This is a genomic window from Paenibacillus sp. EB106-05-06-XG162 (assembly GCF_058791655.1).
Map to the genome: position 1 here is coordinate 115,344 of NZ_JBYTDT010000007.1, position 57,671 is coordinate 173,014.

At 45.2% G+C, this 57,671-nt stretch carries 51 protein-coding genes and 1 pseudogene (2 of these 52 cut by a window edge); 38 read left to right on the forward strand and 14 right to left on the reverse strand.

Annotated elements, in window-relative coordinates; all coding sequences use genetic code 11:
- The 6 genes from AC3WU2_RS16685 to AC3WU2_RS16710 all read left to right on the forward strand — a co-directional run.
- A protein-coding gene (locus AC3WU2_RS16685; protein ID WP_492456046.1) for an ABC-2 transporter permease crosses the window boundary here: on the forward strand, positions 1–47 show its end. 610 nt of this gene lie to the left of the window's left edge; only the last 47 of its 657 coding nucleotides appear in the window; the start codon falls outside the window, past its left edge; its stop codon occupies positions 45–47.
- The gene (locus AC3WU2_RS16690) at positions 44–409 is read left to right on the forward strand and encodes a GntR family transcriptional regulator (RefSeq protein WP_492456049.1); all 366 of its coding nucleotides are present in this window, start codon (positions 44–46) and stop codon (positions 407–409) included. Before AC3WU2_RS16685 ends, AC3WU2_RS16690 begins: the two co-directional genes overlap by 4 nt.
- A 71-nt stretch (positions 410–480) precedes the next feature.
- The gene (locus AC3WU2_RS16695; protein ID WP_492456051.1) at positions 481–864 is read left to right on the forward strand and encodes a hypothetical protein; all 384 of its coding nucleotides are present in this window, start codon (positions 481–483) and stop codon (positions 862–864) included.
- Between the two features lie 263 nt (positions 865–1,127).
- On the forward strand, positions 1,128–1,592 hold the full coding sequence (locus tag AC3WU2_RS16700; protein WP_018754265.1) for a DUF8821 family protein: 465 nt from the start codon (positions 1,128–1,130) through the stop codon (positions 1,590–1,592).
- Positions 1,593–1,693: 101 nt separating this feature from the next.
- Positions 1,694–2,401: a DNA alkylation repair protein gene (locus AC3WU2_RS16705; RefSeq protein ID WP_492456053.1), complete on the forward strand. Its 708-nt coding sequence runs from the start codon at positions 1,694–1,696 to the stop codon at positions 2,399–2,401.
- A gap of 29 nt (positions 2,402–2,430) precedes the next feature.
- The gene (locus AC3WU2_RS16710) at positions 2,431–3,990 is read left to right on the forward strand and encodes an SAM-dependent methyltransferase (RefSeq protein ID WP_492456055.1); all 1,560 of its coding nucleotides are present in this window, start codon (positions 2,431–2,433) and stop codon (positions 3,988–3,990) included.
- A gap of 117 nt (positions 3,991–4,107) precedes the next feature.
- Here AC3WU2_RS16710 and AC3WU2_RS16715 read toward each other — a convergent pair whose 3' ends face one another.
- Positions 4,108–5,298 (reverse strand): MFS transporter, encoded by a 1,191-nt coding sequence (locus AC3WU2_RS16715; protein WP_492456057.1) that lies wholly within the window; start codon positions 5,296–5,298, stop codon positions 4,108–4,110.
- A 432-nt stretch (positions 5,299–5,730) separates the two neighbouring features.
- Here AC3WU2_RS16715 and AC3WU2_RS16720 point away from each other — a divergent pair, with 432 nt between their 5' ends.
- On the forward strand, positions 5,731–6,699 hold the full coding sequence (locus AC3WU2_RS16720; RefSeq protein WP_492456059.1) for an alpha/beta fold hydrolase: 969 nt from the start codon (positions 5,731–5,733) through the stop codon (positions 6,697–6,699).
- A gap of 43 nt (positions 6,700–6,742) precedes the next feature.
- On the opposite strand, the gene AC3WU2_RS16725 is transcribed toward AC3WU2_RS16720, so the two are convergent.
- Positions 6,743–7,714, reverse strand: coding sequence for a phosphotransferase enzyme family protein (locus tag AC3WU2_RS16725; RefSeq protein WP_492456061.1), 972 nt, complete (start codon positions 7,712–7,714; stop codon positions 6,743–6,745).
- Positions 7,692–8,255 (reverse strand): serine/threonine protein kinase, encoded by a 564-nt coding sequence (locus AC3WU2_RS16730; protein ID WP_492456063.1) that lies wholly within the window; start codon positions 8,253–8,255, stop codon positions 7,692–7,694. The genes AC3WU2_RS16725 and AC3WU2_RS16730 overlap by 23 nt, the downstream gene beginning before the upstream one ends.
- A gap of 184 nt (positions 8,256–8,439) precedes the next feature.
- Here AC3WU2_RS16730 and AC3WU2_RS16735 point away from each other — a divergent pair, with 184 nt between their 5' ends.
- From AC3WU2_RS16735 to AC3WU2_RS16745, 3 genes are read left to right on the forward strand one after another with little or no spacing between them, the layout of a single operon-like run.
- Entirely contained in the window at positions 8,440–9,732 is a 1,293-nt protein-coding gene (locus AC3WU2_RS16735; protein WP_492456065.1) for a glycosyltransferase, read from the forward strand.
- Between the two features lie 51 nt (positions 9,733–9,783).
- A complete protein-coding gene (locus tag AC3WU2_RS16740; RefSeq protein WP_492456067.1) occupies positions 9,784–11,385 on the forward strand; it encodes a CotS family spore coat protein in 1,602 nt (533 codons plus the stop codon).
- A 19-nt stretch (positions 11,386–11,404) separates the two neighbouring features.
- Positions 11,405–12,547: a glycosyltransferase family 4 protein gene (locus tag AC3WU2_RS16745; protein ID WP_492456069.1), complete on the forward strand. Its 1,143-nt coding sequence runs from the start codon at positions 11,405–11,407 to the stop codon at positions 12,545–12,547.
- A 107-nt stretch (positions 12,548–12,654) separates the two neighbouring features.
- Here the strand turns inward: AC3WU2_RS16745 and AC3WU2_RS16750 are convergent, their stop codons facing one another.
- Entirely contained in the window at positions 12,655–12,957 is a 303-nt protein-coding gene (locus tag AC3WU2_RS16750) for a hypothetical protein (protein WP_492456071.1), read from the reverse strand.
- A gap of 226 nt (positions 12,958–13,183) precedes the next feature.
- Between AC3WU2_RS16750 and AC3WU2_RS16755 the strand changes: the two genes are divergently transcribed.
- From AC3WU2_RS16755 to AC3WU2_RS16785, 7 genes are all read left to right on the forward strand, one after another.
- Complete coding sequence (locus tag AC3WU2_RS16755) at positions 13,184–13,309, forward strand: hypothetical protein (protein WP_018754275.1); 126 nt, start codon at positions 13,184–13,186, stop codon at positions 13,307–13,309.
- Entirely contained in the window at positions 13,306–14,598 is a 1,293-nt protein-coding gene (locus AC3WU2_RS16760; RefSeq protein WP_492456073.1) for a UDP-glucose dehydrogenase family protein, read from the forward strand. Before AC3WU2_RS16755 ends, AC3WU2_RS16760 begins: the two co-directional genes overlap by 4 nt.
- Positions 14,599–14,649: 51 nt before the next feature.
- Entirely contained in the window at positions 14,650–15,600 is a 951-nt protein-coding gene (locus tag AC3WU2_RS16765; RefSeq protein WP_492456075.1) for an NAD-dependent epimerase/dehydratase family protein, read from the forward strand.
- A 378-nt stretch (positions 15,601–15,978) separates the two neighbouring features.
- Positions 15,979–16,698, forward strand: coding sequence for a hypothetical protein (locus tag AC3WU2_RS16770; protein ID WP_492456077.1), 720 nt, complete (start codon positions 15,979–15,981; stop codon positions 16,696–16,698).
- Positions 16,699–16,735: 37 nt separating this feature from the next.
- Positions 16,736–18,004 (forward strand): polysaccharide deacetylase family protein, encoded by a 1,269-nt coding sequence (locus tag AC3WU2_RS16775; protein WP_492456079.1) that lies wholly within the window; start codon positions 16,736–16,738, stop codon positions 18,002–18,004.
- 251 nt (positions 18,005–18,255) lie between these two features.
- The gene (locus AC3WU2_RS16780) at positions 18,256–19,677 is read left to right on the forward strand and encodes a PQQ-dependent sugar dehydrogenase (protein ID WP_492456082.1); all 1,422 of its coding nucleotides are present in this window, start codon (positions 18,256–18,258) and stop codon (positions 19,675–19,677) included.
- Positions 19,678–19,808: 131 nt separating this feature from the next.
- Positions 19,809–21,194 carry an FAD-binding oxidoreductase gene (locus AC3WU2_RS16785; protein ID WP_492456084.1) on the forward strand — a complete coding sequence of 462 codons (1,386 nt, stop codon included), beginning with the start codon at positions 19,809–19,811 and terminating at the stop codon, positions 21,192–21,194.
- A 103-nt stretch (positions 21,195–21,297) separates the two neighbouring features.
- Here the strand turns inward: AC3WU2_RS16785 and AC3WU2_RS16790 are convergent, their stop codons facing one another.
- Both AC3WU2_RS16790 and AC3WU2_RS16795 read right to left on the reverse strand, forming a co-directional pair.
- Positions 21,298–27,720 (reverse strand): phosphodiester glycosidase family protein, encoded by a 6,423-nt coding sequence (locus AC3WU2_RS16790; protein WP_492456086.1) that lies wholly within the window; start codon positions 27,718–27,720, stop codon positions 21,298–21,300.
- A gap of 139 nt (positions 27,721–27,859) precedes the next feature.
- Entirely contained in the window at positions 27,860–28,864 is a 1,005-nt protein-coding gene (locus AC3WU2_RS16795; protein WP_492456088.1) for a helix-turn-helix domain-containing protein, read from the reverse strand.
- A 285-nt stretch (positions 28,865–29,149) separates the two neighbouring features.
- Between AC3WU2_RS16795 and AC3WU2_RS16800 the strand changes: the two genes are divergently transcribed.
- Positions 29,150–29,998, forward strand: coding sequence for a GNAT family N-acetyltransferase (locus tag AC3WU2_RS16800; protein WP_492456090.1), 849 nt, complete (start codon positions 29,150–29,152; stop codon positions 29,996–29,998).
- A 284-nt stretch (positions 29,999–30,282) separates the two neighbouring features.
- The gene (locus AC3WU2_RS16805) at positions 30,283–31,674 is read left to right on the forward strand and encodes an amino acid permease (protein ID WP_492456092.1); all 1,392 of its coding nucleotides are present in this window, start codon (positions 30,283–30,285) and stop codon (positions 31,672–31,674) included.
- A gap of 106 nt (positions 31,675–31,780) precedes the next feature.
- Here the strand turns inward: AC3WU2_RS16805 and AC3WU2_RS16810 are convergent, their stop codons facing one another.
- On the reverse strand, positions 31,781–32,314 hold the full coding sequence (locus AC3WU2_RS16810) for a hypothetical protein (protein WP_492456096.1): 534 nt from the start codon (positions 32,312–32,314) through the stop codon (positions 31,781–31,783).
- Positions 32,315–32,780: 466 nt separating this feature from the next.
- Here AC3WU2_RS16810 and AC3WU2_RS16815 point away from each other — a divergent pair, with 466 nt between their 5' ends.
- From AC3WU2_RS16815 to AC3WU2_RS16835, 5 genes are all read left to right on the forward strand, one after another.
- Complete coding sequence (locus AC3WU2_RS16815) at positions 32,781–33,740, forward strand: AAA family ATPase (protein WP_018754285.1); 960 nt, start codon at positions 32,781–32,783, stop codon at positions 33,738–33,740.
- Between the two features lie 10 nt (positions 33,741–33,750).
- On the forward strand, positions 33,751–34,380 hold the full coding sequence (locus AC3WU2_RS16820; RefSeq protein ID WP_492456098.1) for an RNA ligase family protein: 630 nt from the start codon (positions 33,751–33,753) through the stop codon (positions 34,378–34,380).
- A gap of 119 nt (positions 34,381–34,499) precedes the next feature.
- A complete protein-coding gene (locus tag AC3WU2_RS16825; protein ID WP_492456100.1) occupies positions 34,500–35,171 on the forward strand; it encodes a hypothetical protein in 672 nt (223 codons plus the stop codon).
- 132 nt (positions 35,172–35,303) lie between these two features.
- On the forward strand, positions 35,304–36,509 hold the full coding sequence (locus tag AC3WU2_RS16830) for a DUF1963 domain-containing protein (protein ID WP_492456102.1): 1,206 nt from the start codon (positions 35,304–35,306) through the stop codon (positions 36,507–36,509).
- A gap of 52 nt (positions 36,510–36,561) precedes the next feature.
- Entirely contained in the window at positions 36,562–38,208 is a 1,647-nt protein-coding gene (locus tag AC3WU2_RS16835; RefSeq protein ID WP_492456104.1) for a DUF6138 family protein, read from the forward strand.
- Between the two features lie 88 nt (positions 38,209–38,296).
- Here AC3WU2_RS16835 and AC3WU2_RS16840 read toward each other — a convergent pair whose 3' ends face one another.
- Together AC3WU2_RS16840 and AC3WU2_RS16845 are read right to left on the reverse strand one after the other, a co-directional pair.
- Entirely contained in the window at positions 38,297–39,682 is a 1,386-nt protein-coding gene (locus AC3WU2_RS16840) for an SMI1/KNR4 family protein (RefSeq protein WP_492456106.1), read from the reverse strand.
- A gap of 407 nt (positions 39,683–40,089) precedes the next feature.
- Positions 40,090–40,722, reverse strand: a complete 633-nt coding sequence (locus AC3WU2_RS16845; RefSeq protein ID WP_492456108.1) for a sterol desaturase family protein — start codon at positions 40,720–40,722, stop codon at positions 40,090–40,092.
- 193 nt (positions 40,723–40,915) lie between these two features.
- Between AC3WU2_RS16845 and AC3WU2_RS16850 the strand changes: the two genes are divergently transcribed.
- From AC3WU2_RS16850 to AC3WU2_RS16865, 4 genes are all read left to right on the forward strand, one after another.
- Positions 40,916–41,809 (forward strand): NUDIX hydrolase, encoded by an 894-nt coding sequence (locus tag AC3WU2_RS16850; RefSeq protein WP_492456110.1) that lies wholly within the window; start codon positions 40,916–40,918, stop codon positions 41,807–41,809.
- Entirely contained in the window at positions 41,806–42,363 is a 558-nt protein-coding gene (gene ybiA, locus AC3WU2_RS16855; protein ID WP_018754291.1) for a riboflavin biosynthesis intermediates N-glycosidase, read from the forward strand. Before AC3WU2_RS16850 ends, ybiA begins: the two co-directional genes overlap by 4 nt.
- A 1-nt stretch (position 42,364) precedes the next feature.
- The gene (locus tag AC3WU2_RS16860; RefSeq protein ID WP_492456113.1) at positions 42,365–43,186 is read left to right on the forward strand and encodes a TIGR02452 family protein; all 822 of its coding nucleotides are present in this window, start codon (positions 42,365–42,367) and stop codon (positions 43,184–43,186) included.
- Between the two features lie 292 nt (positions 43,187–43,478).
- Positions 43,479–44,282: a hypothetical protein gene (locus AC3WU2_RS16865; protein ID WP_492456115.1), complete on the forward strand. Its 804-nt coding sequence runs from the start codon at positions 43,479–43,481 to the stop codon at positions 44,280–44,282.
- A 73-nt stretch (positions 44,283–44,355) separates the two neighbouring features.
- Here the strand turns inward: AC3WU2_RS16865 and AC3WU2_RS16870 are convergent, their stop codons facing one another.
- The gene (locus AC3WU2_RS16870) at positions 44,356–45,744 is read right to left on the reverse strand and encodes an MFS transporter (protein ID WP_492456117.1); all 1,389 of its coding nucleotides are present in this window, start codon (positions 45,742–45,744) and stop codon (positions 44,356–44,358) included.
- A gap of 283 nt (positions 45,745–46,027) precedes the next feature.
- Positions 46,028–46,768, reverse strand: coding sequence for a GntR family transcriptional regulator (locus AC3WU2_RS16875; RefSeq protein ID WP_492456119.1), 741 nt, complete (start codon positions 46,766–46,768; stop codon positions 46,028–46,030).
- A 162-nt stretch (positions 46,769–46,930) separates the two neighbouring features.
- On the opposite strand from AC3WU2_RS16875, the pseudogene AC3WU2_RS16880 reads away from it, so the two are divergent.
- Positions 46,931–47,047 (forward strand): annotated as a pseudogene (locus tag AC3WU2_RS16880) (alpha/beta hydrolase); the annotation flags it as partial.
- 41 nt (positions 47,048–47,088) lie between these two features.
- Here AC3WU2_RS16880 and AC3WU2_RS16885 read toward each other — a convergent pair.
- Positions 47,089–48,912, reverse strand: a complete 1,824-nt coding sequence (locus tag AC3WU2_RS16885; RefSeq protein ID WP_492456121.1) for a PAS domain S-box protein — start codon at positions 48,910–48,912, stop codon at positions 47,089–47,091.
- Positions 48,913–49,118: 206 nt separating this feature from the next.
- Here AC3WU2_RS16885 and AC3WU2_RS16890 point away from each other — a divergent pair, with 206 nt between their 5' ends.
- Positions 49,119–50,021: a DMT family transporter gene (locus AC3WU2_RS16890; RefSeq protein WP_492456345.1), complete on the forward strand. Its 903-nt coding sequence runs from the start codon at positions 49,119–49,121 to the stop codon at positions 50,019–50,021.
- 135 nt (positions 50,022–50,156) lie between these two features.
- Here AC3WU2_RS16890 and AC3WU2_RS16895 read toward each other — a convergent pair whose 3' ends face one another.
- On the reverse strand, positions 50,157–50,702 hold the full coding sequence (locus AC3WU2_RS16895) for a hypothetical protein (protein ID WP_492456123.1): 546 nt from the start codon (positions 50,700–50,702) through the stop codon (positions 50,157–50,159).
- Between the two features lie 198 nt (positions 50,703–50,900).
- Here AC3WU2_RS16895 and AC3WU2_RS16900 point away from each other — a divergent pair, with 198 nt between their 5' ends.
- The 5 genes from AC3WU2_RS16900 (at position 50,901) to AC3WU2_RS16920 (ending at position 53,769) form a co-directional block, all read left to right on the forward strand.
- On the forward strand, positions 50,901–51,407 hold the full coding sequence (locus tag AC3WU2_RS16900; RefSeq protein ID WP_492456125.1) for a MerR family transcriptional regulator: 507 nt from the start codon (positions 50,901–50,903) through the stop codon (positions 51,405–51,407).
- A complete protein-coding gene (locus AC3WU2_RS16905) occupies positions 51,404–51,847 on the forward strand; it encodes an SRPBCC family protein (RefSeq protein WP_492456127.1) in 444 nt (147 codons plus the stop codon). The genes AC3WU2_RS16900 and AC3WU2_RS16905 overlap by 4 nt, the downstream gene beginning before the upstream one ends.
- Before the next feature lie 2 nt (positions 51,848–51,849).
- The gene (locus tag AC3WU2_RS16910; RefSeq protein WP_492456129.1) at positions 51,850–52,290 is read left to right on the forward strand and encodes an SRPBCC family protein; all 441 of its coding nucleotides are present in this window, start codon (positions 51,850–51,852) and stop codon (positions 52,288–52,290) included.
- A 197-nt stretch (positions 52,291–52,487) separates the two neighbouring features.
- Positions 52,488–52,964 (forward strand): MarR family winged helix-turn-helix transcriptional regulator, encoded by a 477-nt coding sequence (locus tag AC3WU2_RS16915; protein WP_492456131.1) that lies wholly within the window; start codon positions 52,488–52,490, stop codon positions 52,962–52,964.
- Positions 52,954–53,769, forward strand: a complete 816-nt coding sequence (locus AC3WU2_RS16920; protein WP_492456133.1) for a class I SAM-dependent methyltransferase — start codon at positions 52,954–52,956, stop codon at positions 53,767–53,769. The genes AC3WU2_RS16915 and AC3WU2_RS16920 overlap by 11 nt, the downstream gene beginning before the upstream one ends.
- 153 nt (positions 53,770–53,922) lie before the next feature.
- Here AC3WU2_RS16920 and AC3WU2_RS16925 read toward each other — a convergent pair whose 3' ends face one another.
- Entirely contained in the window at positions 53,923–54,501 is a 579-nt protein-coding gene (locus AC3WU2_RS16925) for a TetR/AcrR family transcriptional regulator (protein ID WP_492456135.1), read from the reverse strand.
- Positions 54,502–54,779: 278 nt separating this feature from the next.
- Between AC3WU2_RS16925 and AC3WU2_RS16930 the strand changes: the two genes are divergently transcribed.
- The 3 genes from AC3WU2_RS16930 to AC3WU2_RS16940 all read left to right on the forward strand — a co-directional run.
- Positions 54,780–55,973, forward strand: coding sequence for an MFS transporter (locus tag AC3WU2_RS16930; RefSeq protein ID WP_492456137.1), 1,194 nt, complete (start codon positions 54,780–54,782; stop codon positions 55,971–55,973).
- Between the two features lie 154 nt (positions 55,974–56,127).
- Complete coding sequence (locus AC3WU2_RS16935) at positions 56,128–56,841, forward strand: ABC transporter ATP-binding protein (protein ID WP_492456139.1); 714 nt, start codon at positions 56,128–56,130, stop codon at positions 56,839–56,841.
- Positions 56,834–57,671, forward strand: partial view of a permease-like membrane multi-spanning protein gene (locus AC3WU2_RS16940; protein ID WP_492456141.1) — the 5' portion only. The gene runs 761 nt beyond the window's last position; 838 of the gene's 1,599 nt are visible here — the first part of the coding sequence; the start codon lies at positions 56,834–56,836; its stop codon lies beyond the right edge, outside the window. Before AC3WU2_RS16935 ends, AC3WU2_RS16940 begins: the two co-directional genes overlap by 8 nt.

Here is a 57,671-nt window from a genome sequence, read left to right on the forward strand (position 1 = left end):
CTTATCGCATTGCGGTCAAACGGTTCCTAAAAGTTGAAATCTTATGAACGTATCGATCTCGAATACATCTGAAAAACCGATTTATCAGCAGCTTTTCGAACAGATCAGCGCTCAAATTCTGAAAGGTGAGTTAGAGAGCGGTTATTGTCTGCCACCCATTCGACAAGCTGCCCTGGAGCTTCGTGTTAGTGTCATCACTGTAAAGAAGGCTTGGGAAGAACTTGAACGAAGCGGTTTGATCAATACCGTAACAGGTAAAGGGTGTTTTGTAGCCGAATTCTCGTCAGATGAGAAGCTGCGAATACGCAACGAAATGATCCTGAAGCAAATGGAAAGCGACACGGCATACTACAAATCCTTTGGCCTCACCCTAGATGAAGTAATTGAGCTGCTGAAAAAGATTTATTAACAGCCTCTCTATACTGTCCGGTCGGTGGCAAGTGTACTTATTCAAAAATTACACAATGGAGTTGAATCGTCATGAAAGGGTTAGATAGAATTTTTCTGATCGGAATGTTGCTGCTTGTTGCCGGAGTTTTGTGGGCGTTTACGATGAATGGCATTGGAACAAAAGAGTGGATTTTGTTATTGTCTGGAACTGTGTTGGGCATCGTAGCCGGGATGGTTCAAGGATGGGTACTAAATCTCAATAAACGAGGGAAAATCGGATCGGGCATGAAGATATTCGGAATAGTTGGAGCAATCATCTTGCTTGCTGCTCTGAAAGTCACAATAAATATTTCGATTCCTTCGTATTTAGCTACGAGTGAGAATGGAATCTGGGTGTCAATTGTTTTTGCCATTGGAGGCCTTCTCCTCGGACGCTCATACTACTCCCGCCTCTCGGGAGCCTCGGTAACATGATCTCGCTCGGCATGATCAGGTTGGTTGGCGATGAGAGTCTTCGGATTATTAGATGATTTTTGACAAGGCGCCCAAATGGGCGCCTTTCATTTGGCTTTGACGCAATTTTATTGGCGGGAAATCATGAAGACGCAACAACGTCGAATATTTAAAGAGGTTTTTGTTAATACCAGTCTATGTAAGCAATTTTCTCTTATATCATTTTTGGTATACTATTTGGTAGATAAGAGGACTAATTTGAAATTTGAGAAGGAGAGATGGAAATGTCGTATATCGTTGATTTTAAGAATGTGTCTACGGTTGGTTTAGAGTCTTCCCCAGTAGCAGAAGCGCTTGCTGGTTTACGTGCGAATGAAGCCCGTTACTTTATGAACAAATACAAGCATGAATTTACGGTTGTACCCGCTAGCGAAAGTCAGGAGACCCTCGATTATGCGAACCGCATTTTGAAAGAAGAACGTAATATTGAGTTTGCGGCCAAACCTTTAGAAACATCACGTTTTCAAGTGGAAAATATCCAATTTGCCTACGTTTTCTACGAGGATGGTCTTGCGATCAATGTCATGTATACGGTGGATGACCCTAAGAAGCGGGCTGTTGGTTTTAAGCTGTCTGAGGGAATGGAAGTGCCAAAGGAGTTAGAAGAGAAGTTTAAGTTTGCTAGGCAGAAGTCTAAACTAGCCGGAACCATTCGGGGCTCGTTTTTTGTGATTAAAGGACAATATTAAAGTAAGCAAAGCTCCCTCCACCATTATGGCGGAAGGGGCTTTTATGTGCCATTTATTTCTTTGCATCGTGATAGTATTTCATTAAAAAGGAAGTGCGAACAATGAATCTAGAAATGGTCATGCAAGAGCTTGAAGCTCTCGGCAAGGAACGCACCAAGAAAATATATCAATCCAATGGCGCGCACGAACCGCTTTTTGGCGTGGCTACGGGCGCGATGAAGCCCATCTTTAGGAAAATAAAACGCAATCAACCTTTGGCCGAGCAGCTCTATGCCACAGGGAATTACGATGCTATGTACTTTGCCGGGGTGATCGCGGATCCCAAAGCCATGTCTGAGGCGGACTTTGAACGGTGGATTGATAGAGCTTATTTTTATATGCTGTCGGATTATGTGGTAGCAGTAACTTTGGCAGAAACGGATATTGCACAAGAAGTTGCCGATAAATGGATTGCAAGCGATATAGAGCTGAAAATGTCGGCGGGCTGGAGCTGCTACTGCTGGCTGCTCGGGAATCGTCCAGACAGTGAATTTTCCGAAGAGAAAATTGCTGATATGTTGGAACTTGTAAAAAATACGATTCATGATGCTCCTGAACGCACGAAATACGCGATGAATAATTTCATGTACACTGTGGGCGTATCCTATCTGCCGCTTCATGATAAGGCGGTGGAGATCGCGAAGGAAGTTGGCCCGGTGGAAGTCAATCGCGGTAGCGCAAAGAGCAAGTTCTTGAACGCTTCCGTTAATATTCAAAAGGCGGCAGATAAAGGGCAGCTCGGCTTCAAACGAAAATATGTAAGGTGTTAGTCCAATAATGGCGAAAAGGATAAGAGTGAATGACAAATAATAAAGAACAACGTTACCGTTTTAGTGAAGCACCGATTTGGGATTTGCAGCGCACTTATTATGAAGAAAAAGGAATGAAGGCCTGGAATAACGACCAAGTTCCTCAATATATAACGAGTAATCCGATGATCGCGACTTCCTATGCAGAAATGATATTTGGGTTTCTTCAGGATCGGGCCAGTCAGGAACATGGATCAGATCCTGTGTGGATTGTGGAGCTTGGAGCAGGAGCGGGACGATTGGCTTACCACGTATTACTTGAGTTATGTCGATTGAGAGATTATGCGGGGATGTCGTTACCTCCGTTCCGTTACATTATGACCGATCTGGCCATGAACAATGTGTTAGCTTGGAAAGAGCATCCCGCCTTACAATCCTTTATTGCGGAGGGAGTACTCGATTTTGCGCGATTTGATGCTCTTCATGATACAGCTCTGAACCTGATTGTAGCTGACACAACCATTCGTGAGGGGGATTTAACACAACCTTTAATCATCGTTGCAAATTACTTCTTTGATAGTATTCCACAAGAGTTGATTTATGTCGGTAATGGTCACATTTACGAAGCGGATGTGATTGTCGAGAGTCCTGAAAATATCGATTCACTTCAACCGTCAGAAGCGTTAAATCAACTATCTTTGCATTATGAGCATCGGCGGGCACCGGAATATGAACAAGAAACCTACCCTTACCGTGACATCATTGCCGTGTATCAGGAGCAGTTAGAAGATTCGCATATTTTATTTCCCGTTGCGGCCTTGGCTTGTTTGGAACAGTTGAATCGGTTGTCTCGGAAGGGCTTTCTATTAATAACAGCAGATAAAGGAGATCATCTGCTTGATAACTGGAAATTCTCCGAACCGCCAGAGTTGGTACTACACGGAAGTTTTTCTTTAACGGCAAACTACCATGCTATTCAGGTTTATTATGAACAAAGAGGAGCTACGGCTTTATTTCCCCCTCATCACTATAAGAACATCAATGTGGGTTGTGTTCTCAATTTGGATATGCCGAAGGATTATGCGAATACAAGATTAGCTTATCGTCGATTTATTGAACGCTTTGGGCCGGACGATTTTTTTAGTATGAAGGAATGGGTAGATCGCAATATAGATAGCATGCAACTACAGCAAATATTAAGCTTTTGGCGTTTAGGTGGATATGATGCGGAATTTCTGATTCAGAGTAAGAAGCAGATCTCTAGTCTGCTGCCAGATGCGAACGATGAAGAAATGTTGGATCTATTAAGAGGCATTCAGATCATGTGGTCATCGTATTACGTCATGGCGCAGCGTTATAACTTAGCACTTGATGCTGGATTGATCCTGTTTGAAATGGAAATGTACGAAGATTCTAAGCGGTTTTTGGAAATATCGATGCATTCGGACCAGGATCAAATGGCATCAACCGTAATTTATTGTCTGGCGATTTGTTGTATCGAGTTAGAATTAGACGAAGAGGCATTGCAGTACACGCGAAAGTTATTAGAACTTGAGCCTGACCATGAAGAGGCACTGGCATTGCTAAGCCATTTGAATAGAGGATACTGAAACCCAATTTAGTATGCACATAGTCTGTATTTAAAAGAAGTATCAAAGAACAACTGAACGTTCTTGATACTTCTTTATTTTAATTTTAAATGAAAGATTAACTTTGTAGCTTCCCTCTTATGCTAATTTCTTTTGTTTTTGGTCTAAAAGATGACTAAAGAAAGTTAGCATACTTGCACAGACTGCAACAACCCCACCGACCCATGTCACATTCATTAAAGTCCCTTGATGGTATACAATTCCGCCTAATGCAGAACCAAAAGCGATACCTACGTTGCTTGCCACGGGCATAAGTGAAGCAGCAAGCCCTGTTGCTTTTGGCTGATAAATTTCGGCAAGGTCTATTAAATAAAGTTGAGTAGATGTTGTTAAGAGAATGCCCATTAACGACATCAAGCCAATGTTAGCAAGTCCTAAAATAAAATGATTTGTCGTCCAAAATAAACTTGTCAGAACAACTGCCTGCAAGAGGAAAACAAACCGAAGTCGTCCGATTGCATTGTGGTTGGCAATTTTACCAGCGAGGATGTTGCTGAAAATCGAGATAAATCCGTAGCCAAATAAGATTATACTAATTGAATGATTTGGTGCTCCCATTCCCTTCAATATTGGAACAAGGTACGTAAAAACGACATAAGTTGCGCCAAATCCGAGAGCAGGAATGAAAAAAGCCATCAAAATTCGTGGCTTGGCCAATAAAGAAAACTGATCCCGTATCGAACTGCGTATTTGGCTGAGCTTATTAGGCAAAACGAAAAAAGATGTCAAAAACGCCAATCCACCTAGGAAAGTAGTTAACATGAAAGTAGCATTCCAGCCATACCGTTCGGCGAGGACAGTACCAATTGGGACTCCAACGACATTTGCAAGTGAGAAACCACCGAAAACAAATGATATAGCAAGTCCACGTTTTGCGATGGGCATGGTTTCACTTGCAACAATCATGGCTAAAGAGATTAAAACTCCTGTTACAATCGCCGTCAAAATCCGAAGTGCAAGGAGCATGATGTAGCTTGTCGAAATTACGCACAGAGCATTAAGGATTATAAACAATCCAATCAAAAACAACATCCATTTACGCTTTGGAAAATGACTTGTTGCTGACATCACCAGTGGTGTGGCAATGGCAAACGTAATCGCAAACGCAGAAACGAGTGTACCAGCTTTTGCATTTGTCATATGCAGGCTCGATGAAATATCGGTTAAGATTCCGACAATAACAAATTCGCTTGTCCCGAGAACAAATGTTAATAAAGAGAGTGTTAAGATGAGCAACCAATGTCTTCTGGATAATTCTGTAGCGTGCATATATACCTCTTTTCTTAGATGAATGTAAATGTGTCACAGGGTAGATACACAATCAAAACATCATACCATAAAATATTTTAGTTAGGAAAGCCTTACTGGTATAAAGGAATTGCATGGACTCGGAGACCTTGAGTTTAATGGGTTTTAAGATCATTTCAACTAAAAATTTCCTGTTATTTTCCATTCCATGGTATAATGAGAGATAGGCAATCGCTTTCGGATACAGGGTAATAACGGAGATATTTATGAAGGTCGTGATTGCGAGAGACGTTGGACGAATCATATATGTATCATTTGCATAACAAGATGTCCAAAGCCATGGTTTGACTTTCGGGCACCTTGTTGTTTTCAATTTAGGGAATATAGGTTTTGGAATGAGGCTGTTTTTCTCAATGGATAACAATATCTTGCTCATGATAGGGGGATATATGAATGGGAAGATTGTGGAAATTTATACGAAAGTCGATGCTTTACGGACTTGCTCTTCTCCTCCTTTTGTTGGCTATTGGCTACGTGTACCAATGGGCGGGTGCTAGACAGGATTGGAATGAATATAAGCCGGTCGGGAGCAGATACGATGTTTTCGGACATAAAATGCACATTTATACCGGAGGCCAAGGCGGTACGACGATCGTATTCAATGCAGGATGGGGAACGGTTAATCCGTATGTTGATTTTTACCCGCTGTATGACAAGATCGAGGATTCCTCCCGATTTGCGGTGATTGACCGTTTTGGTTATGGGTATAGCGATAAGACAGAACGTAAACGCGATATCAACAATATCGTCGATGAAATTCATGAATTACTGCGAGTATCAGGTGAACATCCGCCATACATCTTAGTTGGCCATTCTCTTGGCTCGCTCGAAACGATCCACTTTGCGCAGAAGTATCCTGATGAAGTGAAAGGGATCGTTCTATTAGATGGAGGAAGTCCGGAGTATTATTCGAAACAATCGCCAATGACAGCAGTTTCGTTGTTCCAACGATTTCTAATTCAATCGGGTGTGGCTAGAACGCTGTATCATTTCGATGGATTTGCTGAATCGCTGTCGAGCGAGCGAAATGAGCTGAAACTTTTGCCGGATAAACTCAAAGAACTTGATCGAATTTCCACGTTACTCAAAGCCAACAACAGAAATATTACCGATGAGATGCGCCAGAGTCAGAGAAATGCAATAGAAGTTCTGAAGGGGAAGAAACCCTTGAACATTCCGATTACGGTTATGACTGCAGGAAGTAATGGTAAGGCCTCCAGTGATTGGATGGAAAGCCAAAAAGCTTTAACCTCGTGGGCCGTACAGAGTAAACAAGTGATTGTGGAAGACGCTGAGCATTATATTCATCACTATCACCCAGAACAGGTAGCCGAAGAGATACTGGCCTTGGTGAAGAAGTAACGCAACCGATATTAAAATACGGCTATTTTACTACTTTATTGGACTATTCATATTCGTTATTTTCTTGAACTATTTCGTGAAATCTACTATTTGATAAGAGCCACTGAATCAATGGAATTTGCTTACGAAAATGTCTACGCCATTTCTCTTCAGGATTAGCAGCATATGCGGATTGACATAGGAAAAACAAACTCACTCGAGCTATGGCTACAGGCAGAATATTTACTTCTTCTTTCGTAAGACCAATATACTCTTTTATAAAAAGCTCATCAAAGCCCTTGGTATATTTAGGCAAAATGATATATATTACCCACATGGAATAAGCAATGTCGTGAATTCTTTTTCCATGTTCCATGAAATCAAAATCCATAATACTATATACTTCATTATCTTTATATAATTGATTCCAGAAGTGCCAATCACCATGAATAATGGCTGATGGCAAGTCCTCCTGTGATTGATTCCACGTCGCCATGATATCCTCTGCTAGCTTTTCCGCTTCTGAGAGCTGATGACTTGGAATTCCTGGTATTCTCTTCAAATCAGCTAGAGCGTTTGAGTAATAATCAGATGGTCGGTTGAAAGACCAAGCAGGCTCTGGTCCTGATTGGGGAAATTGAATCGCTTGGTGAAACGTACTAAGCATACGGGCACTCGCTGCCACTTGTTTGGGCGAGTTTTGAAAGGTTTCCGCTCTCACAAAGGGAGTAACCTGCAGCAATTTATCATTGAAAGAGATGAATGCCTCCCCTTCTTGCGTAAGAATCGGATTTAGGACAGGCAGTCCTTGTTCCTTTAGATTTGCAAGTACGGTTTGTACGTAATTTAGATGCTGGGCCATATTCGATCGATTCATTATTCTGGCTACAAATTCTCCTTTACTTGTCTCGATCTTAATATTCAGATTGTAGGATCCTCCTAATTTACGCCCTACCCCTTTAAGCTTTCCGACCGGAAATGATTCGCTTATCATTTTGAGTGCGAATAAAACGTCAGTTGGCAAAGACGTCCCCATACCGATCGCTCCTTGTCGCTATATGATCCAGCCATATTGAATACATATCTGAATCCAAATCTTTGATGTGCGTCATGAATGGACCCAATAATCCAAGCTTCGCTAACCCCTTGAGCATTACCTTAGGTACTGGATACTCCTTATGATATGAATTCACCAAATCAATAATTTTATAAGAATGCTCTTGGATATAAATGTGAAACAAGGCAATATCTATTCTCGTAAAGCCCAGGCGTTTCATTTCATGAATAATGTACAAAATTTGCTCGGATTCCGCTCTTGAGATCGTCTTGGTATTTACCAACGTTCTCTTTAATGAATGTCCATTAAGAAACTCTATAACCAAGTAGTCCTCTCCATATTCGTACAATTTAGGAATGATCGGAGATCCCTCAGCAAGACGGTAAGCTGTATATTCCATACGTGCATGTTCCTTATTCTTGTAAAATTTAATGCAGCGGTCGGCTGAGATCCGATAAACCATTCCTTGTTTTCCACGCCCGATTAAAACGGCATCAGCAGGTAAATGTTGCTTATCCAATCCCAATCCCACCCCAAAATGAAATGTATTCAATTTATCATATTTGATATTTAGAAAAGAAACATAGGAGTTTGACCAATTTTAAATACGTTTCACTAAAATCCACTAATGTACAATCATCCATTCACCTAATGACATATGCATAGAGATAGAACAGACCAACCTGTTATGTGGAGGTGATTCCATGCTAAAAAAAAAACGGGGAACACCAAAAAACACCATTATACCAAGAAAGCGAAGGCAAACCTCAAAGCCAAAAAGCGTTATTCATTCTTCCACCCCTGTACCCATTGAGACTCCATTATTAATTAATCGTTCGGTTCCAATGCGAATCTTAATGGTGTTAGATCAGTTAAATATAGGCGGTACTGAAACCTATACACTTTCTGTTACACGCGAACTGATTAAAAAAGGAGTATTCGTTGTTATCGCTTGTAAAAAAGGTAAGCTTCGTGAACATTTTCTCGGGCTAGGATGCCCTGTTTATGAAATTGATTTTGTTCTGGATAATTACGAACTTGATTACCAGAATCGAATTAAAAATTTAGAGTTATTAAAATCTGTTATTAGCTCGGAACAAATTGATCTCGTTCACTGTCATCAGGTCCCATCGGGCAGTTTAGCGCTATTAGCAGCAAGGCAATTGCATATACCTTGCGTTTTTACCGTCCACGGAACCTACTATGACATGGATATCTTAGAATCTTTACAGAGAGGATCAACAATTACTTGTGTGAGCCCTTCCATTAAGCGACTTCTTCTATCCAAAGGAATCGATACGAAGGTCATCTCCAATGGGATCGATAATCACGAATATCATAAGTATGGTCCTGCTTATTTACAGCATTTCCGTACTAAGCTAGGGCTTCCCCGAGACGCTATCGTGGTCTTGTACGCTGGTCGGTTATCCTGGGAAAAGGGCGAAATATGTGAAGAAATAATTCAAACCGTAGATTCATTACGTCAAAACGGCTACTCCCATTTGCATCTAATTATTGCGGGTGGAGGAAACAAACAACAGGACATTTTAAATCTCATAGATAAGAAGCATCGTCTGACAAATGAACATTTCATTCATTATGTCGGAGAAATTACGAATATGGGGGTGTACTATTCCATTAGCGATTGTGTTATTGGAACTGGAAGAGTAGCACTTGAAGCCATGTCGTGCGAGAGGCCTGTTATTGCAGTCGGTACGAAAGGATTTTTAGGTATTGTCAATCCAGATAAGTATGAGAAAGCGTGGGATAGCTGGTTTGGCGACCATGATGATGACAATAAATGCTCAAGGGCTATGTTGACTTCCCATCTTAGGAAACTAATCACAATGGAAGCTAACGAAAAGTCTTATTTGGTCCATTCCGGTAAACAATTTGTAACACAGCGGTTTCCCATATCGCAAACGGCGGAGAGCTTAATGAGCATCTATTTGCGCTCAATAATTGAAGATGATTATAACTATATTGCTCAACAGTAATTAATTTAGCTAATATCACTTATTCTAAAAAATAAATATGGAGTGATGGTGGTGGAAAATTACCAAATCGTCCCTTGGGCTGAGCAAATCTTATCCCCTGATGTAGTGCATGAACAGTATGTACCTCCCGAATTGGAAATGTTGGCAAGACAGGTCATGGAGCAATATGATATGCAGGTCAATGAAATGGTTCTGATAACATCCAAGCCTGACAAAGGCGGAGCTATTTGGAAAATAGGTACAGATAAAGGAACCCGCAGTATTAAAGTTCTACACAGACGCCCTCAAAGAAGTCTCTTCAGTATTGGAGCGCAAGAGTACATGTCTGGCTTGGGATATCGGGTCCCTTCGTTCATTCCAACCCGAGATGGAAGTATCTATGTTGAAGCAGGCGGTAAACTGTGGATTGTGACGGAATGGATAGAACCATTGCTGCCTGTTTCTAAAATAGATTTGGAAGGAGCCGCCGAGCTTTGCTTTGGCCTAGGAGAGTTTCATAAAAACTCCAAAGGTTATGTTCCTCCTTATGGATCGGAGAGATCGTCAAGGATATATGGATGGACCAAATATTATGAAAAAATAATTGCCAAAATAGGCTGGTTCAGGGATATTGCACAGGCTTACCCGGAAACCGCGGCTAGTGAAAGCTTACTTTCAGTCGTCGATGATTTCGAGAGGCAGGCTATTGAAGTTTTTGAAAAGTTCAAGCTGTCTCCTTATACTAAAATGATAGCCAAAGGAGAGCCTCATTGGGGGCTTGCTCACCAGGATTATGGTTGGTCGAACGGTCAAATGGGTCCGGGTGGTATTTGGGTTATCGATTTAGATGGGGTGTCCTACGACCTTCCATTTCGCGATCTACGTAAGTTAATTACCAGTACTATGGATGATATGGGCGTCTGGGACGTGACCTGGATTCGTGGAATGATCGATGCCTATCATCAAGCAAATCCAATTGATCAGGAGACGTTTGAAATATTGTGGTTGGATATGGCATTTCCTAACGGATTTTACAAGCATGTTAAAGAAATTGTATTTGAACCTTTGTTGTTCCTTCAAACAGAGCTGGAACCGATCCTGCAAAGAGTCATGGCAACGGAAGCAAGCAAATGGCAGGTTTTAGCTGAACTTGAAATGGATAAATCAAAATACCCTGCCGGAGATTATACTACGGAAGAAATTACGCCGTTTGTTTTCGAGCGTCCGGTTCTTATCCCAGGTAACATGATTCTTACAGATCCTGTAGCAATAGATACTTCTTCACCTGTTCTTGAACAAAACTACAATCCTGAACGAATTGCTTCCAATACGGAAACTCCTGTTTATACCCCCTCAATATTGGCTGATAATACATCAGAAATACCAACTTCAGTCATACCAGAGAAATTTACTCTCCGAATACCGAAACGCCGTTCTTCACCAAAACCAAAGCGTATCAAAAAATTAAGCAAGTTCAAAAAGAAAAAGCAAAAGAAACTTATAAGAATAAAACCAGGCACTAGGAAGTATAAGCGTGGTACCAAAAAATCCCTTTACAGAAAAATCGTTCTATTCAAGCTTAAAAAGAAAACTACAAAACGAAAAAAAGGATTTAAGAAAACCACAAAAGCACTGAGAAAGAAGAAAAGTTACTTAAGACGAAAAACGGCTTGAAGAAAGGAGCTGTTAACAAGTGAACATTTTGATGATCTGTACGGAAAAGCTGCCTGTCCCCAACATTAGAGGAGGAGCCATCCAAACATATATTTGTGGGGTGGCTTCACTATTAAGCAAGCATCACAGGATTACGATTCTCGGCAGAACGGACCCCGATTTACCCCTCGACGAAATTGTCGATGGTATCCGCTATGTACGTGTGAATTCTGAAGGATTGCTTGATGTTTACTCCAGGGGAGTGATTAGCTTCCTAGAGCATACGACAGAACATTTTGATATCATTCATATCTTTAACCGGCCAAGGTTGGTTCTTCCCGTCAGGAATGTTGCTCCTTTCTCCAGACTTATTTTGAGTATGCACAATGATATGTTCAATCCGTATAAGCTACACAGCAGTGAAGGAAATGCGGCTATTGAACAATTAGAACGGATTATTACAATAAGCAATTATATTGGTACTGCGATCTGTGATTACTATCCTTATGCAGCTCACAAGTTAAAGACGATTTATTCGGGCGTTGATTTAGATCGGTTTGCACCCTGGATGGAGTCACCGAGCGCATTGCGTGCCCGTGAAAGCCTCAGAGCGGAATATAACCTTCAGAACAAAAAAATAATTTTGTTCGTCGGAAGACTCTCCCGCAATAAAGGCCCTCATGTATTAGTGCGTGCTATGTCTAAATTAAACCATTCGGATGCTGCACTTGTTGTTGTTGGAGGAGCTTGGTACAGTGATAACACAATAAGTGATTATGTTGCTTACGTTAGGGCTCTTGCAGAACGGGCACCTCTTCCGGTAATAACAACGGGATATGTTCAAGCTCACGATGTTCACCGCTGGTTCTATGCAGGAGATGTTTTTGTATGTACTTCTCTGTGGCAGGAACCCTTGGCCAGAGTTCATTACGAAGCCATGGCAGCCGGACTTCCTTTCCTTACAACAGCGAGAGGCGGCAATCCTGAAATTATTGTCAACAATAACGGCTTATTGGTATCGAATCCGGAAGACCCCAGTGAATATGCAGAAAAGCTAAATACCATGCTGTCAGACATGAATCGAGCGCGTCAAATGGGTATTAATGGAAGGCGGCTGGCAGAAAGAAATTTCACATGGGAACGTGTCGCTAATGATATACGATCTGTTTGGGAGCAAAGATAGATAGCCTTTCTTACAGAATGATCCAGTCCCAAATTTTAAGTGAAAAAGCCTCTAAAACCACTCTGAAGGTGGAGATAGAGGCTTATTTTTTTTGATATCGTCATTGCTTAAGCTTGTTCCTCTTCTTCCTCTTCATCTTCCTCTTCATCATCGTCATCGTCATCATCTTCATCTTCTTCATCATCGTCATCATCGTCTTCATCGTCCAAATCTAAACTATCTTTGGAGCCATCAGCCATTTCCACTTCAATTTTTTCAACATTAGCCCAATCTACATCTTTCAGCAAGTCGCTGACTTCCCCGTCCTCCAAAGCATAATCTGTTTTGTCACCATTTGAATACCCTACTTGAATCTCTTCTACACCTTCATAGGCTTCCAAATACTTCAACACTATTTCTAAATTTAGCAATCGTATCATTCCCTTCAATATATTTCGAAACGTAACAGGTTTCCATGTATAATATGAGATTTCAATCCAGATGATTAGGCTTTTGATAGAGTTGATTAGTGGAATATGAATTGTCCTCAAAGTAACGCGCATTTAACGGCTATTACTCTCCTATAAACGCCCTCACATTTAGATATTTCCATCATAAATTAATAATGTCTTAATATAGACAAGGAGGTAAAGGCATATGAAGGGATTAATTCTCTGTGCAGTGAAACAATCCGAAGCTTTCATAGACAATGAACCATTCCTCCTACTTCACTTCTCTGACGGACTGCTTACAGAGACGTATCGTGGAGGGCCAATAATATGAATATTCTAATCATGGGTATGGGATATGTCGGGGTGACTACCGGATTGGTATTTGCCGAACAAGGGTGGAATGTAACCGGGCTTGACACCGATTCTATGAAAATCCAAACCTTATCAGAAGGCAAGCTTACATTTTATGAACAGGGGCTGGATGACTTATTACTGAAACACCTTAAATCTGGTAACATACGCTTTACCTCCTCGACGAAGCAGGCAATACGTGACAACAACATCATATTCCTTTGTGTAGGAACTCCTTCGGATAAAGATGGAAGCGCTGATCTTCAGTTCATCCGTGGAGTTGCCGGTAGTATAGGTAAATATATGAATGAATATAAGTTGATTGCTGTGAAAAGCACTGTCCCCATAGATACTAACAATAAATTGGTCCATTGGATCCGTGAGGCTCAATCTACTCCTAACGAATTCGATGTTGTATCCAATCCGGAGTTTCTTCGGGAAGGCAGTGCTCTGCAAGATGCCTTAAATCCGGACCGCATCATTATAGGAAGTGATAGCTCTCATGCAATTGATATGACCAAATCCCTATATGGGAAAATATCAGCCCCTTTCTTCGTTACTACAGCAAGAACAGCAGAAATGATTAAGTATGCTTCGAACGCGTTCTTGGCAACTAAAATTTCCTATATGAACGAATTGTCAAGGCTTTGCGAGACGATTAAAGTCAACATATCTGATGTCGCTGAAGGAATAGGAATGGATCACCGGATAGGCAAGCATTTCTTGAGAGCCGGGATCGGATACGGTGGATCTTGCTTTCCGAAAGATATAAAAGCTCTACTATATACCGCTAAGGAGCATAACACGGATCTGAGCATACTCGAAAAAGTATATCAAGTGAACCAAACGCAATACTCTCATTTCTTGAATGTTTGGGAACAAAAGCTAGGCGGATTTAGCCATAAAACCGTTGCGATTCTGGGCATCTCCTTCAAGCCCAACACCGATGATTTAAGAGAAGCGCCAGCGATTTCTATCATTCAAGAACTACTTGAAAAACAAGCAATCGTTAAAGTTCACGATCCTATAGCTAAGCTCCCCTTCGGTTTGCTGTCCGGTAAACTTCAACAATTCGACTCGCTTGAGGAGACGTTAGATCAATGTGACGCTGTTATCCTCTGTTCAGAATGGGATGAATATAAGTTAGCGGATTGGACTCAAATGCAAGCTTACATGAACCAGCATTTCATTTTTGACGGAAGAAACATGCTGGACAGTGAGCAGTTGATAAAGCTAGGTTATCATTATCATGGCATCGCTAATGAATAAAGCTTTTCACTGTATTGTTGTTACTCGAAAAGTTTTTAGGAGGCGTCATTCATGAAAATATTAGTTACAGGCGCAGCTGGATTTATAGGTTCACATCTTTGCGAGCGGCTTCTGCTAGATACTAGCTTTGAAGTCATTGGCTTGGATGCATTTGTGAAGTCATCTACTCCTGTTCTTGCGAGAGAATATAATCTAAGGTATCTGCTTCAGCATCCCCGCTTTACTTTTATTCAACAAGATTTACTAAAGGTACCTTGGGACCAACTTCTTCCTGGTGTAGATATCGTATACCATTTGGCCGGGATGCCTGGAGTGCGTTCCAGTTGGGGAGAAGATTTTAAATATTACATTACCAATAACATTGAGGCGACCCAAAGGCTTCTTGAAGGCTGCCGCTCCTACCCGGTCACCAAATTTGTTTATGCGTCGACTTCTTCTGTTTACGGTGAACAAACAGGTCAGGTTAACGAAACTTCCACCACGGAGCCACTATCTCCTTATGGAGTAAGCAAACTGACGGGAGAACTACTGTGCAGAGTATATGCTCATAATGATCGTATCCCCGTTGTAATCTTAAGATTTTTTACCGTATATGGTCCAAGGCAGCGGCCGGATATGGCATTTCATAGGTTTATTAAGCACATTTTGCAAAATAAGCCAATTCCGATTAACGGGGATGGGAAACAAACCCGTGATTTTACTTACGTGGAAGATTGCGTATCTGCCATTGCTGCGACGGCATATGCCGATAACATTATTGGCGAAACAATTAATATTGGAGGTAAAGAACGTGCTTCCGTTCTGGATTGTATAGCCATTCTTGAGGAGCTGTTCAACAAAAAAGTGGAACAGCAGTTTATGGGCAAACCGATTGGAGAACCCAGCCATACTTGGGCAGATACCATTAAGGCACAGTCCCTTCTGGGATATGAGCCAAAAACAGATTTGCGCAGAGGCCTCACAGCCGAGATTCTCGATATCGTTAATAACCCTTTCTTATAACGTATGTCAATATAGAGCATATGCTACTGGTCAGAACGCATTACAGTCGTAATGTGTTTTGAGTTACATAGATCGAATAATCTAATCAAATTAGGATTTATTTTAGCATGAATCCACGGATCCGATCCTCGTGCCACAACCACCTGATGCCATCCACGTTTTCGATCCATCCAATGTAATCAGTGTCAATAACTGGATGTCCTCGGCGAGCCAGTTCAGCCATATCTTCTGATTCTCCCGTACTAGGTATACCTCTGTAAGTTATTATTTTACAAAAAACGGTACTTTAGTCCCGCCTCATTTAAGGGTTATTATCTTATAATTGATAGGATGTAACCGACAATTAACGACATTTATAGAAAAGGTGAGGTAAAAAGTATGATTTCTCCTTTCCTCAAAAAAAGGAAGTCCTCTGAACGGCAATCCGAGGGGAGCTTTATTGAACATACGGTTTCTGAGGATTTGCAACAGGACGCGTTGGAAAATTACAGTACTTCAGGGGCCGAGGAAGAGTCAAGCTCCATTTTAGAAAAAAAGTCACATTTGGATAAGAAATCTCTCGATTTGGTATTTGCTGTCGAACAGATGATACAGGCCAAGCAGCGTGTTGAGACAAGCAATTACGAGATGCAAGATCGGTTAAACTATGCGAACGGGCAAATTGACCGGTTAAACAAAGACCTGAAGAATATGAATAAAGTCATTGAGGATCGCGAGAAAAGCATTAGGGACTTGGAGCAGAGGCTGGCCGAGAAAAACCTAAGAGTGGACCAGATGTTGGACGATTACCGGGAGCTCCAATCTACCTTGTCCTACGAGATTGAGGAGCTAAAAAGTATAAATGAGGTTGAACGCCAAAAATATGCGTCCTTGCTGCAAAAGAATACCGATACCCTTGCTGAGAAAAACAGGAAAATCAACGAGCTTGAGGAGAAGATTGGTAAACTCGAGATTGAGCATGGGCATATGAAGCAGAAGTTTGAGACACTTCGTCAGGAGAAGACGCATCTTGTTAACATTGTCAACGACTTTGCTGCCCGCATGACATCTCCTTTTGCAGCGAAATCAAGCGAAAATGGTGAGATTTCATCGGATTGAGGTTATGAGCTAATTGGCTAGAAGGACGATGAGTGAAATGGAGACGTATAACACACAGGTGATAGAGCTATTGTCGCTTGGGAAATTACCGAATGGCTGTTGCCACATGAATCTCGGGATCTCCCATCTAGATAAACAAGCTTCATTCGTGATTGAAATAGATGAATTTACATATCTACAATTGAATGCCTTGAAGCCGTTGAACGGGGGGAGAGTTCGACTTTCTCTTTACCCTAAGTGGGACCCATATCGTAACACGTATTATAGCGCTTTAGTCCGAACGACAGGTACCTTTAGGGAAACGCTTTATTTTTCATGCAGTGAAAAATTTAAGGCACAGATGCAAGAGATCCAGCTACGGAAGGTTATTTCCGTCCCAAATGACGATGACGGTCAGAAGAGGGAGGCCAGGATCGAGGGAAGCGAACAGCGCCATGCAAGGCGTGTCTCCAATCTAGGCATGCTGCGGAGGGGACTGCTGCTGGTAACCGGTGCTTTGTTTGCCTATCTATGCATCTGGTTCAACAGCGATTGGATCACGAATGATACCAACACCACAAAAAGACAATTTGGTACTATGATGGCAACGACATCAACCGATTCACGGAAAAAGGATTTGGTTCATTCGAACGAGCCTACTATTAAGGTAGAGGATCAAGAAGCCACCGTCGTTAAGCTTGCTAAATACGACAAGAAGGATACGGCTCAAGAGAACTACGAGGTTATGGAGATTAGTGGGGATCGAAGCTTCTTTGCGTTGCCAGAAGAATACGTCGCTTTATCGTTCGATGATGGCCCGTCGGTATATACGAAGAAGATCGTGGATATTTTGATGGAACATAAAGTAGCGGCGACCTTTCTTTTTGTTGGGAAAAATGTGGAACGCAACTCAGATGCGGTCATCTATGCGAGTGAGCACGGTATGTCGATCGGGAATCATTCCTGGGATCATAGTGTGCTTACAAAGGCAGGTGGTAAGGAGCAGGTCAAGAATCTAGCGAAGACCTCCAGCCTTATTGAGTCGATTACCCATAATCCTGTTACCTTATTCCGTCCCCCATACGGTGCTGTTAATGGTGGTCTCGTGTCCAACGCGAAGGAACAACAATTGAAGGTTTTATTGTGGAATCGTGATCCCGAGGATTGGCGCGCAAAAAAGCCGGAGGACATCATCAAGTATTTCGAAAAAGTAAAATCGTCCGGCGGTGTGTATGTGCTTCATGAACACAAGAATACGGTAGAGGCATTGCCGGCTATTCTCGAGTTACTGGAAAAGACCAACCTGAAATTTGTCACGTTCAAGTAATATTGTGTCAGTACGCTTCGGTGTCTGGCATCGACTGACGTGTAGGAATGATGAAAGGGCATCCTAAATAGGGTGCCCTTATTCTTATTAATTCGCTGTTAGACTCGGAGATAGTAGGGAGAATACGGATGGCAAATAAGACCCGTTAAGCAATCGGGTATAGCTCAGTTTAAGGATGCGACTGGTACTAAGGGAACAGTTCTAATCATATTTTTAAAAAAGGAATCAAGAGGAGGGAGTGCTGAAGTTAGTTGATACAAGTTAAGGTTAGTTTACGGCCCATTGTAAGTAAGATAAATATGCCCACTGTTTTGAAAACAGCTATACTCCCGGGTGATTCCATGGAGAGTCTATTTATTGCGACCCAGGTAGGAGAGATCTTTTACATACGAAACGAAGTCATAAGGACTTTTCTAGATATTAGCCCGCGAATCATGAAACTAGGTGTTTCTAGTGGAGGATATGATGAACGCGGATTGCTAGGGCTAGCGTTTCATCCCGAATTTTATTATAACGGTCTTTTCTATCTTCATTTTACAGTAGCCGGGACACAAGGTCCTGGTGCTCTTTCAGGCGCTTTTGAATCTTTTAAGCCTAACCCGTGTGATCCCGGCACTTTAAACCTAAGATGGATGAATAGAGAAACGCAATATGATCATATTGATACCGTTGAAGAATGGATTTTACAGCCGAATGGTCAACCTCAAAAACGACGGACATTACTTAATATAAGAAGACCATTTTTAAACCATAATGGTATCAATAGCTTAAACTTTTCACCTGAAACTGGAAAACTTGTTTTAACAACAGGAGATGGTGGGTCAGGCTACGATCCATTTAATTTAAGTCAGGATGATATGGAGATAGCCGGCAAAATCATTGAAATTGATGTCTTTAAGAATACGTTCATCGATAATCCACCCGTAGTTACACGCTTTAATGAACTTCCCGCACCTATTCAGGAGACGCTTACGGTCATTGCCAAAGGAGTTCGCAATATTCCAGGAATTTCATTTCAAAGGTTCTATAATTACTATATCAAATATGTGGGAATTGTCGGACAGGATTTGGTAGAGTCGATTTTTTCGTTCGTTCATCATCAACCAATACCGGTTACCCAGCTTGTTCAAGCTTCTTTAATGAATTCTGAACCGAACCAAAATGGATTTATTAACTTTGGATGGCGAGGGTGGGAAGGTGCTTTTCCTACTTCGATGATTAGGGGCTGTTCTGCAAATCCAGCTTTGGATGAGAAAACAATTGCTTATTACGATGAAGCAGTAAAAACTTCAGTGAGGCGTCTTCAGCCTTTAACGAGTTATTTCCATAAAGATCCAAGGCCTGATAAATTTGAAGGAACTGCACTTACAGGAGTCCAGCCTTATATGGGGAATGGAATCCCCGGTTTAACGGGAAGCGTTGTATTTACCGATCTTGCTCGGAAAGGATCTCACCCCCCGGTTAGAGGGGTTTTGGCTTATACCAGGGTACAACCAGATTGCAAACTAAATGATTTTAGTGTGATTGAAACCGATTATGATTTTGGATCACGATCGGCTTATTATGTTAGCCTGGGGACGAATCTGGATCAAACCAGACTATATTTAGGGGTTTATGGCTCCGTGAAAGTAGCTGATTTTAACCAAGGTACCGTTTTTGAAATTGTTCCATAATTCATATCATTTATTCCTACCAGTTACTTGTCGCCCATACAAGGCAGGTGCCGTTACCAGGATAGGTGTCCCTACATAGGTATAAGCAGATAAGAACAGCTTACCCATGAACGAGGATGGTGGATATTACGATGGCACAACACCGGAAAAAGACAGGTACGCAATTGACCGGTAGGATCGTGGTACCGGGCAGCCCGTCATACAATGCGGCCAGAACGGAGTTCAACAGGCGCTTTTCCAAGTTTCCGCGGCTGATCGTCTTCTGCAGACGAACGCAGGACGTGGTCAACGCCGTTAAATGGGCTAGGGAGCGGGGCGTGCGGCTAAGAGCGCGCAGCGGGCGGCACAGCTATGAAGGCTTCTCGTCTGTCAATGGCGGGATTATTATCGATGTCAGCGAGATGAATAAGGTGAAGGTAGATCGCAAGAAGATGGTGGCCCAGGTACAGACAGGCAATCCGCTTGCCCGCGTGTACAGGAAGCTGTGGAATAAGCGCGTAGTCCTTCCGGCGGGGACTGCACCCGATGTAGGCGTTGGCGGACTTACCTTGGGAGGCGGAATTGGGCTTCTGTCTCGCAAATATGGGCTTACCTGCGATAACCTAAAACAGGTGAAGATGGTCGTCGCCTCAGGACGGTGTGGGGCGAAGACGATTGTGACCAGCAAGAAGAAACATTCCGATCTGCTCTGGGCATCACGAGGTGGCGGGGGAGGGAATTTCGGCATTGCTACCTCGTATACGTTCCGGGTACGGCCTATCTCCACGGTCTCCATCTACAGCATTACCTGGAAATGGCGCGATCTGGAGAAGGTATTCCCGGCTTGGCAGCACTGGGCGCCTTCGGTCACGAACCGCTTAACCTCAACCATCGAGGTGGCTGCCAAGCAGGTGGGAACGATCGTATCGACGGGGCAATTGCTGGGCGGTGCAGAGGAACTCCGGCGATTAATCCAACCTTTGCTGCAGGCAGGAACTCCGGTGAAGGTGATGGTACGGACCGTCCCATTTATTGAAGCGACCAAATTTTTCGCCGAAGGGGACTTGAATCTGGAGCCGAAGTTCAAAATAACCGGCGCGTTCGGATTTAAGCCTTTGCCTCGCGAAGGCGTGCGGATCATTCGTGACTTCCTAGCCAACGCGCCCAATAGGCATTCTACCGTATGGTGTCAGAGCTTGGGGGGTGCAGGCAGCGCAGTGAGCCGGGTATCTCCGACGGCAACGGCCTATCCATATCGGAAGGCAGAGACAATCTATGAGCTGTCGGCGCGATGGAGGAACGATGGTGAGCAGCAGCGAAATATTCAGTGGGTGGAAAGGTTCCGTAGAGCGTTACGTCCCTTTGTCGTTGGGGATTACGTGAACTTCCCCGATCTAAAGATCAAAAATTGGCCAAAGGCGTATTATGATGTGAACTTCCCAAGGCTGACGCGGGTGAAACGGAAGTACGATCCCCATAATGTGTTTCGTTTCGCCCAGAGCATTCCGGTGGGGAAAAAGGTAAGGAAGCGGCAGTAGCCTATCTGCTCTATTCTACATTCGATCATTGAAGAGAGAAAAAGAAAAGAGCCCAACCCGCACGCTGTCAGCGTAAGGATTGGGCTCTTGGCGTATTCTTTTATTACTTGTAAATCTTGTTCAAGATGCGGTACATGAATACAGCGACTTCCGCTCTCGTGGCGTTTCCTTCGGGGTTCAGCGCCTGACCGTCGCCTTGAATCAGACCTTCCTTAATCATTCCGGCCAGACTGTCCGCCGCATAAGCAGCGACCTTCGTATGATCCGCGAAACCGGTTAACGTCTCAGCGCTTGCGGTCATTTTCAAGTTTCTGGCCGTATTCAACGCTCTAGCCGTGATCGCAAACATATCCTGGCGGGAGATTTTTTCTTTCGGATGAAAGATCCCGTCGCCGGTTCCTTCGATGATGTTCAATGCCTTGGCCGTGCCCAGTGCTTCGTAGTAGTAATCGTCGCTGTTCACGTCTTTGAAGCTACCGGTTACGTTAGCGCTCAGCTCAAGTGTTCGAACGAGCATTGCGACGAAATCCGCTCTTGTAATGTTCGATATCGGGGCGTACGTGCGCTCATCCATGCCCTGAATGACGCCACGCGCTGCTAAAGCCTCGATCGACGGCCTAGCCCACGCATAATTCGCAATATCTGCAAAGGTCTTGTCGACAACAGCTACGGCATAGGTGCTGAAGTGCTTCACTTCAAAGAGCACCGTTCCTGTGGCTGGATCGTAGATGCCGCTCGGCACCGGAGTCACGCGGCCCGCCGTATCGATGTATTGGATGACAATGCTGCCTGGGTTCTTCAGTTCCTTCGCCGTCGGCTTATACGGAATCGCAACCCGTACGACCGTGTCCGGATTATTCCACACGCGGCGCGTTCCTTTTTCCATGATCTCTAGATTAATGATCGGACGGCTGCCGATATCATTCCGGGCGTTAGTGTTTAGTGAAGTCGGGTCGACCTTGCTAATGATGAGACTCACGAAGTCGGTATCCGATACGTTCGTATCCTTCAGGAAATTCGAAGGTAAGGTGACGATGCCGATCGACGTCACGATCTCGATCTTGTTGTCCGGCGTCGGCTTTGTTACCGACTTCTTAGGCAGCGACACTTCCACGAAGTTCGCGGCTGATGCACCCTTCACTTCGATACGGACGACTTTAGCGCCATCGGTGTCTGGCTTAGCATCCTTCTGTGCGCGCTCTAGGTCTTCCGCGCGAATCTCGACTTTGGCGGTTCCCGCAGCAACCTTTGCTTCTACGGAGATATGGCCTGACGTTACCGTCGCCTTGCCCGGCGTCATAGCCGGAGGCTGCGTGTTTGTATTGCCCGGTGTCGTAGTTCCCGGCGACTCAGGACGCGGGTTGGTGTCGTCCCGTTCTTTGACGATTAGCTCCAACTGCGCGTACTTGGTCGGATCCATTTGGCTCGTGGCGCGGATGAACACCGTTCCCGGGTTCAATGCGGTAACTAGACCTTTGTCGGTGACATTCGCAATGCCTGCCGAACCTTCTACCGACCAGATTACGTTTTTGTTAACAACGTTCTCCGGCAGTATTTTGGCCGACAATTGCAGCGTATCTTCTACCTTGATGACCGCTCGCTCGCGATCCAGCCAGACTTCGCTGACCGGCGGATTGGTCGGCGTATCCGCTTCTTCCACGGTAAGCTGAAAGTCTGCGTATTTGGTCGCATCCGCTGCGCTCATCGCGCGGATCGTTCTCGTCCCTTGCGAGATGGCTTTAATCAGACCCATGTCGGAGACGTCAGCCACTTGCTTCGACGCATCGCCGTATACGGACCAGATGACGCTCTTGTTCGGCACATTCTCCGGCAGTACGGTAGCGTTCAATTGCAGCTCTTGCCCGACTTTCAATGTCCCGCTCGTCTGATCCAGATGCACTTCATCCACGTGGATCTCTGGCATGCGATCTACCGTAATGACGCTGTCGGCGTATACATTGCTCCATACACTCGTCGCTCGAACGATGGCGCTTCCTAAATGCTGGGCCGTTACCAGGCCGTCCGCGGTTAGCTGAACAACATTGTCCTCAGATGAGCTGTATACGGACCAAGTTACGCCCTTGTTGCTGGCATTGGCCGGCAGTACGGTAGCGTTCAATTTCACGCTCTCATTCACGGCCAGATTGACATTCGGTTGATCGATGACGACTGATTGCGCCGGAATTTTGACCAGTCTAAATTCATCGACCACGCGGTCGTTGATGGTCTTCACGACGAATTTCATCTCGTCCCCGTCGATCTCGGCAGCGACGTACATCTGCACCTGCTCGCCGTCGGTCACCTTCTGCCAATCCCTTGCCCATACTTGGTAGAACTTCGGACCGGACGAGCCGCCGACGATATAGGTCGTTCCTTCGCCATCGCCTACCGGCTTTTTGTCTTTCATCGGATAAGTCCGTACATATACGTGATCGTGGCCGTTCATGACAAGATCGACTTGGAACTCGTCAAAAATCGGCGTCCACGTGTTGCGGATATGCTCGGAATCGTACATGCTGCCGAATGGTCCGCGGTGGAACGCGACGATCTTCCACTTCTTATCAGTTGCGGCCAGATCTTTGCGCATCCATTCCTTTTGCTGTTCAAAATCATATTCACTGTTCAGTACTACAAAATGAGCGTTCTTGTAATCAAAGGAGAAGTTGCTTCCTTTGAGACTGTCGATCCCGTTCTGCGGGTGGTTGAAGTGAGCAAGGTAATCCTCTGTCTTACGAGTACCCGTCACTTCATGATTGCCGACCACAGGCACGACGGTCGTCTGCATCAGGATGCCTTGCGCGGCATTAAACCACATGTTCCACTCGTTTTCCTTGAAGCCGTCCTCGACCAAATCGCCGCCCTGTACGACGAATTCCGTGTCCGGGTGATCCGTCACAGCTTTTTTCAGAATATCGCCCCACAGCTTGAAATCCGCTTCTTTCGTAGCCTGCGAATCCGCGAGGAAGATGAACTTGGTCTTCTCGCCAGTCGCAGCCGCTGTCTGGAACGACCCGTTCGTGCTGTAGCTGCCATGTCCGTCACCTACGCGGAACATATAGTGCGTTCCCGGCTCTAGGCCGTTTGCCACGGATTTATGAACCCGAACGGTTCCTGTATCGGTCGTGGTGAACAAGTAACTGCTGCCAGTAAATCGTTGCACATTCGGTGCATTGAAGTCCGTGAACTCCGACTTCTTCACCACCTCAACCACGGTATCGGCCGTCGCCGGGTTCGTATGCCAGGTGAAGGCTTTGGAGGTCGTCGTGTCCTCGCCCATCGTCACGCTGACATTGCTCGGTGCGGGGCTACCTGCTAGCGGCGAGACTTTGAATTTCAGGATCGGGCTGTAGGCGTCGCCCTTCACTGCTTGGAGTTGGTACACCTTCAGCTCTGAGGTAAGCGTCTCCGTGATGAGCTTCCCTTGCGCGTCGGTCGTACCGATCTCGGAACCGGCCACATCGGTGATTTTTACGCCTTCGACTGCTGCGTCACTCTCATCGACGACGGTGAAGGTCGTAGGCATGCCTTGCACGATGCCATGTTCATTCCAGCTTAGCTGCAGATGGTGCTTCACGGCCGCTTCCACCGGCAAGCCGAAGAAGCCAAAGCTTGTATCGCCTTTGTCTATGAACGTAATGGCACCTGATTTAAATGAGAACTTAACCGTCTCCTCAGCATCAGGTTTAACCCGATATTGAATCTGGCCGAGCAGATCTTGGTCCGTCAATCCTGCCTTATGGATGGTGTTGAAGCTAAGCTTTACGCTACCCGTAGCCGCATCGATCTTTGAGACGAGTTGGCTATCCGTCAGCTTGCCGCCTTTCAACACGTTCAATCCGTCAACCTTCTTCGGATCGAAGTTGAATTCCATCGTGCTGCCTTGAATATCCGCTGCCTTCAGCGCTTTAATATCCACGGTGTACGTATTTCCGGCATAGACGGTTGTCGGAGCTTCGTAGACGATCTTCGACGAGCCTGTATTGACCGTAAAGGTCCATTCCTTCTCCGTCACGTTGCCGGACATGTCTCGGATCTTGATCTTCGCCAAGTGGACTCCATCAGCTAGCGGCACGTTCGGCGTATAGTGAATTTGTCCTTTCGGTGGATACAGCGCATGCTGCACCAAGACACCGTCGACGTAGAAGCGGATTTTGTCCGGATCGATTAGCGTCGTTCCTGGATGGGTCACAGGATCATACCCGAAGTCTTCACCGATGGCTTCAATTTTCGGTGTATTCGTTGTAATTGTGCTGCCTTCCGCAGGTTTGAAATCTTTCAGGATCGGCGGATCCATATCATCGTTGGTAGGTCCGTATACCGCCCGGATCTGGTCGATGTAGAGGACGCCTGCCGTCTTATTGTCATTCTTCGTCTCCATGTAGCGTACAGGCTGATCCATGCGCAGTGGAAGCGGTCGCCCTTTCGGCACATCGGCCTCCAGGTATCGCCAGCCCGTAAAATCGACGCCCACCGATTCATTTACGTAATCAATACCGACGGCCGCCCCGTTGCCGTCGCGGATTTGTCCGCGCAGCCAGTGCTTCTTCCCGTCGCCGTATACCCAGAGACCGATTTTCTCCGGATAGCCTGGAATTTTAATATTGCTCTCCAGATCATTTGCAGCGATATAGGCACCGGACGTCCCGATCGTCTCGGTGAAATCGTACTCTAGTTTCGCCGATTTATTGCCTAACCGGACGAAATCCTCATCCGTCTCTTCGCTAAGCTTCACGCTCTTGTATCGCGCGCCGGATTCGATCTGATACTTGCCTGTGCCGTTCTCGAAATTCTCCAGCACCACCGGTGGAAGCCCGACCTTGACGTCCATCGACGTCACAATGCTGTTGTATGTCACGATAATTTTGCCGCTCTGTTCTGTATCGTTCGTTGCGGTAAAGACACCGTTATTATCAATGCTTCCGATTGGCCCCTCAATATCCCATTTGAACTTGTCGTTTTGCGCTTGAATGAGCTGCCCGTTACGGAGCGCACTGACGGATAACGTGAATTTCTCGCCTGAGGTGAAGGTTTTCACGGCGTCAGTGAATTTCAGCTCGGTTAATTCATCCACGACTTCCACCTGCCCTGTGCCGTTCAATCCGCCTGCGGTCGCCGTAATTTCGGCTGTTCCCGCAAGGTTGCCGGCCGTAAATGTCCCTGCGTTATCGATCGTTCCGACAGGCGACCCAAGGCGCCATGTCGGCGTTCCGGCGAGCGAGGCGGGATGCCCGTTCGCATCAACGGCCGCCGCTCTGAACGTAACGGAGGAGCCGACCAGCACGCGTTCCAAGTTCGGCTGCACGACTAGCTTGGATGCGGCGCCTTCTGGTGCTTTGTTCACGAGCAGCAGCCCGTTCGCCGTCTTCCGCTCCGAACCGTCGGATGGCCGGTTCAGGATTTGCCGCTTCGTATCGCCGGGCAGCTTGGCGACAAATGTCGCGGAACCACCACCGTCTAAGCACAGCGCATTCACGGCGCCCATATCCTTCATGATCTTGCCCAGATCGTCGTAGGACACACCTTCGCTAAAGCCCGGGGCGCGGCCGTCGATTTCGACCATGATGATCGAACCGTCGGCCTTGGTGCCGATCCCGACACGCGGATACAAGGCTTTGTCTTCGTGGGTTTGGGCTACGCCGTCCTTCACCAGCATGAAGACGCCGCCCATCGCCATCTTGACGTCTTTCCATTCATCTTCCAGCTCGAAGCTGGCTGTAACCTCGTCGCCGATGTTCAGTTCGGCCAGTTCGGCCCGGTATTTGCCCGATGCGGACAACACGACTTGACCAGCCTTCAGAGGTGTATTTCCTTTACCCTTATGTATCCCGGCAACTTTGAGCTTCAAGCTCTTGCCGCTCTTCACTTCGCCTTCCAGCACGTCGAGCACAACTTCGTCGCCGAGATCGTTCGTCATCGTCGAGGTATGGAAGGAAGAGGTATATAGTATGAGTTCTTCGATATTCGTATCTCGCATCCGATTGATGTGAGAGATCGGTACCGTCTTGCCCCTGATCGTAAGCGTACGGTTCAGATCCGGGCTCAAGCCGTAAATGGTCGTACCGTCATTCTTCAGGCCGAAGGCAAGCCAACTCCATTTCTCCGGCGGACTGGTCAGAATCTCACCGTCCCCCATGAACAACCCGAGCGGAACGCCGGTCGCCATATCGTAAAAGTCGCCGTTAATGGCCGCAATGACCCGGTTCCCTGGGGCGTCGGCGTCGTCGGCCATTTTGGTGACACCCTGCATCCCGTATACTTTGCCGTTTGTTTTGCCCGGCTGTAGGTCGAGCATCTTATTCTTCGGATCAAATTCGACAGAATGAATTTTCTCCAAGCCCTGCGGCAGCTTCATCTCCTGCCAGGTGTACTTCGCACCTGGACTGAGCTCCATCTTGCGCGAATCCAGAACTTGTCCGAATGCCGCCTGGGGACTGTCCGCCGCTAGAGCTTGTCCCAAAGGAGAGACCAAAGAGAACATGATAATAAGGTTGAGACATATTGCGATGCTGCGTGTCTTTCGTTTCATCTCGTTTCTTTTCCTCCTTGCTAGATTCTAGTCGTCTAAATGACGTGTCCTAGTATAATATGCAAGGCCGGAAAAGTAATGAACCGTTCTTATTGTTTCTGAGCCGATTTTCTTCTTAACGAAATCTTTAAAAGCCAGCTCAAATTCCAAGGCTTCTCCGGTATTCCCCCGGCGTCATATGTACATGCTGCTTGAATACTCTATTGAAATATTGCAGCGTGTCATACCCCACCTCGCCAGCTACTTCGTAAATCTTATGATTGGGCTGCAGCAGCAGCTCCTTGGCCTTCTCGATTCGGACGCGGTTCAAGTAATTGACGAACGAATAGCCGGTATATTTCTTGAACTGCACGCTGAAATAAGAGATGCTCATGCCGAAGCGCTCGCTGACCTCAGCCAGCGTATGATCACTCCGGTAGTTCTCCCGGATATAGTCGCAGGCCCGCTTTACGTTCAACTTCACGCTGCTATCGGCCGGCGAGGCAGACTGGGCGATCCAGAATTCGCATAGTCTCTGAAAATAAGCGACAGCCTCATCTTCGTCCTCCCATGAGAAAGGCTCGTCGAATTCAAGCCCGCGTTTCTTGAGAATATAATGCCATTTGGCATAAAGCAGGCGGAACAGGCCCAGCTTCTCTCCCTGCTGGCCCCCCTCGAAGCTCTTCATGCTTCGGATCATCTCGGCGTGCCTCTCGATGAACTCGCCCGGCTGAAGAAGATCCAGCCTCTCGAAAAACTGCTGCGCTTGCACGAACTCGCGATGCGCGCCGTGGAAATATACCACTCGCTCTTCCGCCCGCCGCAGCGCCCGTCGCAGCTCTTCGCCCTTCACCGGCTTTTGCAAATAATCGATGGCGCCTGCTTGCATGGACTGCCGAACATAGTCGAAGCGCGTGCTGTCGCTCAGGATGATCGTTACTACGGGAATACGCTGTTCGTACACCTGTCTCACCAAGGCGAGTCCTTCAAGCCGGGGCAGCATAAGATCGGTCAGGAGAAGCGTGGGCCAGCCCTGTTCCATCAATCGTAATGCTTCTTCCCGGTCACACGCCTCCCCGACGACGATATGCCCCATTCCTTGCACCATCTTTTTGATTGCCGCACGTTTATCCGCATGAGGCTCTACAATTTGTACATGAAGCATCGCTGATGTCCTCCCTATCCTCCGAATGGGGTGTAGTCCGCTCGTTCGTATCTAACGTTTCTTCGGCTGAATGGTTCCGGGAAGTGAGCGCCTTTGCAAAACCTTTAAAAAGGAACAGTTGGATAAGTAGGCCTAAATCACGGATAAGGGAGGAGATTCGCACGCAATTTGCGGATCTTTATGCGTACATTTGGTTGAAATATCCATTATTCTATGAAATAATCACTGGCGTGAAGAAAATCGGAAATACAATGTCTCAATAAAAAACGGAGGAATCAAAGGCTGATGAACATACCAGGGATCCGATACGAACGTTTCAGTGAAAAAGATTATAATGCCGCCAGAGAATTATTAAGCGATGACGTCGACGCGAGTGAAGACATCCTTCGGGTGCTTGCTGAAGAACCGGAACTGTTTATTACCGCGTTTATTGAGGATAAGCTTGTTGCACTGGCCCAAGTGAACGAGCCTGCATCTCAGACCTATTTAACGGTGTTCGTCTCTCCTCAGTTTCGTAAGCAAGGAATCGGTTCTGCCATGGTAGAGTATGCTGAAAACGAATTGCGAGCGGGTGGATCCCAAATCGTCAGGAGTTCCTTTCGTGCTGGTCATCAATCATCTTTTGCGTTTGCGCGCAAGCTCGGTTATGACAAATACTTTTCATCGGCTTATATGCAGCGAACCAGCGATCCCTTTCCCCTGGAGGAGCTTCCGGTGAGGCTGTATACGGATGAAGACTATCTTCCCACGCAGTCGATGTATGCCACAGCTTTTCATGAAATGCGAGTCCGTGTTGGGTGCTTTCCTGATTCTGTGATTGCAGAGCCCAGTGAAAAAGGACGAAGAGCATGGATAGAGGATGCGGAAAACCGTTTTGTCTACGAAATAAATGGGGAAATCGTTGCTTATAGCCACCTTTGTGGTCATGAAATCAGCAGTATTTCCGTACGTACAGACTTTCAGGGGCAAGGGATCGGAAGAAAGTTCGTGATGTATTTATGCAACGAGATCTATCAGCGTGGCAGCGCAACCGTCGACCTTTGGTGTGTCGTCGGGAATGATGCCAGAAATCTGTATGACAGTCTTGGATTTAAGGAAAAGTATGTTAAGGAATTTATGCGGAAAACACTCTGATCGTGATTTATCGGGGAGTTGCACCCCCTGAGCCGGAGCAATCCTCGTTCCTCTCCCATTGTGCACAATTTACCAAGTGAACATAAATTGTTTTCATAAGGAAAAGATACTACAATATAATTGATCAGTGGAGTAACGTAGCTTAGACGAATTTATTAAGATAGGTCATTAATGACTTTAGATAGCGCTTACAAAATAAAACTAACGTCTACTTCGTCATTGTAAGATTTTGCAGCTTGTCCAAAATAACAGCTAAGAGAGTAGCAGAGGGAAGGGGAACTGCAATGAAAGACAATGAATTAAAGAGGGGTCTCGAAGCGCGTCATATTCAGATGATTGCTTTGGGTGGCACAATCGGTGTCGGGTTATTTATGGGCTCAGCAAGCACGATCAAATGGACAGGTCCATCGGTAATGCTTGCGTATGCCATTGTAGGGATTTTTATATTTTTCATCATGCGCGCAATGGGGGAAATGCAGTACGTAGAACCGAGCACGGGGTCATTTGCGACCTTTGGCCATAAGTACATTCATCCTTTGGCAGGGTATACGACGGCTTGGAGCAACTGGTTCCAATGGGTTATTGTCGGGATGGCGGAGATCATTGCCGTTGGGACATATATGAAGTACTGGTTTCCGGATCTGCCCGCTTGGATACCAGGTATCGTCGCAATGGTGATTCTCGGTGCAGCCAACCTATTCTCTGTGAAATCATTTGGTGAATTTGAGTTTTGGTTTGCAATGATTAAAATCGTAACCATCGTATTGATGATTGTTGCAGGGTTTGGTCTGATTTTCTTCGGGATTGGCAACGGCGGGAATGCGATCGGATTTTCTAATCTGTGGAAGCATGGGGGCTTTTTTACCGGTGGATGGTCGGGCTTTTTCTTCGCTCTCTCGCTGGTGATTGGGGCTTATCAAGGTGTCGAACTGATCGGGATTACAGCAGGGGAGGCGAAAAACCCGCAAAAAACGTTAATGAGCGCGACGCAAAGTATTATTTGGCGGATTTTGATCTTCTATATTGGCGCGATTTTTGTGATTGTAACAGTCTACCCTTGGAATCAATTGCAAGCCATCGGCAGCCCATTCGTTGCAACCTTTGCGAAAATCGGCATTACAGCAGCGGCGGGGATCATCAACTTTGTCGTCATCACCTCTGCTATGTCAGGTTGTAATAGCGGGATTTATAGCGCAGGACGCATGCTGTATACATTAGGAGTCAATGGACAGGCACCGAAAATATTTACGAAACTGTCCCATAACGGCGTGCCCCTACTGGGAACGATTGGCGTGCTCGTGGGATTGGGCATTGGCGTGATCTTAAGCTATATTGCACCGGAAAATCTGTTTGTGCATGTGTACAGCGCCAGCGTACTTCCCGGTATGGTACCGTGGTTTGTTATTCTGATCAGTCAAATCAAATTCAGAAAAATCAAGGGGGCTGCATTGGATCAACATCCGTTCAAAATGCCTTTCGCCCCAGTGTCCAACTATGTCACCATTGCCTTTTTGCTTATGGTGCTGGTCGGGATGTGGATAAACGATGAGACACGCATCTCCCTGATTTCCGGCATTGTTTTCTTAAGTATTGTTGTGATTAGTTATTACGTTTTCGGGGTTAGCAAGGCTGTTCCAATAAGTGATCAAACAAATGATGAACATACGAGCAGCTAATTGGCAAACATCCATTTGACTAAATCAAAAAACATCCCATTCTCCCTAAAGAGGAATGGGATGTTTTTTTGATTGTCGGCAACGGCTTCGATATTACGTCAATATTCTATGTAGAGGACTCAATTTTAACGCCATTTACATACCAAGCATTGGAGTCATCGCTTTTAGTTTTCATCTCAAGTGCAACGTAAGAACCATTAGCTTTTTCCCAATACACCAGAGCTCGTGACTTATCTGGGTTTATAAGTAAGGCTGATACATAATCGCCTACATCAAGATTCTCTCCTCTCTCCTTGCCATAAAAAGCATCTAAAAAGGAAGATTGTTCTTCTTGTGAGAAAGAAGATAGTAACTCTTCTTGAAGCTTAGTAATATCTATAAACGTCCATTTTGTTAAATCCTGATCCCCATCCATATTTGCAAATGCCGTAGCCTCATCACTTTTTAGTATTACTTCCCTTCCTGTAGTCCATGATTGATTTAAACGCTCTTCTACTTTTTTCACTTTATCTTGGTGTTCAGGGCTTACATCTGGAAAAAGGGAAGAAGAAATAGTACCACTGGAGCATGCGCTTGTACCAGTTATCATAATGAGAGCGGCTAATCCAAGGACGATAAATTTTTTAATCATTTTTTTCATTATTAACACCCCTTTTAGAATAGTTAGCTCATATAATAAGTTTTTCTCCTGCGATTCCATAATTTTTGTGGCCTTCATTCATAGTTTCCTTTGAAATGCATAATTTTTATTTTAATGTAAGTATATACCAATTTAAAAGAAATCTCTATATTTCTTTAGTGATAATTATATTACCTTCAGATTAGCGATTGATTTGAGACTTGGAAAAAAACTAGCCGATCCTGCGTAAAGGGTCGGCTAGTTAAGTATGATTCATGTACTTCGCACCTGTCGCCTTCCTGGCTTTTCCAGTGTATCATGAATAGAAAGGAGCCTTGCGTTAGTAAAAGGGCTTTACATGACATTTTAGAAAAACACGTTAATAAAGCGGAAAGCAAGCTTCATATTCTTGTTGAATCGGCGATTTAATGTGTTCATTCCATTATTCGCCGATTATTTTATTTGACCTAGGAAGGAGGTGATGAAGATGAGTACCATTCACATGCTGGTCGGTATTCCGGGCAGCGGCAAAAGCCATTATGCAAAAGAATGCTGTAAACGGGAAAGGGCCGTTTTAGTGGCTACGGATGCCATACGGGAAAAGCTATTCGGAAGTGAAACCCGGCAGAAAGATACCTATCGGGTCTTTAACGAAGCATTTGCCGAGATTGAACAGGCGTTGGCATCCGGGAGAAACGTCGTTTTTGACGCGACGAACGTCGGCCGGGACCGGCGAGTTCAATTTTTAAAGCGATTTAGGGATGTCTCGGTTGAATGCCATGTCTGTATAACGCCCTATGAGATGGCCAGGGAACGGGTGATTGCGAGAAAACGCAGTATTGAAGACAAGGTGCTGGAGAAGTATTGTAAAAACTTTGAGTTTCCTGTGCGTGCCGAAGGCTTTGATAGCTTGCATATCGTCCATACGCCTGCAGACGTCAGACTTACACGAGCCGAACTGGAGCTGCTTCTTGCGCGGAAACCGGGTCACGACGAGCTGTTTGCCTATTTGCGTGAGTCTCCCTATTTTAACGTGATGCTGGACTATGATCAGGAAAACCCCTATCATTCTAAAACGTTGTCTGAACATACCTATGCCGTTTTGGATTATATTAACGTATTTTACGGAGGGGAGCATCTGCTGGAGATGCAGCTCGCGGCGCTATTTCATGACGCAGGCAAGCCGTTCTGTAAGGTTTGGAAGCCGAACCGGGGGTATTACTCGTATTTCGGACATGAGCATGTATCTGCCGGTATAGCCTGCCACGTTCTGAAAGAACTGGGGTACGGTGACGATTTTATTTTACATGTGGTGAACATGGTGAGCTTCCATATGGAGATATTACATGGCGGAGACGCCGGAGCGTCCAAGATTTATCATTTGCTTGGCGAGCAGCTTCTGGCAGAGCTGTATTTCTTCGCGGAAGCAGACACATTCGCCAAATAGAGGTGATATTATGAAAATGAAATATCCGAAAACGATGCACCTGCCTTGGTCGAGAAGCTATACAGACGATGATAAAATATTGCGGAATACGGAGCATTTTATCGGGCAGGAGGTTGTCATTACCGAGAAAATGGACGGGGAAAACACGACGATGTACCCCGACTTTATTCACGCCAGGTCGCTCGACAGCAAGGATCATTCTTCACGGCATTATGTGAAGACACTGCATGGAGGGATCAAGTATCTGATTCCGGAAGGATACCGGCTGTGCGGGGAGAATGTATACGCGAAGCACTCGTTGTTCTATTCGTCCTTGCCTGGTTACTTCATGCTCTTCTCGGTGTGGAACGACCGCAATATCTGTCTGTCCTGGGATGACACTGCGGCATGTGCGGATAAATGGGGAATTCCGCTAGTTCCGGTCTTGTACCGCGGGATATGGAGCGAGGAAGCCGCCAAACAATGCTACACAAAGCAGTCCCGATGCGGCGGAGAACAAGAAGGCTATGTGGTCCGACTGGCAACCAAATTTTCTTACGAGGACTTTAAGTGTTCGGTCGCCAAATTTGTCCGGAAAAACCATGTCCAAACCGATGAACACTGGCTTAGCAAACCAGTCGAACCCAACGTCTTGGCCTAAGGGGGTATTACAGAACGCTTAGTTAAGCTAGCGGAAGGTAGATAACGAAAGAGACGAGGAGGGTTTATCATGTAATTCTTCATAAAACTCCACTTATTTGCGACAAGGAGAGGGTACATATGGATAAGCAGACATACGCAAGGTATCTGCTCAATCTTATGGATGAGGAAGTAGATTCCGATGAAGTCGTCATTGAAGAAGATGCGTTGTATGGATATTTTCAAATGTATATGCCCAGCGGAAAAGGGGTGGAAGCCACTTTTGAGCCGCTTGAAGATGGAGCCGCTTATTTGCGGCGGATTGCCCGGATCTATGAGATGCTGGACCCGGAGGATTTTGGCGGTGAAACGGTGCCAGGCTATTTCAACGGCAAAGCTGATGAGGTGCCTGAAGATGTGTTGAAAGGGTATGGCGAGCAGCATATTAAAGGGCTGAAGCAATTGCTGGACGAGTTCGCCGAATGGGATGGTGCGGCGGAAGCGACGGAATACCTGGCTGGAATCGAAGGAATACAACTCCTGCCGCGTGGAGAAATAGACAGCGTCCGGGAATCCTGCGATCCCGATGTCTATGAGGCGCTGTTTGAAGTTGTTCATGAGCACAAGGATTATGATGAACCTATTGAGATTCTAAATGAAGCCTATTACTCAATCGCCTGCGATTATTGGATTTCCTATTATTTGCAGTGGCATCGCTACGGACTTAAGGGTGACCCGCTCGCACCGTATTTTGAGCTGTACAGGCTCGGATATTCGGCGATTTTCTCACAGCGGAAGCTGTATATCGGTTGATTGAATCTGTAAATGAAAGAACATCATCATAACGGAGGTGAAGCAGCCGTGACAGAACGTATTCCATGCAAAACGGAAGGCTGCAGGGCGACGATCCTGCCGACCACGGTCGCCAAAACAGGCGGCTACTGCATGCCCTGCCATCAAGAGCAGGAACGGCAGAAACGGCAAGCCTATATTGAGCAGCACCGCAAAACGGTGAATTTATATGAGGACATGACGGATCCAGTGGAGATTCTCAAAATCATGCATGCACCGAGGCAGTATGATCCGCTGATTCAATATGTACCGTACCCGCTCGGCAAAGAGCAGATGTACGTATCATTAACGGCTGAAGAGGCGGGCCGAATGCTGAAGTATGCGCTGGAGCTTTTGGCTGCAGGCGATAATAGTGAAGCCGACGAAATATTATTGTCGCTAGTGTGTTACCGGAATGACAATATCACCGGAGCTCTGCCTGAGCTTATGGAACAAGGCATGTACCATTCCGGCATATTATTCAAGGATGCCCCACCCGACATCCGGGACCGCCTGATGCAGCAGGTGGAATGGGACGAAGATAACCGCAATCATCTTCTGCTGATTTTGAGCTGGATTGGAGACCCCGTGGTTGTCAGCCGGTTTCAGGAATGGCGATTACATCCGCCGGAGTGGGCGGGGCAGCTGTTCGTCGGGCCTGAAATTTATGCCATGGAGGGAGGATGGGAGCTCACACCGGACGGGGAAAGACGTGATTTGATCCACGGCTTGAGTTATGCGATTAGGGTAACGGATGGGCATCGTGATTCTTCAGCCGAAGCGTCCGCTGCCCGGTTCCTGCAAACAAGCGCCTCCATTTGCCCGTGGTGTGAGGGGAAGCTGACCATCCTGATGGATGTGGACACCTCCCATCCTTCCGTGGCGTATCTCGGCCTATCGCTGGAACGCCTACAAATGGAGACCTGTGAGCGCTGCGGATGCTTCGGCACCATTCACATGGAACTGGATGATCAGGGCGTGCCAGTCTGGAGCCAGTTTAACCGGAAACCTGAGTACTTGCCGAGTTTTGATTCCGAGGATATCAGCGGCGTGGACGTACCAAGGCTAACCCTTTCGGACGAGCCTCACTCCCCATTTTATGCCGCGACTTGGTCCTTGTCCCAGCAGGATTCGCAGATCGGGGGGCACCCGAGTTGGGTGCAGGATGCCGATTATCCGGTATGCCCTTGCTGTGCCAAACGCATGCGGTTTATCGGTCAGGTGGACTGGGCGGATTTCGATAAGTTTGGGGAAGGCATTTTTTATATGTTTGTTTGTCCAGTGGACAAGGTGACGGCTGCGTTGTATCAACAAAGCTGAGCCATTTTAATTAGCGGGGCAATGCAGAATACGAGAATGGGAGGAGAAACCGTTGAATCACGCAGTAGAAGCCTTTCTGAACGAGGTATGGAACGAAATCACGGAAATTTACGCAAAAGAAAGCAAGAGGATTAATGAGCTTAAAAATAGAAGCAGGCTGCAAGCCGGAATCATGGATTATCTTCGAGTTGCATGGAGAAAGGGCAAGTTTGCTTGGGCAGATGGACGCATACATATCGATGTACACGAGCCATTCTCTTGGTCTGACAGCTCCTATAAAGTTGAAGCGGGTTCATATATAACTGAGTTGACCAATGAACTTCTAGTTGAGGAATTCTTTCCTGCCTTGTGCGAACGTGTAGATCGACTGTTCCGCTCTGAGGAGCTGGGAGCGCGTTTCTTTGATTATAAGTTTGAAGTTGTATTGGAGTTTGAATGGGAACAGTCGAAATTATCGCTTAACCAACAGTTAATAAATGAGCCAAAGTTGAGTCAACTGAAACAGACACTGGAGCAATTTATTCAAACAAAGGTTTTGCCTGATCCACCAGTGCTACCGGGAGAAAAAGACTTCTTCTTTTTTGCCAACCATTTGGTCAATCCTGATCTGATGAAACAGGAAGCGGAACAGATCGAGCCATTGATTCGCCGTCTCTCCGACAAGCTAAATAAGAACCAAGAGCGCAAAAACGATTGGATCAGACGTTATACTTCGGCCTTCAACCATTGGGTGAAGGATCACTTTTTACCGCAGCATTTTACCGGTAACAAGTGGGCGTTGAAGGAGGAACCAGTTCATCCTTCCGTAGATGCCGGGGAAATGGATTTCTTTCTCTATGCAGCCCTGCAGATTGGCTTCACCGAGCCGGATACTCGGCTGAAGTACCTTGAACTTGCGGTGCAATTGGGTTCAAAGCGAGCAGCAGATTATTTGAAAATAGGCAGCGGAAAATTTGAGAGTACCTATCGGGGAGAGAGAATAGAAGCCCACAACAATGACGTAACTCAGACGATCGACATCCGGATTCTCTCTGAAGAGGAGTCGGCTTACGGGGAGGCGCTCGATTATATCATAAATCTTTTGCGGCAGGGTTTTCCCAAAGAATACAACCTAAAGCTGAAGAGCAGCCAAAAGCATCTTCTCCCGTTTAAAAAACTGGCAAAGTCCAAGCTGCATCAGTTTTTTGCCAATGCACTCAACTACCCGGCGTTGTTCCCAAAAATTGCAGAATATGCGGATACAGCAATGGAGGAGTTCGCGTGGTACAGCGATGTGGAGCCGAGCGAAAAATCGGTTATGCCGGGCACTTATGCCGTACTGGGCCTCGGCTTGTACAGCGAGGATTATTTCCCATTGGTAAGTCGTTATATGGGCCTGGTGGATACGGAGCACCAAATGGTGCAGGATGGCTATGCGCAGGCATTTATCGAGGCGCATGGTGTAAAGGCAGAGCATATGCCGGTGATTGTATCCATTTTGCTGGGAGGGAATGACGAGGGAACACAGGTAAAAAACCTAACCATCGACCATCCTGAGCTTACCGAGGCGCTTATCGAGGCGCTGAAAGACAAAGAGATCTATCAGCGTGAGATGGTAATGTGCCGAATCTTTGGAAGCGTGAAGAAGCTGGAAGGAGCGGCCCGAAAAGCACAACCGCCGCTAAAAGAAGGACTGGAGCAGCTGTTGGCGCTCTGTTAACGCTTTTGAAATCACCTGAGTTAAAAAGAAGAAGAGCCCACGTCGAACGTGGGCTCTAGTCGTTGCTTTTATGATCCGGGACGGACTTTTAGGCTTCTCGCAGCTGCTTAATCACTTCCGCTGCGAACGAATCCGTAAACCGAAGGCGTCCATTTTCCTGTACGATCCGTCCTTCATGTATGCGGCGGTCCAGCCATTCGGTAATCCATCCTGGGGCATAGCCACTTTGACCGAATTCTCCGCCGAAGGCAATCATTTTCTCATAGATAGCCAGATACTGTTCGCGACTGGTATCGGGGTATGACTTAGTGTATAGCCAAAACTGCACATCATACATCAGATACGATAATTCATCCGCATGAAAAGAAAAATGGCCTTTTTCTTCAACAATCCGTGTACAGATGCTGCGGATTTTCTGTTCAATATTTTCCACTTCCGTCACTTGACCGCAAAGCTCTCCCAGCAAGGGAGAAAATTTCCCGTGGGCTACTTTGTTAAGATCCGCTTCCTTATCCTCCTCGGAGGTATCGAATTCTTCTTCGCTCACTAAGCCGTTGATAAACGCTTCGAAATTGTCAGCCAGAAAAGTAATCTCATAATCGTCCTCCTGATCGACGTGAATGACTTCAGGTTCACCATCTCTACCGCATGCCCGGTAGTCTAGCATCACGACGTCATGACCTGCTGAAGGACAATCGCAGATCACTACACCAATGTCAGGATATCCCCAATCCTCAATCATAAATTGACTGCCGAGATCCCCGCAGAGCGAATAGCTTTTCTCCCGGCCAATGCCCAGAATGCCCGTAATGGCAATATGATCCTCAGCCCAGGAGGTCGGCTCCTCTGTTGGAAAGCTCGTGTTCTTCGGAATTCCGCCATTCTGCTGCTTCATCAGAGCAATATATGAGGAAGGGAGCTTATAACCCAGCTCTTCCTCGATCGAGGCGATGAGTTCATCCGTGGGTGGCTCGGATAGATAGGACTTTCTCGCGTACTCGCTGTCGTCCCAAAAGTCAACAGGCGACATGCTCGAAAAAGGAATTTCCTTCTCTCCCGATCCGCGAGACTCCACGGCCGCTGCCCTTTTGTTCGCTAACCGACGCTCATGCCGTTGCTGCTTCTCCACTTTTTGCAAGCTCCACTTTAACCATAATTCGGTATTCTGATCGCCGGCTTCTAGCTTGTCTGAGGCACGGAATGCCTGTGCCGCATCCTCGTATCTTTTTAAATGATAAAGAGCAAAACCTACCCGATAATGCCATAGTGAATCTTGTTGACCTACTTCGGATATTTTTTCAAATTGGTTGAGTGCTTCTTCATAAAGCCCCAAGTTGTTATAGGCTCTGGCTAGTCGGCTGACTGCCTCATAATCCCGTTCCTTCTCGGGAATAGCTAACAACAAGTCCACAATTTGCTGCTGTTCGTCTTCTTCATGCCATTGGTTCAATTGTTCGATAAGCGCTTGGTCCATTGCAGCCTCCAAAACTATTATTTTTCTATTAAAATTTAGCGGCGTTTGTCCTCGGAAATTCGTGCAGTGAGGGGATAACTAAGGGTTACATCGATGATAGCCAAAGCACGAAGACACCCTGTGCGGTTCCTAAAAGCACCCGTTTCATTAGAGCTCATTGCGGGTAACTAAATTGGTGCATCGCCAGCAAATTCGAGCAGGCTTTGACCCCGGAGCTGCAGTATATAACGCTTGGTATCTTCTACCTTTAAAAATTGTAACATCAATAAATGGGTGTGTACATGAATAAGAGAACGATCTCGGGGAACTATGCCTCATCAAGTTTCTTGAAGGGGAGCTATAAATGCAGCAAGCTGACGCCAGTAGAGTGCCGACGTTAGCTTGCATCCTAATACGGGAGAGAACCATTACAGATCCAGCTTTTTAGGATCGCGCTGCTCAAGGTTACGGGCCGTTTCGCTAAGCTTAACTTTCTTGTGGTCCTCAAAAGTACCTAATGCAAAATCAAGCACCGGATTGGTGACGCCGTACCAGTAATTTTCATTTTTATAATGATGCCATAAATGGATTTTCTTCATCCAGCGGCCCCAGGGGGAGACGGGGGTAATTGGACGATGAGCGATATAATGCTTCCACTCATAGAACAATAGAAATAGGATCACGCCAGCGATAAACGCATTTGTAATTACGAGGCTGGTAGAAATAAAGTAGGCAATTGTTCCCGCAATGGCGATGTTCGGCAGAGAATACCACAAAGGCAGAAACAATAAATGCAGGTCATTCGGATTGGAATGATGATCATAGTGTAAGCGCTTAATTAAACTTAAATAGAATGGGTTTTTCGGAGTTTTCATGTGAAAAAGGAAGCGGTGTGTGAAATACTCGGCAGCGGCATAAGAGGCCATGCCTATAACCAAAGCAATCCATGGGCCGATGGAAGTCAAGTGTGGGACTAGAAAGCCAAAACTGATCAGGAAGATTCCGCACATGATGCATATGTCGGGGAAGAAGAAAAACTCTTTTACATATTTATCTTTCATTCAAAAGCACCTCCTGATTATCATTATTTAGGGCTAACGTTCCTGTGTTTCTTGTGAAATGGCTTCTTTGTCACGTAATCTATGAATATGCAGGAAAAATTTACTTGATTCTGAAGTTATTTTCTGTTATCTTTGTTAGTATCAAAGTGTTATTATCAATTAAATACGAAGAAACGAACAGGTGGGGAAAATCGTGGACTTACTAGATCGCGACGGATTAACGGAACGCGAATTTATGGAACGGTATCAGGTAGGAGATTATGAGTGTCCTTCGATAGCGGCGGACATCGTCGTCTTCACCGTTACGCAAACAGACGAGAACAATTACCGCAAGCTCCCTGAGAAGGAGCTAAGGGTTCTACTCATACGTCGGGGAGGGCATCCCTTCTTGGGCAAATGGGCGCTGCCGGGTGGATTTGTCCGGCCAACCGAGACGACGGAACAGACCGCAGCAAGGGAACTGCGGGAGGAGACCGGCGTGGATAACATTTATTTGGAGCAGCTGTATACGTTCAGTGAAGTCGGGCGAGATCCCCGGACATGGGTTATGAGCTGCTGCTATATGTCGCTGATTAATAGTGACCAAGTGCAGTTGAAGGCAGGGGATGACGCAGCTAACGCCGCTTGGTTCAAGGTTTCTTATAAGCTCTTGAGGGAGCATAAAGAGTTGATTGAGGGCGGATACGTTAAGTCGCTGCAGTACGAACTCAAGCTGAGTTCCGAACATGAGGAGTTGACGGCGGTAGTCGAACGTACAGTGACGGTGACGGAATCTTCAACCGCGACGTCTTACACCATCCTATCCAATGAGGGATTGGCTTTCGATCATGCGAAAATTATTGTCTACTCGATCGAGCGTTTGCGTGGCAAGGTTAACTATACTGATATTGCGCTTCACTTGATGCCCAAGCTGTTCACCTTGACGGAGCTGCAGCAGGTTTACGAGGTGATATTGGATAAAGAGCTGCTAAAGGCTGCATTCCGACGTAAAGTAGCCGATCTTGTTATGGAAACGGACCACTATACCGAAAATGCGGGCCACCGTCCATCCCGTTTGTATCGAAAAAGTCTGGAGGAAATCCGATGATGTACGACATTCAAAATTTGCGCAACGCTCATCTTAAAGGGAAATCGTTCAAGTTTTTGTTCTTCTGGGGCCATACGCCACCGCGCGATGGAAGCGTGGATAAGAGCTGCTTCAGCCAGTGGTGGATGAGCCCGTTCATTGTAGAGGGAACGACATACTCCTGTGCTGAACAGTACATGATGGCGGAGAAGGCGCGGTTATTCGGGGATGATGACATGCTTGGTGCCATTATGCAGGCCAAGCATCCCAAGGAGATGAAAGCATACGGACGTGCGGTGAAGAACTTCGATAAGGAAGTCTGGGAGAGCCGCTGCTATGAGATCGTCAAGCGAGGCAGCTTGGCCAAATTCTCGCAGAATCCACAGCTGGGGGATTATTTGAAATCGACGAAAAACCGTATTTTGGTAGAGGCTAGTCCACGGGATCGCATTTGGGGTATCGGCATGGGACAATCCAACCCGGATGCGGAAAATCCAATGAAATGGCGGGGGAGAAATTTACTGGGTTTTGCGCTGACCGAAGCGCGAGACGAGTTATTGAAAGAAGGGGAATGAATTGAATCGAAAGGAAATTGCACAAGAGACCTTGCGGATCCAGCAACAAGGCTACTATGAATTTGATGGACACCGAATAGATTTTGCCGCGGCGCAGAAACATTCGGAGGTGAGCAGCCATCTGATCACTCCTGAACAAGGTGCCGCGATGGTACGAGACTGTCATGTGTTGCCCAAGTCTGAACAAGCTGCTTTATACTCCGTCTCCAACGAGGCGACCGTGAAGGCGATCGTGGATTTTGCGAAAGCAGGGAAAGATCGGATCGGCGTGCTAAACTTTGCTAGTGCGAAAAATCCGGGAGGCGGATTTCTGAACGGAGCGATGGCACAGGAAGAAAGCTTAGCGGCATCTAGCGGATTATACGGAACGCAACTGCGCAACGAAGGCTATTATACGGCTAATCGTGCTTACCGTTCCATGATGTATACCAACCATGCTATTTATTCTCCTGATGTGGTCTTTTTCCGCGACGAGCGGTTTAACCTTATGAAACAGCCTGTTACGGCTTCAGTTTTGACGTTGCCCGCTGTGAATTATGGACAGGTTTTGATTAAAGGGGAGGACCGTCAGAAAGCGGAACGTGTGATGAAAGACCGTATGCGGCTGGCTTTGGCGATATTCGCGTGCAAGAAAGATAAACATCTCGTTTTGGGGGCGTACGGCTGCGGCGTGTTCCGGAACGATCCGTTGAAGATAGCCGGTTGGTGGCAGGATTTACTGGATAACGAAGGCTTTGGATCGTTCTTCTCGGAAATCAGGTTCGCGGTATTGGATACTTCGAAGGATGGTAAATGCATTCGGGCATTTGAGAAGCTGAAGTGACAAGACGCGAGGGTTATGACGTGAATCCTGATCGGCCGGATGATGTTAAATATGGGTCGGCGAAATGATCCGTCTCGCGCAGCAGAAGTTGGTGGGCCGGGAAAGGGAGTAGCGAATACTGGAATCCTCAAATGACAGGAAATCAGGCCATCCTGTTTATAACAGATTCCCTTTTCGGGTGAAGAATGTGTTGATCCGAGCTATTAGGCTAACGCTTTTTTAATCATAACCAAGTTAGTGTCCAACCATTCATCACTATATCGACATATAGTAATTGAAAGGAGGGATTAACTTGTCTAGTAAAGATGAAGAGTATTATAAGAAGATGTATCATTTCTACAAAGAGAAATATGAGAATTGCAAAGAAAGTCTTGAAGAATGTAAAGAATCGCACTGTCAACCCGGACCTCCCGGACCCCCAGGCCCTCCAGGACAGGATGGACAGAATGGACAGAATGGACAGGCAGGCGAGCAAGGTCCCCCAGGACCCCCAGGACCCCCAGGACCTCCAGGACAGGATGGACAGACTGGACAGGCTGGCGAGCAAGGTCCACCCGGACCCCCAGGACCTCCGGGACAAGATGGACAGGCTGGGCAGCCCGGTGAGCAAGGTCCACCTGGATCCGAAGGACCACAAGGGCCCCCAGGACCGACAATAACTCCAGCCTATGGATATGTCGTACGGAATAATACGGGTAATGTAACGTATGTTGCGAACGCGCCAGTTCAACTGGATGTATTTAATCCACTTGTTCTAAACGACGTAACGATGGCGACTAATGGCTTGCGAGTACAAAGAACAGGGATATATCATGTGCAATTCGCAGTGTCTACTGTACAATCTTCAAATGGGAACAGCCAATCTCTTGTTGATTTAAGGTTTTTCATAAATGGCAACGTTTCTGCCCAAACACAATATCCTAGTAGAGTATCATTACAGTTTACACAAAACGGCCAAACTGTAAATCATACGATCACGCAACATTCCTCTGCACTCCTACAATTAAATACAGGAGACTTAGTTCAAATTGCACCGGTTTCCGTGGCAGCAAGTTCTTATACTACTGCGTATTTACAAGTAATCCAAATCATATAACCAAAACTAAATTATAGTCAAAAAAGAACCCTAAACTGTTGGTTTAGGGTCCTAATTATGAACTAAACGTAATCTATTTCGTCGCTTTCCGTCCTACGAATAACCAGTATAGCGATAAACTCAAAAGAGTAATGAGTGCGAGAATGAATAGGATATTACTAAACATGGAAGCATTCGAATTGCTTGTAATCCCTAGGAAGCTTGTTCGCATGGAGGAATGGTCCATCATGGCTGCTGTATAGGCAATTCCGATTGACATCGCGACATTCAGTGTTAAATTAAAAAATCCGACGGCTGTTCCTGCTTTTTCTTTTTCAATCGTACGAATGCAAGAATCAAGTATTGGTGCATACATGAATGCAAATGAACTAGAGAATAATACCATCGAAATCACGAATACAACAACAGAAGATTGTATAAAGAATACGCCTAATAATAAGCTGACCACAATACAAGACATCGCGATTGTAATACATTGCTTGCTTCCCAGAAACTTCGCAATTTTTCCGGAAAGTGCCCCGACGACCGTAGCTGCTATAAAGCCTGGAATCATTAATAGTGAAATGGTATCAAGCTTCAAACCATACATCTTTTCAAGTAAGAATGGAAATAAGAAAATATACGCTAACTGTACAGAGTAAATAACAAAAGCAACACTAAGCAAGGAGATAAACTGTTTATTTTTAAAGAAGGATATGCCAATAAACGCTTTTGAGTTTTTACTGATATAAACAAGGAATAATGTAACTGCAACAACAAACAAGATCAGGTATAGCCAATTGAAATCAGTAATATACAGGAGTAGAGCTGCCGAAATGGTTCCCACTAGGAATAATCCTAGTACATCGACATGACGTTTTTTCGTTTCTTCCTTAGGAAGATATTTTAAAATAAAAGGAAGGGTGATAAGGGTTACTAAAGAAATTAAAAATAGAGATGTCCAATGGAAATACGTAGAAACGTAACCGCCAGTTAATGTACCGATAAGCTGCGAAAGAGCAAAGCTGCTAGTACTTAATCCTAAAAATTTCTTTTGTTCATTTGCTGGTAAATGTTTGGTTACAAAGATTACATATAATGTCTCGGCTGATGCTAAACCTGCCGTTTGGATCATTCGTGAGATTACAACGAGCAAATACGAATGTTGAAACATGTATCCCATGACTGAACCGACACATATTAAAATGATACCCGCGATAAAAAGTTTTCTGATACTAATGGAATCCGCCAAAGCTGCGTACACCACCGCCCCAATTCCAATCACAAGGCCAGCTAGGGTGGCTTGCCAGCTAACTGTTGTCGCTGAAATGTTGAAATCCTTGGCCATATCAACAGAAATGATCTTAAACGAATTATCAATGATTAAGCATAGAAGAAATAATAGTAAGGTAATAGGTACTGCTTTCTTAATATTAAATTCCTGAGTTTTCTTCATGCTCACATCTGCAGTAGTGGTAGACATAGCGATATTCTTCTCCTTTGTTGTTTCATTCTTATGATGTCTAATAAGGTAGCGCTTCCATGAATATCCCAAAATATTATTCCTTTTGGTTACGATTTCATGATCATATACAATATTGTATAGTTGTCTAAAAACTTGTATACGTTTTAATAATGAGAATGGTAACACAGCTTTATCTCGAAAAACAACCCATCTTTTTTGTGCAATTTGTCTTTTTTGTTACAAAAAAGCGATGTATTCATAAAAAATACACCGCTTCCAAATTAATGAATTGTTTATTCAGTTATTTAGATGTTTTAATCTTCATTTGACTAAATTCTATAGGGATATAGTATTTATTGTAAACAACAGGGTATTTGTCACTGATATATACACTTTCTAAAATCAAATCACATTCTTCACTGTGGGAAAGCTGGTATTTCAATGACGGCGTATTGACGGAATTCGAACGTTTAATTTCAAGGGTAGAGGAATTAGCGAGTTCATATACTTTATTCTCCAACATATCCAACACTTGCTTATCGTTCTGTAAGTCAAGATTTAATTCGGAAACGGCTTCGATCGGCATCATCGTAAAAGCAAAAGCTACGATCTTATCGTTACTTTTATACCAGCGTTCCAACGCAACAACTGCAGTCGTCTGTTGATGTAATACTTGCATGGCATAGTCCGTTAATAGTTCAATTCGAAAAATAAGTTCGATATCATCTATGTTTCCCGTATAGCATTTATATAGAGGATTCCCGAGCTTCTCCAAGCCATCCATATGATCATTATGATGGAATTTTGTAATGAAATTTCCTTTACCATGGATATTCTTAACCAATCCATCTTCCTGCAAAAGGGCCAGAGCATGTCTCAATGTCATTCTGCTTACACCAAATTTTTTGGCCAATTCGGGTTCTGTTGGAAGCTGGCTGTCGGGAGGAAATGCTCCATCCATGATTAATTTATACAATTGGTCATAGACAATGACGGATAGTGGTTTTTTTTGTTTATGGAGTTCATGAAGTTTACTGATCATTTTCTTATGCCCCTATAATTTATTATTCGTGAATATACAATTCCATTTCTTCTCGTTCTTCTTTTCTTGAATCTATTGTAACGTACTTTTCTACTAAAATTAATACGCTTTCAAGAATCTATTATAAAACCCTCCCCGGAAATTCATCGAGCCCGCCTAATCGATCTGATTGATGCCAAGAAAAAGGAATTTATAACGTACGACCAATCCGCTCATTATCCGCAATTTGAAGAAAAAGAAAAATTCTCAAAGTGGATGGTGGATACGTTCGAAAAATGACGAATTAAAGAGGACTAAATCATTTAGTCCTCTTTAATCTGCTAACTAGAAATAGGTAAAGTAATCTCGACAATCGTACCCTTATTGATTTCACTTGTAATGTGGATACGGCCTTGATGGTCTTTAATGATTTTGTTACTGACAAGTAAACCTAAACCTGTTCCCTTTTCTTTTGAAGTGTAAAAAGGTTCTCCAAGTCTGGGCAGCAGCTCTTGTGAAATGCCGCATCCGTTATCGGAAAAGCGAATAAGGACTTGGTTGTCGCTTAGAAGTTTGATTTGAATACGAATTTCGCCATTTGCAGAGATGGCGTCCAGGGAATTCTTCATGATGTTGATGAATACTTGTTTTAGTTGATTTTCTTCACAGTTGATCGTAACGGGTATGTTTGAAAAGGTTGTATTGATTTCAATATTCTTTAAATGAGCCTCGGACGCAAGAAACTTTACAACGTTTTCTATGATTCGATGCAAAAGAATTGATTTTACATGGAGATTTTGCGGTTTCGCCAAGACAAGCAGCTCACTCACGATAAAGTTGATTCGATCTAGTTCAGACAACATAATGTCAGTAATAGTAGAAGATTTCTCTGAAATCGAGGGTTGTAAATATTGAATAAAACCCTTTAGTGAGGTAAGAGGATTTCTTATTTCATGCGCTATACTTGCCGCCAATCCTCCGATGACCGACAGCTTTTCTGTTCTCAGGAGAAGTTCTTCATTCTGCTTCCTCTCCGTAATATCACGCGTAATGTTGAAAAAGTGTTGACATTCGCCATCGGTGTTGAAAAAAGGCATTCCTAAAGATTCGAAATAAATCCAATCACCATTTTCGAGTGTGTATCGATATTCACAAGTAATGGGGGTTTTCGATTGAAGCATGTATGAAAAACGTTCACAGACGGTAGGAGCATCGTCAGGATGGATATTATGAAAGTTAATTCTATCTGTGCCTAACTTTTTAACATGCGAAGGAGAACTGTATATTGTATCGCCATTCTTATCAATCACAGAAATGAAGTCTGCTGTATTTTCAGCAATGAACCTGTATTGTTCTTCACTCTTCCGCAAAGCTTCTTCGGCTTGTTTTCGTTCTGTGATATTACGTGACACGATTAGATAGCTCTCGATCTCATTGTTCTCAGAAAGGATCGGCACACAACGCGACTCCAAATAGACCCAATATCCATCTTTATGTTGTATTCTACATTCCATTTGAACGTTTTTTTTGTAGATAGCGATGGATTGACGTAGATCTAGGAGTGTGTTTATATCATCAGGGTGAATCAAGGCGAATGTATCCTTCTGAAGATATTCATATGGAGTGTATCCCAAGTGAAGCTCTATAGAAGGAGATACGAATATTTTTTTCATGCTTAAATCATATGTGCTTATAATGTCGGTTGTATTTTCTACTAATATCCGATATTTAGCTTCACTTTCTAGTAAAGCTGCTTCAGCCAATTTGCGGTATGTAACATCCCTAGCAATCACAGAAGTGCCAACGATATTCCCAGCTGAATCTCGTATTGGGGAAGCTGTTAGGCATACCTGAACCAACGTACCGTCCTTTCGTTTACGTACCGTCTCGTATCCAGAGATTTTCTTGCCAAAGGATTTAATCAGATGAAATCGTTCTTTCGTCTCGGTTATTAAAGGTTCTGGTACCAGGCAGTAAGGGTCATGAAGCAGGTCTTGGTAAGTCCACCCATAAAACTGTTCAAAGGCAAGATTTACGAGAAGTATATTTCCCTGCATGTCCCGAATAGAAATCGCGTCCGTTGTAGTTTCGACAAGAGACTGAAGCAGTTCTTTCATGTCGATCTGTTCTTTACTTAGACTTGTTCGAAGAGTCTCTTTATCCATTGGGCGATCCCTACCTTTAATAAGGATTTGATTCTAAGTATATCTATTCCACCTTTCTTGTAAAGGTGGACTGAGGGCAGAATACATAAAAAACATAAGAAACACATAAAGATACGACTAAAATTGCAAAGTAATTCGATGGTCATCGAAGAATTCTCATGCTAGCATAGAGAGACAACATGAGAAATAAGAAAGTAGGAATCATTGTGTCTCGATTACTCTATGCCGCATTAGTGATGCTAAGTCTGATTTGGGGAGGATCGTTTTTCTTTATTAAGCAGTTGCTGCACGACTACGGTCCGTGGACGATTGCATTCCTCAGGTCCAGCTTTGGCTTGATGACCATTACAATAATCATGCTCATACTACGGAAGCCATTCGAATTACGAAAAATCCAGTGGTTCCCGATGGCAGTCATGGCTCTCGTCAATACGGCAGTCCCATGGGCAATTATCGGTTTCAGTGAAACCAGATTGTCCAGCAGCATAGCATCGATCTTGAATGCTACAACGCCGCTATGGACGATCATCGTCGGGGCGCTGGTCTTCAAGGCATCTACGAACCGGATGCAATGGATTGGCATGGGGGTTGCTTTTGTCGGGCTGGTTATTTTATTGGACATCAATCCGCATTCCATTGTGTCGGTCGATTTGATCGGATTTATTTGCATGCTGGCAGCTACGTTATGCTATGCGTTCGGTTCCCAATTATCCAAGCGACTTAAGGGCGTGTCCATGTATCAGACGACATTCGGCACGCTGCTCTGCGCCATGCTCGGGAGCGGGGCCATGGCTTTTTCGTTCGAACCGGTTGACCTAACTCGGTTGGCAACGCCCACGAATATCGGGATGGTCATCGGACTGGGTGTGTTTGGATCGGGCATTGCTTATATTTTGTTTTATTTCATGGTTCAACGAGGAAGTCCTGAGTTCGCGACGATGGTCACTTATCTCGTTCCTGCAACAGCAATCATATGGGGTAGTACGTTGTTGAACGAGCCCGTTCATTGGAGCTTATTCGCTGGTCTTGCCTTTATTTTGGGCGGCGTATTCGTATCGAGTAGGAAACGAACGCCATCTGGGCTGCCATTGCAGAGCGAAGCGAAGTAGATATGCATGATCGTAACGTATTTCCGTTACAGACAGCGGGGAGAAAGAAATATCAGCTTGTTATGAATAACAAGTAAGATGGTTTGTAAGGCAGGTTTATGCCGCGTATTCAGCCTTAAAAATTCAACGCAGCCATTAAGGCTGCGTTTTTTCTTCTGATTGGAGCAAATGCAGCAGTTCCTGAATAGCGGGAGCATGCTGATCGTTACCGTTCATAATCGCGGTGAAAACAGGAACTGCATCTCTTAGCAGCAAATAACTGAAATAATAATAGCTGAAAAATGCCTCCGTCTCATAGCCCGGCGGCTCCTCTTCCTCCCACTGCCATTCATCTTCTTCCTCATTCTCGGGCCATAAGTACTTTTCGTCCAGCAGCTCGTTCATTGTCTCAACCGTATTTTGCGAATCCATATACTCTACGGTTATCGCATTAGCTACAGCCACGTACAGCCCAACTTCCTCTGAAGAGACATCCTCTGGCTTCTGTTTTGCAAGCTCCCGCAGGAGCATAAGCAGGACCCACGGTGTCGTCTGCCACAAGGTGCCTTGGTGCTCGATCAGGTTGGCCAATTCCTCATATTGCCCTGTCTCCAAGAGCCGCGGAATGTCTGTCCCTCTTCCATAGGCTGTCGTCAATCGCTGCCATGGAACGTTGTTTGTCGTTTGGGTCAAAGCGCTCATCCCTATCTCCTCCTTATTGCAAAAGCTATTCGAAAAAAGCCGATTGTCCATTGCATATTCGATTAACGCTTTTTGTTTTTCTGAAATTTTAACACGAAATGGAAGGAAGCGTCTCGAAAACGCTTGCACCTTACGTAACGTAAGGTTTTATAATAGAGCTATCGGTACATAGTTAGCGTCAAAGAGAGGAGATGGTAAATGAAGAGATATTGGAAGATCGGGGACCTCGCCAAGATGACGGGGATTACCGTACGAACCTTGCGGTTTTATGATCAAATCGGATTATTCTCTTCGTCGGGACAGACGGAATCCGGCCACAGGCTGTACAGTGAATCGGATTTGTCGCGTTTGCATCAGATTTTATCGCTTAAGGAGCTGGGCCTATCTCTCGAGGAAGTCAAAACGGTCTTAACTGGGGGGCAGATCACTCCGCTTGAGATCGTCAACTTGCAGATAGCCCGAATCAAAGAGCAAATCAAATTACAGCAGAAACTATTGGATCAACTCGGACATGTATCCAAGCTTATGCAGGGCAAGGCGCAATTAACGGTTGAAGATTTCACGAGCCTTTTGCAAGCGATGAAAATGGAATTTGAGAAGCCGGTCATTGAGCGTCAAACGATTTGGGAGCGACATTTGGATCTGTTGGGAAACTTTCTTATCGAGGTGAGCGAAATGCCGAAACCTAAGGAGGAAAATCAATGAACGAACGATTCATCAAGCATGCAACCTTCGTCGTCGAGCGGACTTATGCCGTTTCGCCGGAGCGGGTGTACCAAGCCTGGGCCGACCCGATTGCCAAAGCCAAGTGGTTCTCGAAGCCGGAAATCTTCGACTTTCAGGTTGGAGGACGTGAGTACAGCAGTGGCGGGCCGCCGGAAGGGCCGATCTTTACATTCAACGCTAGTTATCAAGAGCTCGTTCCAGAGCAGCGCATTGTCTATACGTACACCCTGGATTCGAACAACACACGCATCTCCGTCTCGATAACAACAGTTGAGCTTATTAAAGTGGAGGGCGGCACGAAACTGATTTTTACGGAGCAAGGAGCGTACTTTGACGGACACGATACGCCTGAAGTACGGGAACACGGTACAAACGTCATGTTGGACACCCTGGGCAAGGTTGTAGAAGGGGAGGAGTGAGCATGACTATAGGTGAAAATGAACTTATTGCTACGCGCGAGTACGATGTTCCGCGGGAGCTCGTGTTTCGGGCCTGGACAACCCCCGATTTGTTAGCCCAATGGTGGGGGCCGCAAGGCTTCAAGAATACATTTCACGAATGCGATATGAGGCCGGGAGGCACGTGGATGTTCACCATGCATGCACCGAATGGCGTGGATTATCCGAACCATAATGTCTTTGTTGAGATCGTGCCGCCGGAGCGGATCGTAATTGATCATCTATCTGGTCACGAACTTCGGATAACGGCTACCTTCGACGACCTGGGAGGGCGCACCAAAGTTACTTTCCGTCAGACTTTCAAGGAAAAAGAGGCGTATGAACAAGCTAAGCCGATCTGCATAGAAGCTAATGAACAGCAGCTTGATCGACTTGGCAAGGTGCTGGCGGAAATGGCGTCCTAGCTATGCAAGTAATATTGGAAGAACCACCGATTAAATAATGACTCTAAAGTTGTCGTCGTTCACGCCCCCTGTGGGTGTTGGACGGCGATTTTTATATTTTACATTCAGCAATTCGTTCGAAGAAAAATGTTTGCTTTGCGCAAGCAAATAAATTAATCTAAGAATAATCAAGATATTTTACTAAGGTGGTGTTTGTATTGACGAAGAACCGCAATGAGCTTCGTAAGCTGGCTCGAGGAACTTTAAAGCTAGTGAAAGAATTCAAACATGCGCAGGACCGAAGATCTGATCTAGATCGGGTGACGTTCGAAATACTGATGTTGATTAAAGTCCGCGAGCAAATTCGCTTGACGGACATCGCTCAAGAGTTACAGATGAATCCGTCCTCAATTACTAGACGAATCCATAACTTGAAGCAATTAGGGCAGGTTTCCGTGTTTTCGGACCCAAATGATCTCCGTTCAAGTCTTACTCGGTTAACAGAAACTGGAGAAGAAGTGCTTCTGGATTTCTTTGAAAGAAGTGTCGATGGGTTGGCCCATATTCTACAGGAATGGGATGAGGATGAGTTAGGGGCTCTTGCCGACAGCGTGACACGCTATGCCGACTCAATGGGTAAATGGCGGGCAACATCCGCAAACTCCGAAGAAGGGGGTAATGATAATGGAGAATAAAGAAAATCCTCAACCAAAACAATATATAAACTCAGGTAATTTCAATGCACGAATCTATATGCACCGTATGTTTAGCACGAACAAACACCTGTGGCCATGCTGGATATTTGATCAGTTCAAGCAGACGGATCATGCCAAGGTTCTGGAACTCGGGGGAGGGAATGGGTTACTGTGGATGACGAATGTCCAACGAATTCCGGCACAGTGGGATATTACCGTTACGGATATTTCTTCAGGAATGCTTGAAGATGCTAGGGCAAATCTGGATGCTTTGGGCGGTAGGCTTCATTTCGAGGTTATGGACGCTGAGCAAATCCATTATCCTGACAGCACATTCGACATCATCATCGCCAATCATATGCTGTATCATGTGGAGGATCGAAGAAGGGCCCTAGCGGAGATAAAGCGGGTGTTGAAGCCTGACGGTACTTTCTACGCGAGTACAGTGGGCAGCCGAAACATGCTGGAGATGAGGGAAATGGTCAATGCGTTTGACCCCCAATCCAAGTACAATGAAGTGCTCGGCTCGATTGAGACCCGTTTTTCTCTCGAGAATGGGAGGGAACAGCTATTGGATTATTTCGGCGATGTACAGCTTAGTCTGTATGAGGATTCATTGTTGGTGACTGAGTCGGAGGCTATAGTGAAGTATCTATTATCTATGAATGGATTTTCCTCAGATCAGGTTGTTCTGGACCCGGAGGCAGCCGATCAGTTCAAAGAATTCATTGATCGAAAGATGGCTCAGTCCTATGGCCAAATTCACATTCAGAAAACCTCAGGTATTTTTATCAGCACTCGATAGTGACATTTCTCTGTGTAACCTACGCTCGCTGCGAATGGAAATTCGATCGATAACGAAAGCGCCTAAACCGCGGGAAGGAAGTCTCCGGCCAAGGCGCTCTACGTTCCTGCCGTATTTTGTTCGATATTCGTTGGATGTTGCGACAAATACGACTCAGGGAGTACGGATTCCTTCGAATGCGAATTTCACCAAATGTTGTACATAGGGTTCGTCCAACGTATCGCCTGTCACAAGCAAACGATAGAAAATTGGCCCATAAATGAGATCAGTGCATATGTCAATGTCGAGACTTTCTTTCAATTCCCCGCGTTGAATCCCTTTCTCTAAAAGACCTCTTGCCTCAAGTCGGCGGGGACGGAAAAATCGAGCTCGATAGGCCTCCGCCAATCCTGAATCAAATTGCCCTTCGCCTAATAACTCCGTAATGATGGTTCCCTCGCGACTCGTCAAAAACCTGGCTAAATTCGTGGCGTGTATTTGAATATCTTGAAATGTCGAACCCGTATCAGGCACGGGCAATCTGGCCGTGGCGGCATACAGGAAACTATCCATGACCACGGCAGCCTTGTTAGGCCACCATTTATAAATCGTGGCCTTGCTAACTTGAGCACGATCGGCAATTTTATCAACGGTGACGGCTTGAAAGCCATTTTCCAACAATAACTCATAAGATGCGGAAAGGATAGACTTTTGCGCTTCTACATTACGAGGCCTGCCCCTCTTGCCATTCATCGTAATTATCCCCTTTCAGTACATAACAGATAAAAACAAACTATACGTTCAGTATACCAATTATGAATAAAAAATAAAGTTGAAACCACCTATTTACAAAACTATACGTTCAGTATATTATCTTGTTATATAATTTATATACTACACGTTCAGTATTTAAAAAATACGAAGAAGGAGGAACTACCATGAGGAGAAATTCGATGGAATTGTAATTGCCGTGAAGTAATGGAGTTTTCTGACTTTAGAGAATTATCATTTTGTATAAGGAGTTGCATAAAATGACTGCTGTAAAAGAACAAACAATCGAGAAAAATATCCCGACATGGTTAACCATACTTCTGGCTGCCGCATGCGGTATTATTGTAGCTAATCTTTACTATGCGCAGCCCTTGATCGGGGTCATCAGCTCTTCAATCGGGCTGTCTGCAACCAATGCTGGCTTTATCGTGACAATAGCGCAGATTGGTTACGTCGTCGGCTTGCTATTTGTCGTACCTATGGGAGATATTGTTGAGAATCGAAGGCTGATTGTCATATCTTTACTTCTCACAGCGGTTGCCCTTGCCATTACGGCAGTATCGAAGCAAGCTGTGCCGTTCTTAGCCGCATCGTTTGTCATTGGTATAGGGTCGGTCGCTGCACAAGTACTCGTACCATTTGCGTCATACCTTGCATCCGAATCTTCACGCGGCCGTGTTGTCGGTAATATCATGAGTGGTTTGTTACTTGGAATTATGCTTGCACGTCCTTTGTCGAGCCTGGTCGCTGACTTCTTTGGATGGCATACCGTATTCGCTTTGTCTGCCGCAGCTATTTTTATTCTGGCAATCGTACTGTCGAAGGTGCTGCCTACAAGAAGGCCTTCGACAGACACACACTATACAGCTCTACTCGGTTCGATGTGGCACTTGCTGCGAACAACCCCGATCTTACGCCGTCGGGCTGCATATCATGCATGTGTGTTTGCGACGTTTAGCTTATTCTGGACAACAGTTCCATTACTGTTATCTAGCCCGACTTTTCATTTTTCTCAGAAAGGCATTGCATTGTTCGCGCTTGTCGGCGTCGCAGGTGCAGTAGCTGCGCCTGTGGCTGGACGGTTGGCCGACCGCGGCTGGACTAAAACCGCTACAGGGATTGCGCTCGCTACGGTTGTCATTTCTGTTTTGTTACCGCTTATGATCCGTAGTAGTTCACCCATCGGCATTGCTGTTCTTGTCGTTGCAGCCATATTATTGGACGCCGGTGTATCCGCAAATCTTGTGCTCGGACAACGTGCGCTCTTCTCATTGAGTCCGGAAATTCGCAGTCGTCTGAATGGGCTTTTCATGGCTATTTTCTTTTTTGGTGGTGCCATCGGATCCGCAATTGGGGGGTGGATATACGCCACGGGCGGATGGAGTGCCGCGTTATGGATTGGGATAGCTTTCCCGATCATTGCCATACTTTATTTTGCCACAGAGAAGAAGTAGTTCTATGCGTCGTCCTGTTTTTCATTTTATTCATGTGAGCAAATGAACTTTCAAGATAGGCTGCACGTATTATAGCTATTCTACTAGAAGAGCGTATAGGCACAGATACGATCCTATTAAAAGTTCAGAAACCGCAATGAAAGGGTGAAGGGAATTGCTAACAATAAAACATTTTTCCAAGTGTTATAAGGGTGGCAAAAAGGCAGTAGACGACTTGAATTTAGTCATCGAGCGTGGCGATATCTACGGCTTTATCGGACATAACGGTGCAGGTAAAACAACAACCATCCGAGCAGTAGTCGGTGTACTTGACTTTGAAGAAGGGGACATTGAAATTGATGGCATTTCGATTAAAAGAGATCCAGTAGCCTGCAAAGCGATTACCGCGTATATTCCTGATAACCCGGATCTATACGATCACCTGACCGGCATACAGTACTTGAATTTTATTGGCGATCTCTTTAGCGTATCCAAAGCTGATCGTGAGTCACTCATTAAAAAATACGGCGATGACTTTCAGATTACTGCCTACTTCGGAGATCTGATCTCTTCGTATTCTCATGGCATGAAGCAGAAGCTTGCCATCATCTCTGCTCTCATCCATAGACCAAAGCTGCTAGTGCTGGATGAGCCCTTTGTGGGACTTGATCCAAAGGCTGCTCACATGTTAAAGACGATCATGGCCGATCTATGCAGTAATGGCAGTGCAATTTTCTTCTCAACCCATGTACTGGATGTGGCGGAAAAGCTCTGCAATAAGATTGCGATCATTAAAGCGGGGAAATTAATAACGCATGGCAAGACAGAAGAAGTAAAAGGGGACAACAGCCTTGAAAATGTGTTCCTGGAGTTGATCGATCATGATTAATATATGGAGATTAACGAAGATACAGCTGCTTTCTTCATTTGGCTTGAATAAAGCATTGCATACGCACGATGTTAAGGAAAGACGCAGATTACTCCTGCTGAGCATCGTTATTCTGATTAGTGTGGTCATGGTTGGAGTGGTCTCATTCGGATACAGCTTCATGATGGCACTGACCTTTGAACAAATAGGCCGTATGGATCTCTTGCTTGCCATTATGATGGCTGTAACTTCGGTTATGGGGTTCTTCACAACGATCTATAAGGCAAGCGGGGTATTATTTAGCTTTAAGGACTACGATTTGGTGATGTCGTTGCCTATTAAAACCAGCCATGTTGTAGCGAGTCGTGTTCTTCAGCTTTATGTGCTGAATTTATTTTTTACTTTGATGGTGATGCTGCCGGCTGGTGTGGTTTATGCGATCAAAGTGAATCCTGGAATGTTCTATTATCTGTTGTATCTCACGACGCTCTTATTTATTCCGTTAATACCCATTATTGCTGCAACGATCATTGGCTCACTAATTAGCTGGATCTCCTCTCGGTTCAAAGGGAGTCATGTGATCAGCATCATCTTAACTTTTGCAGTCATCCTTACAGTTATGTTTGGTTCGTTTCGTATGAATGGAAGTGTGCAGATACTTTCGGATATGGGTACACAACTGGCAGATATGATATTCAAGCTATATCCACTTACGTCCATATATGTAGATGCTGTCTGCTCGTATCAGATGGGTTCTTTTCTCTTATTTATTGTGATATCGGTTCTTGCATTTATGCTATTTACCATTGTGCTTGGCACAAGATTTAAAGCGATATATACAGGAATAACCA

What these genes read in the sequence shown, in the direction of transcription:
- AC3WU2_RS16690 (WP_492456049.1), top strand. Translation starts at nt 44, where the DNA reads ATGAACGTATCGATCTCGAATACATCTGAAAAACCGATTTATCAGCAG.
- AC3WU2_RS16695 (WP_492456051.1), top strand. Translation starts at nt 481, where the DNA reads ATGAAAGGGTTAGATAGAATTTTTCTGATCGGAATGTTGCTGCTTGTT.
- AC3WU2_RS16700 (WP_018754265.1), top strand. Translation starts at nt 1,128, where the DNA reads ATGTCGTATATCGTTGATTTTAAGAATGTGTCTACGGTTGGTTTAGAG.
- AC3WU2_RS16705 (WP_492456053.1), top strand. Translation starts at nt 1,694, where the DNA reads ATGAATCTAGAAATGGTCATGCAAGAGCTTGAAGCTCTCGGCAAGGAA.
- AC3WU2_RS16710 (WP_492456055.1), top strand. Translation starts at nt 2,431, where the DNA reads ATGACAAATAATAAAGAACAACGTTACCGTTTTAGTGAAGCACCGATT.
- AC3WU2_RS16715 (WP_492456057.1), bottom strand. Translation starts at nt 5,298, where the DNA reads ATGCACGCTACAGAATTATCCAGAAGACATTGGTTGCTCATCTTAACA.
- AC3WU2_RS16720 (WP_492456059.1), top strand. Translation starts at nt 5,731, where the DNA reads ATGGGAAGATTGTGGAAATTTATACGAAAGTCGATGCTTTACGGACTT.
- AC3WU2_RS16725 (WP_492456061.1), bottom strand. Translation starts at nt 7,714, where the DNA reads ATGGGGACGTCTTTGCCAACTGACGTTTTATTCGCACTCAAAATGATA.
- AC3WU2_RS16735 (WP_492456065.1), top strand. Translation starts at nt 8,440, where the DNA reads ATGCTAAAAAAAAAACGGGGAACACCAAAAAACACCATTATACCAAGA.
- AC3WU2_RS16755 (WP_018754275.1), top strand. Translation starts at nt 13,184, where the DNA reads ATGAAGGGATTAATTCTCTGTGCAGTGAAACAATCCGAAGCTTTCATA.
- AC3WU2_RS16760 (WP_492456073.1), top strand. Translation starts at nt 13,306, where the DNA reads ATGAATATTCTAATCATGGGTATGGGATATGTCGGGGTGACTACCGGA.
- AC3WU2_RS16765 (WP_492456075.1), top strand. Translation starts at nt 14,650, where the DNA reads ATGAAAATATTAGTTACAGGCGCAGCTGGATTTATAGGTTCACATCTT.
- AC3WU2_RS16770 (WP_492456077.1), top strand. Translation starts at nt 15,979, where the DNA reads ATGATTTCTCCTTTCCTCAAAAAAAGGAAGTCCTCTGAACGGCAATCC.
- AC3WU2_RS16775 (WP_492456079.1), top strand. Translation starts at nt 16,736, where the DNA reads ATGGAGACGTATAACACACAGGTGATAGAGCTATTGTCGCTTGGGAAA.
- AC3WU2_RS16785 (WP_492456084.1), top strand. Translation starts at nt 19,809, where the DNA reads ATGGCACAACACCGGAAAAAGACAGGTACGCAATTGACCGGTAGGATC.
- AC3WU2_RS16790 (WP_492456086.1), bottom strand. Translation starts at nt 27,720, where the DNA reads ATGAAACGAAAGACACGCAGCATCGCAATATGTCTCAACCTTATTATC.
- AC3WU2_RS16795 (WP_492456088.1), bottom strand. Translation starts at nt 28,864, where the DNA reads ATGCTTCATGTACAAATTGTAGAGCCTCATGCGGATAAACGTGCGGCA.
- AC3WU2_RS16800 (WP_492456090.1), top strand. Translation starts at nt 29,150, where the DNA reads ATGAACATACCAGGGATCCGATACGAACGTTTCAGTGAAAAAGATTAT.
- AC3WU2_RS16805 (WP_492456092.1), top strand. Translation starts at nt 30,283, where the DNA reads ATGAAAGACAATGAATTAAAGAGGGGTCTCGAAGCGCGTCATATTCAG.
- AC3WU2_RS16810 (WP_492456096.1), bottom strand. Translation starts at nt 32,314, where the DNA reads ATGAAAAAAATGATTAAAAAATTTATCGTCCTTGGATTAGCCGCTCTC.
- AC3WU2_RS16815 (WP_018754285.1), top strand. Translation starts at nt 32,781, where the DNA reads ATGAGTACCATTCACATGCTGGTCGGTATTCCGGGCAGCGGCAAAAGC.
- AC3WU2_RS16820 (WP_492456098.1), top strand. Translation starts at nt 33,751, where the DNA reads ATGAAAATGAAATATCCGAAAACGATGCACCTGCCTTGGTCGAGAAGC.
- AC3WU2_RS16825 (WP_492456100.1), top strand. Translation starts at nt 34,500, where the DNA reads ATGGATAAGCAGACATACGCAAGGTATCTGCTCAATCTTATGGATGAG.
- AC3WU2_RS16830 (WP_492456102.1), top strand. Translation starts at nt 35,304, where the DNA reads ATGCCCTGCCATCAAGAGCAGGAACGGCAGAAACGGCAAGCCTATATT.
- AC3WU2_RS16840 (WP_492456106.1), bottom strand. Translation starts at nt 39,682, where the DNA reads ATGGACCAAGCGCTTATCGAACAATTGAACCAATGGCATGAAGAAGAC.
- AC3WU2_RS16845 (WP_492456108.1), bottom strand. Translation starts at nt 40,722, where the DNA reads ATGAAAGATAAATATGTAAAAGAGTTTTTCTTCTTCCCCGACATATGC.
- ybiA (WP_018754291.1), top strand. Translation starts at nt 41,806, where the DNA reads ATGATGTACGACATTCAAAATTTGCGCAACGCTCATCTTAAAGGGAAA.
- AC3WU2_RS16870 (WP_492456117.1), bottom strand. Translation starts at nt 45,744, where the DNA reads ATGTCTACCACTACTGCAGATGTGAGCATGAAGAAAACTCAGGAATTT.
- AC3WU2_RS16875 (WP_492456119.1), bottom strand. Translation starts at nt 46,768, where the DNA reads ATGATCAGTAAACTTCATGAACTCCATAAACAAAAAAAACCACTATCC.
- AC3WU2_RS16885 (WP_492456121.1), bottom strand. Translation starts at nt 48,912, where the DNA reads ATGGATAAAGAGACTCTTCGAACAAGTCTAAGTAAAGAACAGATCGAC.
- AC3WU2_RS16895 (WP_492456123.1), bottom strand. Translation starts at nt 50,702, where the DNA reads ATGAGCGCTTTGACCCAAACGACAAACAACGTTCCATGGCAGCGATTG.
- AC3WU2_RS16900 (WP_492456125.1), top strand. Translation starts at nt 50,901, where the DNA reads ATGAAGAGATATTGGAAGATCGGGGACCTCGCCAAGATGACGGGGATT.
- AC3WU2_RS16905 (WP_492456127.1), top strand. Translation starts at nt 51,404, where the DNA reads ATGAACGAACGATTCATCAAGCATGCAACCTTCGTCGTCGAGCGGACT.
- AC3WU2_RS16910 (WP_492456129.1), top strand. Translation starts at nt 51,850, where the DNA reads ATGACTATAGGTGAAAATGAACTTATTGCTACGCGCGAGTACGATGTT.
- AC3WU2_RS16920 (WP_492456133.1), top strand. Translation starts at nt 52,954, where the DNA reads ATGGAGAATAAAGAAAATCCTCAACCAAAACAATATATAAACTCAGGT.
- AC3WU2_RS16925 (WP_492456135.1), bottom strand. Translation starts at nt 54,501, where the DNA reads ATGAATGGCAAGAGGGGCAGGCCTCGTAATGTAGAAGCGCAAAAGTCT.
- AC3WU2_RS16930 (WP_492456137.1), top strand. Translation starts at nt 54,780, where the DNA reads ATGACTGCTGTAAAAGAACAAACAATCGAGAAAAATATCCCGACATGG.